At 69.4% G+C, this 49,011-nt stretch carries 36 protein-coding genes, 1 tRNA gene and 4 pseudogenes; 18 read left to right on the forward strand and 23 right to left on the reverse strand.

The genetic code is table 11. From position 1 onward, the window contains the following. Positions 1–830: 830 nt before the first annotated feature. The gene (locus tag ACFHPP_RS24195) at positions 831–2,246 is read right to left on the reverse strand and encodes a phospholipase D-like domain-containing protein (RefSeq protein ID WP_437165806.1); all 1,416 of its coding nucleotides are present in this window, start codon (positions 2,244–2,246) and stop codon (positions 831–833) included. 358 nt (positions 2,247–2,604) lie between these two features. Between ACFHPP_RS24195 and ACFHPP_RS24200 the strand changes: the two genes are divergently transcribed. Next, positions 2,605–3,912, forward strand: coding sequence for a mechanosensitive ion channel family protein (locus ACFHPP_RS24200; protein ID WP_437165807.1), 1,308 nt, complete (start codon positions 2,605–2,607; stop codon positions 3,910–3,912). Positions 3,913–4,099: 187 nt separating this feature from the next. On the opposite strand, the pseudogene ACFHPP_RS24205 reads toward ACFHPP_RS24200, so the two are convergent. From ACFHPP_RS24205 to ACFHPP_RS24220, 4 genes and pseudogenes are all read right to left on the reverse strand, one after another. Next, positions 4,100–4,291 (reverse strand): annotated as a pseudogene (locus ACFHPP_RS24205) (hypothetical protein); the annotation flags it as partial. Continuing rightward, positions 4,281–5,338 (reverse strand): IS630 family transposase gene (locus ACFHPP_RS24210; RefSeq protein ID WP_437165840.1). Its coding sequence is split into 2 segments (ribosomal slippage): positions 4,281–4,796 and positions 4,799–5,338, totalling 1,056 coding nucleotides; the frame shifts between segments, so codons are not numbered across the junction. The pseudogene ACFHPP_RS24205 and the gene ACFHPP_RS24210, both read right to left, overlap by 11 nt. Positions 5,339–5,532: 194 nt before the next feature. Next, positions 5,533–6,903, reverse strand: coding sequence for a sigma-54-dependent transcriptional regulator (locus tag ACFHPP_RS24215; protein ID WP_437165808.1), 1,371 nt, complete (start codon positions 6,901–6,903; stop codon positions 5,533–5,535). Next, positions 6,900–8,342, reverse strand: coding sequence for a sensor histidine kinase (locus ACFHPP_RS24220; protein ID WP_437165809.1), 1,443 nt, complete (start codon positions 8,340–8,342; stop codon positions 6,900–6,902). The genes ACFHPP_RS24215 and ACFHPP_RS24220 overlap by 4 nt, the downstream gene beginning before the upstream one ends. A gap of 340 nt (positions 8,343–8,682) precedes the next feature. Between ACFHPP_RS24220 and ACFHPP_RS24225 the strand changes: the two genes are divergently transcribed. Next, on the forward strand, positions 8,683–9,171 hold the full coding sequence (locus ACFHPP_RS24225) for a hypothetical protein (protein WP_437165810.1): 489 nt from the start codon (positions 8,683–8,685) through the stop codon (positions 9,169–9,171). A gap of 191 nt (positions 9,172–9,362) precedes the next feature. Further along, positions 9,363–10,670 carry a PRC-barrel domain-containing protein gene (locus ACFHPP_RS24230; protein ID WP_437165811.1) on the forward strand — a complete coding sequence of 436 codons (1,308 nt, stop codon included), beginning with the start codon at positions 9,363–9,365 and terminating at the stop codon, positions 10,668–10,670. Positions 10,671–11,130: 460 nt separating this feature from the next. On the opposite strand, the gene ACFHPP_RS24235 is transcribed toward ACFHPP_RS24230, so the two are convergent. Next, the gene (locus ACFHPP_RS24235; protein ID WP_437165812.1) at positions 11,131–11,964 is read right to left on the reverse strand and encodes a DUF1206 domain-containing protein; all 834 of its coding nucleotides are present in this window, start codon (positions 11,962–11,964) and stop codon (positions 11,131–11,133) included. A gap of 764 nt (positions 11,965–12,728) precedes the next feature. Here ACFHPP_RS24235 and ACFHPP_RS24240 point away from each other — a divergent pair. The 11 genes from ACFHPP_RS24240 (at position 12,729) to ACFHPP_RS24290 (ending at position 25,548) form a co-directional block, all read left to right on the forward strand. Next, positions 12,729–14,426, forward strand: a complete 1,698-nt coding sequence (locus ACFHPP_RS24240) for an efflux RND transporter periplasmic adaptor subunit (protein WP_437165813.1) — start codon at positions 12,729–12,731, stop codon at positions 14,424–14,426. Between the two features lie 2 nt (positions 14,427–14,428). Beyond that, complete coding sequence (locus tag ACFHPP_RS24245; RefSeq protein WP_437165814.1) at positions 14,429–17,542, forward strand: efflux RND transporter permease subunit; 3,114 nt, start codon at positions 14,429–14,431, stop codon at positions 17,540–17,542. Between the two features lie 18 nt (positions 17,543–17,560). Then, entirely contained in the window at positions 17,561–17,956 is a 396-nt protein-coding gene (locus ACFHPP_RS24250; RefSeq protein ID WP_437165815.1) for a hypothetical protein, read from the forward strand. Between the two features lie 10 nt (positions 17,957–17,966). Beyond that, complete coding sequence (locus ACFHPP_RS24255) at positions 17,967–18,518, forward strand: hypothetical protein (protein WP_437165816.1); 552 nt, start codon at positions 17,967–17,969, stop codon at positions 18,516–18,518. A gap of 4 nt (positions 18,519–18,522) precedes the next feature. Then, entirely contained in the window at positions 18,523–19,266 is a 744-nt protein-coding gene (locus tag ACFHPP_RS24260; RefSeq protein ID WP_437165817.1) for a response regulator transcription factor, read from the forward strand. Positions 19,267–19,283: 17 nt separating this feature from the next. Then, on the forward strand, positions 19,284–20,612 hold the full coding sequence (locus ACFHPP_RS24265; protein WP_437165818.1) for an ATP-binding protein: 1,329 nt from the start codon (positions 19,284–19,286) through the stop codon (positions 20,610–20,612). Positions 20,613–20,746: 134 nt separating this feature from the next. Further along, on the forward strand, positions 20,747–21,079 hold the full coding sequence (locus ACFHPP_RS24270) for a DUF411 domain-containing protein (protein WP_437165819.1): 333 nt from the start codon (positions 20,747–20,749) through the stop codon (positions 21,077–21,079). 100 nt (positions 21,080–21,179) lie between these two features. Further along, positions 21,180–21,383 (forward strand): heavy-metal-associated domain-containing protein, encoded by a 204-nt coding sequence (locus tag ACFHPP_RS24275; protein WP_437165820.1) that lies wholly within the window; start codon positions 21,180–21,182, stop codon positions 21,381–21,383. Between the two features lie 93 nt (positions 21,384–21,476). Next, on the forward strand, positions 21,477–22,016 hold the full coding sequence (gene copM, locus ACFHPP_RS24280; protein ID WP_437165821.1) for a CopM family metallochaperone: 540 nt from the start codon (positions 21,477–21,479) through the stop codon (positions 22,014–22,016). Positions 22,017–22,139: 123 nt separating this feature from the next. After that, complete coding sequence (locus ACFHPP_RS24285) at positions 22,140–24,509, forward strand: heavy metal translocating P-type ATPase (protein ID WP_437165822.1); 2,370 nt, start codon at positions 22,140–22,142, stop codon at positions 24,507–24,509. Then, complete coding sequence (locus tag ACFHPP_RS24290) at positions 24,475–25,548, forward strand: amidohydrolase (RefSeq protein ID WP_437165823.1); 1,074 nt, start codon at positions 24,475–24,477, stop codon at positions 25,546–25,548. The genes ACFHPP_RS24285 and ACFHPP_RS24290 overlap by 35 nt, the downstream gene beginning before the upstream one ends. A 330-nt stretch (positions 25,549–25,878) precedes the next feature. Here the strand turns inward: ACFHPP_RS24290 and ACFHPP_RS24295 are convergent, their stop codons facing one another. From ACFHPP_RS24295 to ACFHPP_RS24355, 13 genes and pseudogenes are all read right to left on the reverse strand, one after another. Then, the gene (locus ACFHPP_RS24295) at positions 25,879–27,516 is read right to left on the reverse strand and encodes a tripartite tricarboxylate transporter substrate-binding protein (RefSeq protein WP_437165824.1); all 1,638 of its coding nucleotides are present in this window, start codon (positions 27,514–27,516) and stop codon (positions 25,879–25,881) included. A gap of 112 nt (positions 27,517–27,628) precedes the next feature. Beyond that, complete coding sequence (locus tag ACFHPP_RS24300) at positions 27,629–28,294, reverse strand: response regulator (protein ID WP_437165825.1); 666 nt, start codon at positions 28,292–28,294, stop codon at positions 27,629–27,631. A gap of 29 nt (positions 28,295–28,323) precedes the next feature. Next, positions 28,324–30,981 carry an ATP-binding protein gene (locus tag ACFHPP_RS24305; protein ID WP_437165826.1) on the reverse strand — a complete coding sequence of 886 codons (2,658 nt, stop codon included), beginning with the start codon at positions 30,979–30,981 and terminating at the stop codon, positions 28,324–28,326. A 20-nt stretch (positions 30,982–31,001) separates the two neighbouring features. Then, a complete protein-coding gene (kdpC, locus tag ACFHPP_RS24310; RefSeq protein ID WP_437165827.1) occupies positions 31,002–31,529 on the reverse strand; it encodes a K(+)-transporting ATPase subunit C in 528 nt (175 codons plus the stop codon). 3 nt (positions 31,530–31,532) lie between these two features. After that, positions 31,533–33,551, reverse strand: a complete 2,019-nt coding sequence (kdpB, locus tag ACFHPP_RS24315; RefSeq protein ID WP_437165828.1) for a potassium-transporting ATPase subunit KdpB — start codon at positions 33,549–33,551, stop codon at positions 31,533–31,535. Between the two features lie 10 nt (positions 33,552–33,561). Then, positions 33,562–35,247: a potassium-transporting ATPase subunit KdpA gene (gene kdpA / locus ACFHPP_RS24320; RefSeq protein WP_437165829.1), complete on the reverse strand. Its 1,686-nt coding sequence runs from the start codon at positions 35,245–35,247 to the stop codon at positions 33,562–33,564. Beyond that, a complete protein-coding gene (gene kdpF, locus ACFHPP_RS24325; RefSeq protein ID WP_437165841.1) occupies positions 35,247–35,333 on the reverse strand; it encodes a K(+)-transporting ATPase subunit F in 87 nt (28 codons plus the stop codon). Before kdpF ends, kdpA begins: the two co-directional genes overlap by 1 nt. A 7-nt stretch (positions 35,334–35,340) precedes the next feature. Further along, entirely contained in the window at positions 35,341–35,559 is a 219-nt protein-coding gene (locus ACFHPP_RS24330; RefSeq protein WP_437165830.1) for a hypothetical protein, read from the reverse strand. Positions 35,560–36,218: 659 nt separating this feature from the next. After that, positions 36,219–37,262: an AraC family transcriptional regulator gene (locus ACFHPP_RS24335; protein ID WP_437165831.1), complete on the reverse strand. Its 1,044-nt coding sequence runs from the start codon at positions 37,260–37,262 to the stop codon at positions 36,219–36,221. Positions 37,263–37,721: 459 nt separating this feature from the next. Beyond that, a complete protein-coding gene (locus ACFHPP_RS24340; RefSeq protein WP_437165832.1) occupies positions 37,722–38,762 on the reverse strand; it encodes an AraC family transcriptional regulator in 1,041 nt (346 codons plus the stop codon). A gap of 851 nt (positions 38,763–39,613) precedes the next feature. After that, positions 39,614–42,367 carry a tetratricopeptide repeat protein gene (locus tag ACFHPP_RS24345; RefSeq protein ID WP_437165833.1) on the reverse strand — a complete coding sequence of 918 codons (2,754 nt, stop codon included), beginning with the start codon at positions 42,365–42,367 and terminating at the stop codon, positions 39,614–39,616. A 194-nt stretch (positions 42,368–42,561) separates the two neighbouring features. Next, a complete protein-coding gene (locus ACFHPP_RS24350) occupies positions 42,562–43,089 on the reverse strand; it encodes an AAA family ATPase (RefSeq protein WP_437165834.1) in 528 nt (175 codons plus the stop codon). Positions 43,090–43,421: 332 nt separating this feature from the next. Then, a pseudogene (locus ACFHPP_RS24355) lies at positions 43,422–43,531 on the reverse strand (DNA polymerase IV); the annotation flags it as partial. Positions 43,532–43,700: 169 nt separating this feature from the next. Here ACFHPP_RS24355 and ACFHPP_RS24360 point away from each other — a divergent pair. The 3 genes from ACFHPP_RS24360 to ACFHPP_RS24370 are packed head-to-tail and all read left to right on the forward strand — an operon-like array spanning position 43,701 to position 44,277. Continuing rightward, complete coding sequence (locus ACFHPP_RS24360) at positions 43,701–43,844, forward strand: SDR family NAD(P)-dependent oxidoreductase (protein ID WP_437165835.1); 144 nt, start codon at positions 43,701–43,703, stop codon at positions 43,842–43,844. A gap of 7 nt (positions 43,845–43,851) precedes the next feature. After that, complete coding sequence (locus tag ACFHPP_RS24365) at positions 43,852–44,022, forward strand: hypothetical protein (protein ID WP_437165836.1); 171 nt, start codon at positions 43,852–43,854, stop codon at positions 44,020–44,022. A 36-nt stretch (positions 44,023–44,058) separates the two neighbouring features. Next, a complete protein-coding gene (locus ACFHPP_RS24370; RefSeq protein WP_437165837.1) occupies positions 44,059–44,277 on the forward strand; it encodes a hypothetical protein in 219 nt (72 codons plus the stop codon). A gap of 420 nt (positions 44,278–44,697) precedes the next feature. Here the strand turns inward: ACFHPP_RS24370 and ACFHPP_RS24375 are convergent, their stop codons facing one another. The 4 genes and pseudogenes from ACFHPP_RS24375 to ACFHPP_RS24390 all read right to left on the reverse strand — a co-directional run. Continuing rightward, positions 44,698–45,960: a tyrosine-type recombinase/integrase gene (locus tag ACFHPP_RS24375; protein ID WP_437165838.1), complete on the reverse strand. Its 1,263-nt coding sequence runs from the start codon at positions 45,958–45,960 to the stop codon at positions 44,698–44,700. A gap of 185 nt (positions 45,961–46,145) precedes the next feature. Then, positions 46,146–46,877, reverse strand: a complete 732-nt coding sequence (locus ACFHPP_RS24380; protein WP_437165839.1) for a hypothetical protein — start codon at positions 46,875–46,877, stop codon at positions 46,146–46,148. A 370-nt stretch (positions 46,878–47,247) separates the two neighbouring features. Continuing rightward, positions 47,248–47,337 (reverse strand) — tRNA-Ser (locus tag ACFHPP_RS24385). A gap of 803 nt (positions 47,338–48,140) precedes the next feature. Then, a pseudogene (locus ACFHPP_RS24390) lies at positions 48,141–48,530 on the reverse strand (IS630 family transposase); the annotation flags it as partial. Between the two features lie 166 nt (positions 48,531–48,696). On the opposite strand from ACFHPP_RS24390, the pseudogene ACFHPP_RS24395 reads away from it, so the two are divergent. Next, positions 48,697–48,904: pseudogene (locus ACFHPP_RS24395) on the forward strand (IS256 family transposase); the annotation flags it as partial. Positions 48,905–49,011: the final 107 nt, after the last annotated feature.

Below are 49,011 nucleotides of genomic sequence, written 5' to 3' on the forward strand. Positions count from 1 at the left end.
GATGTTGACCATAATGCCGGCCCGAAGCTCCCTGCTCCGCACCGACCCAGCACATCTACCCACCGCGCCGGAAGACGGGCCTCGTCGCCGCGCTTACGAGCCTTCTGATCCTTATGGGATATCGTGGTCACCAGGTGGTCTGAATACTAGGCCACTGGCCTATTCCGGTGGGCCCCGTGCCGTCGCTGTTGGGACCGAATCAGCCTTGGTGGCTCAGGACGCCGGTGCTCCGGGATGACCAGCACGTTGAAGCGCCGCGATGTCGACTGGACAGACAAGGGCGTGGTCCGCGCACCCCACGGCCAACGTGCTGATCTCTGCCGCATGCGCGGAACTCAGGACGGGCAGGATCGAAGGTGCGGCCGTGGTCACTTTCGGGCGCATGGCGACGGCGGGTTGGCGGCCGGGCTGGACGGCCACGAGGGTTGCCAGGCGGTGCAGCCGGCCACCGGGTGATGACCGCGGCCTTGCCCAACTGGTGCCCAATCGGCTGCCCGGTAGGCCCAGAAACAACAACGGCCCCATCTGGTGGATCGTGCCGGAAACCGTTGATTTGCTTGGGGCCGACTGGCGCAGCGGTGGCAACCGCATTCCGACCTTCTCTGGGGGCTGTGAGACGCGTCTCGCCAGGTGCGTCGAATTTCTGCGCCCGTTCCGCTTACGTGCTGCACTACATCCACGCCGCGCGTGGCGACGGTGCGACGTCGCATGCCTGGGTCGGCAGGCGGGCGCGCTTAGCGTCCGATTCAGGTGAAGCGCGTCGCTGAGGCCGACCAAGGCTGAAGCGGTGCACCTGTTTCGGCGCAGCAATCTACCCCGTACGGACGAGTCTAGGCTTGCCAAAATGGCGCCTTCGATCTGGCACCTTTATGGTGCAGCCGATGCAAAAGGCCGCGCCCCGACATCGGCTCAAACAGCTCTTCAGACCCTTCCGGGTCGAGCACCTCGTTGTCAGCAAGCCACCTCTCGACGGATGTGAGATCTGGCGTCTCGTAGGGCCGTAGCGTTCGGCCGGTACCTCGCAACGCTTCGATCGTCGCGATGAGCGAGCCGCCTGCCGCAATCCGCTCAGAGATCTCTTGCCGACTCTTGTCCAGGTGTTCGGCGAGCAGTCCATCACGCACGTCCAGGATCGCTCCGCTGACGCCGGAGTTGCCGGGCTGTCCCGCATCGATCACGACATCGCATTCCGTGTCCAGCCGCAGAGAGCGGTTGTTCATGTTGGAGGAGCCGATCCGCAAAATTTGGTCGTCGATCACCAGCACCTTTGCATGAACGTAGATCGGCTGCCCGCCCATGGTCACCGGATGGTAGATGCGAAAGCGCTGGTGCGGATCATGATGGCGCAGCGCCTCCCGCAGCCGCGCCCGTGCGGTGTCCATGGCGATCGGCTCCAACCAGCCTTGAGCCGAGAGAGGGTTGATGAGCACAATCTCCGGCCCATCGGCCTCGGCCAGACGCCGAGCAATGGCCTCCGCGATGCGACGCGACGCGAAGTACTGGCTCTCGGCGTAGATGCACCGCCGGGCTTTGGCGATCAGGTCGAGATACAGCTGCTCGATCTCGTGAATCGCCTCGATCTCCGGCATTTTGGGAGATGTCCGGGCGATGCCGATGTCGATGTCCCGGAATTGCGCTGGCAGGCCAGTTGGCCAACAATCTGTCCGTGCCCTGACTGGCGCAAGATCGTCTCCGCTGGCCAGGCGCCAACGGTATCGCGCCAGTTCCCCAATTGCAGCTGCAATTGGCCCTTCGACAGCAGTTGTCGCGTCATGCCAGGGTTTGTAGGGCGTCCCGCCCGGGCGCCTCCGATACGGATCCTGGTCTCGATGGTCACGCGTGTCCCAGCGGTCGGTCGTCATGTCGATGCCGCCGCAGAAGGCCAGGCAATCATCGATCACGACGATCTTCTGGTGATGCGAGGCCCCTGGCGGATGTACGCTGTCCAGTCTTGCCGTGATGCGAGGATGTGCCTTCCAGCGCAACAACGTCAGGATCGTCGATCCCCGGAAGGCGAGCTTGAACGCACCGATATCCCAGCGGAGCAGATGGATCTCCAACTCGGGACGACGGCGGACCAGCCACAGGATGAAGTCTCCGAGGCGACGAGGAGAGTCGTGGGTATCCTCGTCCGGCGTGAGTTCGATGCGGGCGTTGAAATCCCAACCGATCAGCATGATGCGATGGTGAGCCGCAAGCATCGCGGTGCGTGCCGCACGAAAGTAGTCGGCGGCGTCGATGATCACCGAGGCTCGGCTGGCACGCTCGATCCTCCAGCAATTCGCGCCAGGTCGTAGCGTCGCCGTTGGGAATGCCGTGTCATGCGCCAGCCGCCCGGCTGGATCGCGCAGGGCGTCGTCACAGCGCGTGCCGGAAATTGGATGCGGTCGCCGTCCAGCGTTCTTCACCTGAGACCCCATTCGGTTGGCGTAGTGTCCAATGGATATGTGGCTTGTTCAGCAGCGCGAAGGTGTTCCGTCAGGTTGCAGGCGCATCCTCTGGCCGGTCCGATCGATTTCGCATGGGCATGCCGCAACCGCGCACGTGGCGCGTCGTTGCGCCCTGATGGTCAAAACAATCAGATCACGAATCCGCGCGGGGCCGATGACGATCGTCCTGCTGGTGTTTGCCTCGATCCTCGCACCCGCCCACGTCGCCCTGGCACAGGATGACGGCCGCGCCACCGTTCGTCTCGATGGCCGATCCCTGTTTCGGGTTGGTGCAGGTCAGGATCCCGGCGCCGCTGTGCGGGCGCGGCGGATCGAGACGCGGCTCGCCGGCCTTCTGCAGGACCCCGCCACGATCCGGCCCGCCGAGGTGCGGCCGCACCCGGAGGGGCTGAGCGTAGTGGTTGCGGGCGTACCCGTTGCCATCGTGCTGCCATCCGATGCCGAGGCGGCTGGGCTGGCGCCGGGCATTCTCGCGGAGCGCTGGGCGGCGGCGGTGGACGCCGCGCTGTCGCAGGCGGCGACCAGGCGCCTCTCGGCAGGTGCGCGTTTCCTGACGGAAATCCAGGTGAGCATCATCGGGGCCGCGGCGCGCCTGGGCGAGAGCGCCATCTTCGTCGTGCCGCGCGCGCTGGCTGCCGTGCTGGTCGTGGCCACGTTCTGGGCCATTGCGCGCCTGCTGCGCTTTGGCCTGCGCACGCTGTTCAGCCGCATTGTCGAGGACGTGACGGTCGAGAGCCTGGTCAAGCAGGTGGTCTACTACGCCGTCATTGGCCTGGGTCTGGTAATTGCTGCCGACGCCTTCGGCTTCTCGCCGGAGGCCGTGGTGACAGGCCTGGGCCTCACTGGTCTCGCGCTGGGCTTCGCGCTGCGGGACATCCTGTCCAACTTCGTCTCCGGCATCCTGTTGTTGTGGCTGCGACCGTTCAAGATCGGCGATCAGGTCCAGGTCGGCGATGCCGAGGGCACCGTGGAGCGGATCGAACTGCGCGCGACCCTCATCCGCGCCTATGACGGTCGTGTCGTTCTGGTGCCGAATGCGGAGGTCTTCACCTCCCGCATCGTGAACAACACCGCCGATCCGGTGCGACGGGGCAGCGTGTCCGTACCCCTCGGCTATGGCGACGATCTGCGGCAGGCGACCGCGGTGTTGGAGGCCGCGGCCCGAAGCGCGGAAGGTGTGCTGGCGGACCAGCCTGTTGCCGTGCGCGTTGCGGAACTCGGCACGGCGGAGATGGTGCTCGACGTCACCTTCTGGGCGGATTCGCGCCGTCGCGCCTTCGGCGAGACATCCTCGGCGGTTCGTGCCGCGAGCGTCGAGGCGCTGCGTCGGGCCGGGATCGGCTTGCCCAACCCGGATCTTCGCTTGCTGGCGCCGCAGGATGCCGAGGTGTGGGCATCGCTGCTCGGCCCGCCCCACGACAGGCCGCCGCAGCCAGGCGACGCGCTGCCGCCGGCCCGGTAGGCGCGGCAGGCCTGCGATGGCGTGGTGGCCGGCGCTGCCGCACATCATCCCGTGGCCTTCGCGGGCTTGGGTCGGCACGCCAGGCGTTGCGCCGGCTGCTCCGCCACGGCATGCATCGGACCGCCGCGCCGAGCGCCAGGGGAAGCGAGAGCGCCACGATCAGCGGTACGGCCAGGTTTCCGTTCAGCAGGTGCAGCACGGCAGTCATGACCGGCAGGTGGATCAGGTAGAGACTGAAGGAGACGCGCCCCAGCCAGAGCGAGACCTTGTGCTGCAGCCATAGGGTCGCCGCCCCGCGCTGCAGGGCGAGGACGATGAGAAGCGCCGAGCCCACGACGGAAACCATGTTGTATACCAGGTCTTGTTGATCAAAACCCATTTGCCCAGTCGCGCAGCCCGATGGACATGATGCGCCAGGGCTGATTGACGAGCCTGTTCCATGCGTCGCAACAGAGATCGACGATGGCTTGGTGCGACGGGAAGATCCGGTTGGAAAGCCAGTTGTCACGGATGAACTGCCAGACGTTTTCCATGACGTTGAGCTCGGGGCACTTCGGCGGCAGCGGCACCAAGGTGAGGTTCGGCGGTATCGGCAGCTTGCCCGACATATGCCAGCCCGCCTGGTCGAGCAGCAGCACTGCGTGTGCCCCCGGCGCCACCGCAGCGGCGATCTCGCGGAGATGCAAGGTCATCGCCGCCGTGTTGCAATGCGGCAGCACCAGCGCGGCGCCCTTACCCTCTTTGGGACAGACGGCACCGAAGATGTAGGTCGACGCCTTGCGCTGATCTTTTGGAGCGGCAGGCCGGGTGCCCTGCAACGCCCAACGGCGGGTGATCTTGTTCTTCTGCCCAACGCGGGCTTCGTCGGCGAACCACACCTCTATGGCGGCGGGCTCGGTGTTTTTCTCGCGCGCGACCGCCTCCAGCACGGATCCAAAACTTTTTTAAAATTCTCGATCGCACCCGTAGTCTGGGCATGGTGGCGCGGGCGGGCAGATAGCTTGCGGTAGCCCAGGGCACGCAACTCCCGGCTCAGCGTCGGCTTGGAAACCGAGACCCGGAACTCCTCCCAAAGCCACTGGCAAAGGTCGACCAAACGCCAGCGTACCACGCCATGCGCCGCTGGCATTGGACCGCTTTCGATCATCGCTGCCACGGCACTGCGATGCGCGTCGGTCAGTCGCGGCATTGCTCCCGGCGCCTTGCCGTCGATCAATCCCCCTGGGCTATCGGCATTAAAGCGCAGCACCCAGTCTCGGACGATCTGCAGCGTCACACCGCCAATCCTTGCCGCCTCCGTCCGCGTCGATCCGTCGTAGATCGCCGCCAGGGCCAGAAGGCGCCGGGCCTGCGTGGCAGTCTGCGCCTTCCGCGCCGCCGCGTGCAGCGCTACCGCGTCAAAATCACCCCGCAGCAAGATGGTCATGGCGAACCTCCAGCGTTCGCCATCTTGAATCAGGAACCTGCCGTGTTCGGGAACCCACAAATGAGTCAGCAGCAGGGAGACTTGGTAGTAGTCCGAGAAACGCATCGCCACCAGCACCGCAACCCCGATCAGGACGCGCGCCACGGGGTGCCGGACGTGCCGCGGACCTCTACCGGGCCCGGCGGCACGCCAGGTCAGCGAGCCGAGACACCGAGCCGACGCATCCGGTCCCACAGCGTCGTGCGCGAGACGCCCAGCGCGCCGGCCGCATCGCCGATCCGCCCGCCGCAGCGTGCCAGCACCCGCCGGATATGCGCCCGCTCCGCCGCATCACGCGCCTCGGCCAGCGAGAGCGGCTCCGTCTCCGTCGCGGTCTCGGCGACCTCACCCGGCGCATCCACCGCAGGAGAAGGCGCCGGTTCCGCCCGCGTGGCGCGTTCCGGGAAAAGGTCTGACGCACCAAGAGCCACGGCGTCCGCCAACAGGACGGCCCGCTCCACCCGGTTGCGCAACTCCCGCACATTGCCAGGCCAGGGATGCGCCAGGATGGCCGCCATACCAGCGTCGGAAAAGGTCCGCTCGGTCTTGGCGAAGCGACGCAGGAAGTGCCGTGCAAGATCCTGCAGGTCGTCGGGACGGGCGCGGAGTGGCGGCAGGGCGAGCGTGATGCCGGACAGCCGGAACCACAGATCCGCGCGGAACGCGCCCGCGGCCACGCGCGCCGGCAGGTCGGCATTGGTCGCGGCGACGATGCGCGCCTGCGTGTCCACCGGCGCGGATGCGCCGATCCGCAGGAAGCGGCGCTCCGCGATCAGCCGCAGCAGCCGCGCCTGCAAGGAAGCGGAAAGATCGCCGATCTCGTCCAGGAACAGGATTCCAGCGCCGGCGGACTCCACCAGGCCGGGCATGTCGTCGCCTCCGAACAGTGCTGCCTCCGCCGCGGCCGTCTCGGCGGGCAGGGCGGCGCAGTCGACCACCACGAAGGGCGCCGCGGCACGGGTGCCGGACAGGGCATGCAGCCGGCGCGCGGCGACCCCCTTGCCGACGCCGCTTTCGCCCGTCAGCAGCACCGGGGCCTCCACCGGCGCGACCCGTTCCAACTCCGCCTGGAAGGTCACCATGGGCGGGGAGCGCCATCCCGGCGGGTCCAGCACGGAAGCGAGGTCCGCGGCATCCACGCCTGCATCATCCTCGCTTGCGAAGGCGCGGAGCTTGTCGAGCACCCGCTGCACCGGGAACGGCTTGGCCAGGTAGTCATCCGCGCCGGCCCGCAGCAGCCGCACGGCCTGATCCAGGCCGCCGAAGGCCGTCATGACGACGACCGGTACGCCACCGATTTCCGGCATCAGACGGACCATCAGGGCCTCTCCGTCGCCATCCGGCAGCCGAATGTCGCACAGGACCAGGTGCGGGCGGTGGCGGCGCAGCAGCGCCTCCCCGGCCGCGGCGGTCTGCGCCCAATGTGTCGTCACGCCGGCCAGGCGCAGGCGCTGGACAAGAGCCTGGCCGAAGACGGGGTCGTCCTCGATCATGACCACGGTGGATCCGGCGAGGTCCCGCGTCATGCCGGCACCGCCTCGGCATCTGTCGGCAGGCCGGCCGGCGGCACGCGCAGCGCAACGCGGTTGCCCAGGCCCTTGCGCCCGGGTTCGACCGCGATGCGGGCGCGCAGACGGCGAGCGATGGTCGCCACCACCTCCAGGCCGAGGCCCGGGCTCGCCTCGTCGTGGGCCGGCCCTCCGGCCAGGCGTTGTCGCGCGGCCTCCGGAAGGCCCGGTCCCTCATCCTCCACCGCCAGCAGCAGCACGCCATCCGGCTCCACCGTCATCTCGAGCCCGACGCGCCCGCCCGGCGGCGTGGCGGCGACGGCATTCAGCAGAAGATTGAGCACCGCCTGGCGCAGCGGCGGTGCGTCCACGGGAAAAGCTTCCGGCAGCGCGGCAGTCCAGTCCAGACGAACCGCGTGCCGCGCCGCATCCGGCCCCACCAGAACCCGCAAATCCTCCAGGTCCGCGACCTGCAGGGGGCGTGGCGGTCCGTTGTCCCGATGCTGCGCGAGCGTGGAGGAGACGACGCGCTCGATCTGCCGGAGACCACGCTCGATCATCTCCAGCGCCTCGGCGCGTTCGGCCGGATCGTCGCCGGCGGCATGTGCTGATTCCACGGCGGTCAGCATGCCGGCGAGCGGGTTGCGAACCTCATGCGCGATGGTCGCGGCCAGGCGCCCGAGGACGGCCCCGCGCTCGCGCTCCGCCAGGCGCCGCATCAGACGCTCCCGCTCCTCGACATGGGCGACCATGGCGTTGAAGGCTGTGGCCAGCCGCGCCGCCTCGGTGCCCGGCGGCGGCAGGGCAGCGTTCGGGATCGGCGCGATCCGGCCGGCCCCGGCGCGATCCAGCGCGGAGGTGACGCCGAGCACCGGCCGCATCGCGTGCCGCGCGGCCAGTGCCGAAAGCGCGCCGCCCATCACGCCGACCGCCAGCCCGAAGGCCAGCATCGCGGCGCGAAGCTGCCGGCGACGCCGGGTGATGGCCGAGACGTCGAGCTTGGCGGCCAGGATGGCGACGACTTCACCGCCATCCTTCAGGGGGCGCTGGACCCAGACGGCCTCCTGTTCCGGCGAAACCTCCCACGCTTCATTCGGATTTCCGCGCAGGAAGGGAGCATCCCAGTCCGGCTCGGGACCGACCCCCGAGGCCGAGATCTGCCGGCGATCCGGCGTGCCCACCACGAGGCCGCGTTCCCGGATGCCCTCGTAGAATCCCGTTGCACGGTCCAGCGCTTCGTCCAGCGCCGTCCGGTCCCCGTTGCGGATGGCGGGCAGCACGGCCGCGGAGAGGCCATCGAGATAGACCCGACCAAGGCGCTCGGCCTCGAGGTCCATCCTGTTCCCGGCCAGACGCAGCGCGATCTGCGTGGTGCCTGTCACGAACAGGAATACGGCAGCCGCCGCCAGCAGAGGCACGCGGAGGGAAACCGGCAGGGATGGCCGTCGCAGGCGCATGAGGTCTGAAACCAATCGGTGTGATCCACAGCAACGCAGGAACCACGCCTTGGGTGCGCCTGTCCGCTCGATGAAGGCCGCAGGATGAAGCGGTTCAGATTTCCGAACATCGCGTCGTGGCATTTTAACATCAGGCGCGGGATCACGGACAAAAACGCCTGAGAATCCGATCTCATTCGTCAGGAGGAAGGCTGCTGAACGGCCGCATCGGAATTCTGTTCTTACCTCGCCTGGTGACGAGGATGCGCATCTGCTTTTGCCGCATTCCCGAATGCTTTCCGGGCACGGCACTGCCGTACCTTTCGACGCCTACACCCCCGCGATACGGAGGCAGACCCCCATGAAGAACATTCTTTCGACCACCGCGATCGCCGCGGCCCTTCTCCTCGGCGGCCACGGCTTCGCCAGCGCGCAGGGCTCGAACCCCAGCCAGTCGGGCAATGCCCGCGGCGGCATGCAGGCCCAGATGGGCGCCATGAGCTCGTCGATGAGCGAGGATCAGCTCAAGAGCCGGCTGCGGGAGCGTGGCTATACGGAGATCGAGGACGTTCGCCGCGATGGCCAGATGTTCCGCATCTCGCAGGCCCGCCGCTACGGCGAGACGGTCGACAACCTGCGCGTGGATGCCAGCACCGGGCGAGTCCAGAACGAGGACCGCCTGGGCGAAGACCAGATCAAGAACATGCTCGAGGAGCGCGGCTACTACGACGTCGAGGACATCGAGCGTGATGGCTTCACCTACACCGCCGATGCCAAGCAGCGGGTCGGCCTGCGGATCGACGGCCAGAGCGGCACGATCTCGCGTGAGCGGACGCGCGACAGCGACTGATCGAAAGCTGGATCACATCCGGCTGGGTGGGTGCCGCTGGCGCCCGCCCTTGGAGCGGACGACGGACGCCGCACGGGAATGGCCGCTGCCGAGCCGTTGCCAGGCCGGCCGATGCCGACCGAACCCTGTCCGCCCCACCAGCCAGCCGCAGCGTCGCCCCGCGATGGCTCCAGCAGAAGGACAACACGCCCATGAGGAACAACATGAACAGCCGCGAAATCCGCCCGATCCGGGCCAGCCTCCTGGCCACCGCCGCGGCCGCCACCTTCGCGATCGTCGCTGGGTCGGCCGCGCAGGCCCAGCAGTCGCCGCAGTCCGGTGCCGGGCAACAGCAGGCGCAGCAGTCAACAGGACAGCAGGGCGCGATGCAGCAGGCGGAGCAGCGGCTTCGCCAGGCGCACCAGCAGCTCGGCAACGCCAGCGGGCAGGCCCAGCCGCAGGTCGTGCAGCAGGCGCGGCAGGCGATCGATCAGCTGGGCCAGGCGCTGCAGCAGCGGCCGGCGGCGCAGCGGACGGGCGAGGAGAGCCGCACCCTCGACCAGCGCGTGACAGAGGCCCGGCAGGCGCTGCAGGGTGATGCCATCGAGGCGCCGCGGGCCCGGAGCGCCGTGGAGCGGGTCCTGGCGGCCCTGCCGGGCGCCCAGGGCGCCCAGGCCGGCCAGGCAAACCCCATCGCCGGATCGCAGGTGCAGGCCTCCTCGACGTTGGAGGTGACGCAGCCGCCGCCGCAGGTCAGCGTGCAGCAGGCCGAGCCGGAGATCACGGTGCTCGTGCCGCAGCCCGAGATCATCGTCCGCCAGCCGCCGCCGCAGATCACGGTGCGGATGCCGGAGCCGCGGGTCGGCGTCGAGCAGGCGCAGCCGCAGGTCCGGGTGTCCGAGGCCAACCCGCAGGTGCAGGCGACGCAGGGGCAGCCGCGCGTGCAGGTGGAGCAGGCGCAGCCGCGCGTCCGCGTGCAGCAGGCCGAGGGCGAGCCGCAGGTCCGCTTCGAGCGGACCGGTGAGCCGGTGATCCGAACCGAGCGCCAGGCGCAGGCCGCGCAGCAGCCCGCCGCGCAGCCGCAGCGTGCCGCGGCCGAGAACGCGGCACGTGACACGGATCGCCGCAACGCGACCACCGGAACCTCCTCGGCGCCGGCTCCGGCGCAGTCGGGGGGCGCCCAGCAGGCGGCTGGCATGCCGCTGTCCCGCGTCTCGAACCTGGTCGGCACCAACGTCGTCGGTACCAATGGCCGCGACGCCGGCGAGGTCGAGAACCTGCTGATCGACGGGAACGGCCAGGTGCGGGCTGCCGTGGTCGAGTGGGGCGGCTTCCTGGGCCTCGGCACCCGCGAGGCGGTCGTGCCGATCGAGCAGCTCCGGTTCGGTGCGGAAGGCGAGCGCGTGCGGATGGAGCTGACCCGCGAGCAGCTCGAGGCGCTGCCGCGCTACGAGGCCGGTCGCGTTGCCGATTATGGGCGCGAGCGGGGCTGGGGCGAGGGCGTGCGCCTGCAGCGCTGATGATCCTGGTGCGGGATGGCGAGCCTCGCCTCCCGCGCCGTCACCTCCGGCACGGGCGGCGCCCGTGCCACAACATCGCGAGGCAAGACGACATGATCAGCGGACTTCTCAAGCTTCTGGGCGGCGCGGCAGGACTCATCTTCCTGATCGGGCTGCTCGTGGTGATCGGCCTCTTCGCGCTCATCTTCTGAGGCGCGAGCATTGGCCTTCTTCGAAGCAGCGCGATTGGCCGGAGAAGGCGCTCGGCGTCGCTGGAGCCTGGAGCAACGGGTTGGCCACTCCAGACCGGGTTCATTCTCCGACCGGTGCGCGCGAGCTACAACGTCTTCGGATCGTAGCGGGACTTCGCTGACAACCCGCGCAACCAGGAAATGCCGTGCACCTCGCTGCACCCTTCGCCCAGGCGTCCCTGGGCTCGGCCCGTTGCGAATCCGTCCTACCCGGCCGGCCGATCAGAGCGTCAGGTCGTACGGGCCCTGGCGGCCGCGGCGATCTCGCTGGCCTCGGGCGTGGCGATCCGCCGGAAGCGGGCCTGGGCGAAGTTGAAGGCGCCGAACGCCGCGAGCCCGAGCGCGACCAGCGCGAACATCGCCCGGCCATAGGGCTGCTGCTGCAGCGCCTCAAGCGCGCCGCCCAGGCCGCGTGCCTCGCTCGGATCCGTCTGCCAGGCCGCGACGAGCAGGAAGCCGCCCACCACCAGGAACACCACAGCGCGCGCCGCGAAGCCGGCGCGGCCGAGCGGGATGACCCAGGATGCGGCCGGACCGCAGGCGAGGTGGCGTTGGAACGAGGCGGTCCAGGCCTTCACCGCCATACCCATCGCCGCGCCGATGATCGCGAGGCCCGCCGCGGCGACCAACCAACGGCCGAAGGGCTGGCCCAGCAACCAGCCGGTCCAGTCCTGCGCGGACTGCTCTTCATCGCCACCACGCCCCGTTGCGAAGATCAGGCCAAGGGCAAAGATGCCGAGGCTGACATAGGTGACGCTGGTCAGAGCTCGCCCCGCACGAACGGTGAGTGCCTTCGCCGAACGGCCCTCCCCGTCCGCGTCGAGCACGGCCTGGAGGGCGCGCCACAGCGCGAAGCCGAAGAGGCCAAGCGCAACGACGGCCAGCAGTACCTCGCCGAGCGGCTGTGCCATCAGGGCTTCGAGAGCCCCCTTCGACCCGGTGGCTTCGCCGCCCTTCCCGAAAGCCGCGAGCAGGGCAAGCCCGCCGACGACCAGGCTCACGGCGCCGCGCGCGGCATAGCCGAGCCTGGCAAGTTGCTCGAGGCGGTTGCGCGAGGCTGGCATGCCGCTGTTCCTTTCGTTCCCTTGTCGAAGTGTATGGAACGATGCGTCGAAGCCGGGGTTCCGACGCAAACGGGTCGGAGCGCGGGACAGAAGATGCGACCGGGCTTTCCGTGCAGCCCGATCAGCCCTCGATCGCCTGCAAATGAAGCCAGATGCCGGCCTTGCCGCGACTGGGTGAGAGTCTGTGATAGCCGCTCGGCGCAGACAGGGGGGTTTCCGCGCAGCCGCGATGACACAAGCAACTGTCTTGTGGCGGACCTGGCTTCAGGCGGATTTTGAGGGTCGGTTGTCGCGAAGGAGGGCGTTGGCGAGGACGAGGAGCTTTCGCATGACGGCGACGATGGCGACCTTCGGTTTCTGCCGGCGTTGCGGAGGCGGTCGCAGAAGGCGGCGAGGGCTGTATTGAGGCGTCCTGCGGCGGATGCCGCCATGTAGAGGGTGGCGCAGAGGACCGGCCCGACGCCAGGGATGGAGCGCAGGATCGTGGCCTTGCGAGCGAGGGTGGCGGAGGCGGCGATGGCGCGGGCGTCGAGGCGGTCGGCCTTGGCCAACTGCCCTTGGGCGCGAGCGAAGTGGCGCACCCGGCGCGGGTCGAGCAGGCGGACCGGCACGTCGTGGGCGAGGCATACGGCGATGACCGCGCGCTCGTACCCGCCCAGGGCTAGGCGCCTCCGCTGCAATGTTTTGTCATGATCGGGCAACGCCCACGACGTCCTGTGCCGCCAGATTGAGGCGGTGGTGGTTGGGACACAGGGGGCCTGCGGGTGCTGATTCGAGTTCTTCTGCTTGTCGCGCTGCTGGCAGCGCCCGGCCTCCGCCCTGCCTTCAGCCATGAAGGCCATTCCCATGGCGACGATCCCGCGCCGCCGGCGGCCGCCGCACCGCGCGGCGAGGCGCATTCCGAGCTGTTCGAGATCGTGGCGGTCTTGGGTCCGGACCGCCGGCTTTGGCTCTACCTCGACCGGCACGCGACCTCGGAGCCCATCGATGGTGCCACGGTGCAGGTCACCCTCGACGGCGAGGATCTCGGAACGGCTACGCGCGCCGGTGAGGCGACCTACGTCCTCGCCAACGCCGCCCTGGAACGACCGGGTCAACGGAACCTGCTCTTCACCATTACCGCTGGCGAGGACATGGACCTGCTGCCGGCGACGCTTGAAGTTCCTACTGCTGCCGGGGCTCTGACCGCAGCGCCCGTTTCATCGGAGTTGCTCTCGATGGCGTTGCGCGAGCCCTACCTCTGGGCGGCGGGGCTGCTGGTGCTGCTGTTCGGCGTTGCCATCGGCCGCGCCGCCGCGCCACGGCCATTGCCGCCGCTTGTCGTCGCCGAACCGCCAGCAATCGTCACGCGCCCCCACGTCTTGCCGTCCGGCGTGCCAATCCCGGAGCGTGTGGCTGCTGCGCCGGCCGTGCTGGCCCTGGCAGCGATCCTGCTCCTGCCCGCGATGTCCTGGGCGCAGCCCCTGGACGCACCGCGCCGCCAGCCGGATGGCAGCATCTTCGTGCCCAAGCCTTCCCAGCGCCTGTTCGGCCTGCGCACAGGCTCGGCAGATCTGGGCGCGGCCTCGGTCACCATCCACCTCACCGGACAGGTGGTGGCGGACCCCAACGCCTCCGGCCGCGTCCAGGCTTCCGAAGCGGGGCGCATCGAGCCACCCGAACGCGGCTTCCCGGCGCTGGGCCAGCGCGTCGCGCGCGGCGAGGTGCTCGGCTTCGTTGTGCCGATCATGGCCGCGCAGGATCGTGTCGGCGTACGCGCCAGCATCGCCGAGCTCGACGCCCTCATCGTGATCGGCGAGGCGCGGGTTCGCCGGCTGACCGCGCTGACCGGCACCGTCGCGGCACGCGAGATCAGCGATGCCCGCGCCGACCTCGAAGGCCTGCGTCAGCGCCGCGCCGCAAACCTGCCGGCGGTAATGGGGCGGGAGCCGATCGTGGCCCCCTCCGCTGGCCTGATCAGCGTGGTGCGCGTCGCCGCCGGCCAGGTGATCCAGGCGCAGGAACCGCTGTTCGAAATTGTCGATCCCGCCCGGCTCTGGGTCGAGGCCATCGCCTTCGACCCTGCCGCGGTGGCGGAGGTTTCGGCGGCATCCGGCATCACGGCCGGTGGCCAGGCGCTGAGGCTTGGCTTCGCGGGCCGCGGCATGACGCTCCGCCAGCAGGGTCTGCCCCTGCATTTCCGCATCGAGGGCGGCGCGCCCGGCCTGGCCGTCGGGCAGCCCGTGACCGTGCTGGTGGAGACGCCACGCCGCATGGCGGGCATCGTGCTGCCGGCCGAGGCCGTGGTGCGCAATCCCGAGGGCGGCCAGGTGGTCTATGAGATGCCGAGCGCCGAGCGCTTCCTGCCGCGGCCCGTCCGGGTCCAGCCTCTCGACGGCCAGCGCGTGCTGGTCACGGCCGGGTTGGAGCGCGGGGCGCGGGTAGTGACCAGCGGCGCCGGGCTGATCGCGCAGGTCCGCTAGCCGTGTTCAACATCCTCGTCACCGCCAGCCTGCGGAACCGGATCTTCGTCTTGATCGCGGCGGCGATCCTCGTCGTCTATGGCGCCTTCACGCTGCAGCGCCTGCCAGTGGATGTCTTTCCCGACCTCAACAAGCCGGTCATCACCCTGATGACCGAGGCCGAGGGTCTGGCGCCCGAGGAGGTGGAGCTCCTCGTCTCCTACCCGATCGAGACCGCGATGAACGGCATGCCGGGTGTGACGCGCGTGCGCTCCGTCTCCGGCGTCGGGCTGTCGATCGTGTTCGTCGAATTCGACTGGGGCACCGACATCTGGGTGAACCGCCAGCAGGTGGCGGAGCGCCTGTCGCTGGTGCGGGCGCAGCTGCCGGCGAATGTCGCGCCACAAATGGCGCCGATCTCCTCCATCATGGGGGAGATCATGCTGGTGGCGATGTCCACCGATGGGCGCGCCAGCCCGATGGAGTTGCGGGAGCTGGCAGACTGGGTGGTGCGGCCGCGGCTGCTGACCATTCCCGGCATATCTCAGGTGATCCCGATCGGCGGCGAAGTGCGGCAGTATCGCGTGACGCCCGATGTCGCGCGGATGCATGCACTGGACGTGACAGAGGCGCAGTTGGTGGCGGCCCTTCGGCAGTTCGGCGGGAACACCGGGGGCGGCTACGTGGATCAGGCTGGGCGGGAGTACCTGATCCGCAACATCGGACGCACCACGCGGCTGGACGATCTGGCCAATACGCCCGTGGCCGTGCGGGCGGGCCAGCCGATCCCGCTGCGCCAGGTCGCGACGGTGGATTACGCCGCGCGCCTCAAGCGGGGCGAAGCCGGCAGCATGGGCCGGCCCGCCGTAATCCTGTCGATCCAGAAGCAGCCCGCGGCCGACACGGTGGCACTGACGCGGCAGGTCGAGGCGGCCCTTGCAGAGTTGCAGCGCGCGATGCCGCCAGGCGTCACCGCCAACAACGTGCAATTCCGCCAGGCCGATTTCATCGCGGCTTCGATCGGCAATGTGGAGAAGGTACTGCTGGAGGCAGTGGCGGTGGTGGCCGTCGTGCTGTTCCTGTTCCTCCTGAACGGGCGGACCACCTTCATCTCGCTCACCGCAATTCCGCTGTCGGTGCTCATCACGGTCGTGGTGTTCCAGCTGCTCGGCCTGTCGATCAACACCATGACGCTGGGTGGCCTGGCCATCGCCATCGGCGAGCTGGTCGATGACGCGGTGGTGGATGTGGAGAACGTCTTCCGCCGCCTGCGGGAAAATCGCGCGCTGCCTGATCCGCAGCCCGCCATCATCGTGGTCGCCAAGGCGAGCCAGGAGGTCCGCTCGGGCATCGTCTATGCGACGATGATCGTGATCCTGGTCTTCGTGCCGCTGTTCGCCCTGACCGGCATCGAGGGCCGATTGTTCGCGCCGCTCGGCGTCGCCTATATCGTCTCGATCCTGGCGAGCCTCATCGTCTCCATCACCGTCACGCCGGTGCTCTGCTACTACCTGCTCCCACGCATGAAGCGGATGGACCACGGCGACAGCGCGCTGGTGCGCGTGCTCAAGCGCTGGAACGAGCGCGCGTTGCTCTGGGCTTTCGCCCGCGCGCGTCTTGTCTATCTGCTGGCGGGCGTTGGCGTTGCGGGCGCGCTAGCGACCGTGCCCTTCCTGCCGCGCTCCTTCCTGCCGCCCTTCAACGAGGGCACGCTGACCATCAGCCTGCAATTCCAGCCAGGTATCAGCCTGGCCGAAGCCAACCGGCTGGGACGGCAGGCGGAATTGCTGATCATGCAGGTGCCGGAGGTCCGCACGGTGGGCCGCCGCACCGGCCGTGCTGAACTCGATGAACACGCCGAAGGGGTGCATTCCTCGGAAATCGACGTCTCGCTCCACGCATCCCAACGCGGCAAGCAGGTGATCTCGGCCGATATCCGCGCGCGCCTCAGCGTGCTGCCCGGCAGCGCCAATGTCGGTCAGCCCATCGGGCACCGGCTGGACCACATGCTGTCCGGCGTGCGCGCCGAGATCGCGCTCAAGATCACCGGCGACGACCTGGATACCCTCCGCACCCTGGCCGAGGGCATGCAGCAACGCCTGGCTGCTATCCCCGGCCTGACCGACCTGCAGGTGGAACGCCAGGTGCGCGTGCCGCAGCTTCAGGTCGCGGTGAATCACGAACGCGCGGCGCTGTATGGCGTCTCGGCTGCGTCGGTGGCCGAGGCGCTGCAATCCCTGTCCGGTGGCCAGGTCGTCAGCCAGGTCGTGGACGGCGCGCGGCGCTTCGACGTTGTGCTGCGCCTCGGCGATGCCGACCGCACCGGCGCCGGACTTGCCGCCGTGATGATCGAGACGCCGGGCGGGCGCGTACCACTGTCGCTGCTCGCGGAACTGCGCGACACCGACGGCCCGAACCAGATCCTGCGGGAGAATGGCCGGCGGCGCATCGTCGTGCTTGCCAACACCGATGGCACCGACATGGCCGCCATCGTCGCGCGCATCCGCGCCGAGATGGAGGCGGCCACCTTGCCCCCCGGCTACTTCTTTACGCTGGAGGGGACCTTCCAGGCGCAGGAGGAGGCGGCACGGCTCATCGCCGGGCTCTCGCTGGTGTCCTTGGCCCTGATCTTCATGGTGCTCTACAGCCGCTACAAGTCGGCGGTACTGGCGCTGATCATCATGGGCAATGTGCCGCTGGCGCTGGTGGGCGCCATCGCGGCGCTGTGGATCGCCGGCCAGCCCCTCTCCGTCGCGTCGATGATCGGCTTCATCACCCTGGCCGGCATCGCAACGCGCAACGGCATCCTGAAGGTCAGCCACTATCTGAACCTCGCCCTGCTCGAAGGCGAGCGGTGGGGGCTGGCGCTGGTCATCCGCGGCAGCCTCGAACGCCTGACGCCGGTGCTGATGACCGCGCTTTCCGCCGGCTTTGCGCTCATCCCCCTGATGATCGGCGCGAGCGAGCCGGGCAAGGAGATCCTGCACCCCGTCGCCGTGACCATCTTCGGCGGACTGATCACCGCGACGCTGCTCGACACCTTCCTGACACCGCTGCTGTTCCATCGCTTCGGTCGCCCCGCCCTCGAACGCCTGCGCGTCGTGCAGCAGGAGCTGAAGGTGGCCGAGGCCTATTGATCCATGAGGACCCCCGACATGCCCCGGCGCCGCCTACTGCTCGCCAGCCTGACCCTCGCCCCCTTGGGCGCCCCCTTCGCCGCGCGCGCGCATGAGCCGCGGCGTGGCCCGAATGGCGGGCAGAAGGTGGATATCGGCACCAACCATGCCGAACTGCTGGCGGCCGGCAACACGCTGCGGCTGTTCCTGTTCGACGGCGCCGACCGGCCGATCCCGGCCACGGGAGCCACGGCGCAGGCCGTGATCCTTGCGGGCGGGCGCCAGGCCACCGTGGCACTCGCGCCCTCCGGCGATAACGTGCTGGCCGGCACCGGCGACTTCCTGGCCGCGCGCGGCATGCGCGCGGTTGTCACGCTGACGCTCCCCGGCCAACGTCCCATGCAGGCGCGCTTCACGCCCATGGACCAGGACTGAGGAGACCCCGATGCGCAGGATACTGATGGCCTTGGCCCTGCTCGTCGCGGGCCCGGTCTGGGCCAATACACCCTTGCCCTATGCCGGCATGACGGACCTCCCGATCCGCGCGCTGTCGGCCGAGCAGCAGGCCGATCTGCTGGCCGGGCGCGGCATGGGCTTGGCGTTGGCCGCGGAGCTCAACGGCTGGCCTGGGCCGGCCCACGTCGTCGAACTGGCTGGTGCGATGCAGCTCACGCCCGCGCAGCTCGTAGCGACGCATCGCCTCATGGCGGAGATGCAGGCCGCGGCGAGTGCGCTCGGCGCCCGCGTGATCGAGGAGGAGCGCGCCCTCGACACCGCCTTCCGCGACCGCAGGGTGACACCATCCGACCTTTCGGCGCGCACGGCCCGCATCGCGGCCCTGCAGGGCGAGATCCGGGACGTACATCTGCGCACGCATCTGGCACAGACGGCGCTCCTGAACGCGGAACAGATCGCCGCCTATTCTCGCCTGCGGGGCTATGCCGGCGGTACGCCGCAGCATGGTGGCCCGATGCCGGGCGGCCACCGGCATCATTGACGTGATGGCGCCCGACAGCCTGCCCCAGGAAGCCCACATTCTCGTCGTCGAGGATGACGGGGAGATGCGCACGCTGATCGCCAAGTTCCTGCGTCAGAACGGTTTTCGCGTCACTGGCGCGCGTGACGGCCGCGAGATGTGGGACGTGCTGGCCGGCGCGCCGGTCGATCTCGTGCTGCTCGATGTGATGTTGCCCGGCGTTTCCGGCCTCGATCTGTGCCGCGCGCTGCGTGCCAGGTCGGGCGTGCCGATCATCATGGTGACGGCGCGCGGCGAGGAAACCGATCGCGTCCTCGGGCTCGAACTCGGCGCCGACGACTACATTCCGAAGCCATTCGGGCGCGCCGAGTTGCTGGCCCGGGTGCGCGCGCTGCTGCGGCGCTCACGCGGCGAGGCGGGCGAGCCGATGGCGGGCCAGGCGGGCGAGCGCATCCTCTTCGCCGGCTGGAGCCTCGATACCCGGCGCCGCGAACTGAGTGCGCCCGACGGTACGGCGGTGGATCTCTCGGGCGGCGAGTACGACCTGCTGCTGGCCTTCTGCGAACATGCGCAGCGTGTGCTGAATCGCGACCAGCTACTCGATCTCGCCCGCAACCGCATGGCCTTCAACGGCACGGAACGCTCTGTTGATGTCATGGTCAGCCGGCTTCGGCGCAAGCTGGAGCCGACGGACGAGAGCCCGTCTATCATCAAGACGGTGCGCGGCGCTGGCTACATGCTGGTGCCTCCCGTGAAGCGCGGAGCATGAAGCAGCGCGGTCGCCTGATGCCGGACACGCTCGGCGGGCGGATCGTGCTCGTGCTGCTGGTCGGTCTGATGGCATTCCATCTCGGCAGCTTGTGGCTGCACCAGATCGGCACCGAAGCGGTACTTGGCACCACGCGGGAAGCGCAACTCGCAGAGCGCCTCGTGGCCGCCAAGCGCGCGGTCGCCGAACTGCCGACGGAGGAACGCGACCGAACCGCGCATGCGCTCTCCACCGTAAGCCTTGACATGCACTGGACCCGCGCGGCCACTGTGCAGCCGGTGCAGGCCAACAGCGCCCGTATCGAGGCGTTGCGCAGCCGGCTCGGCGAGCTGGTGCCGGAATTCGACATCACAGGCCTGCGGCTCGGCTATGGCGAGGATGGCGTGGCGGGTCACCAGCTGCTCGGCGCGCTGCCACTGCCGGATGGCAGCTGGCTCAACTTCTCCGCCGCCCTGTTCCGCCCCCCGGCGTCGGAACACGCGACGCTGCTCTCCACCACAGCGATGGGGGTCGGGATCCTGCTGCTCGGGCTGCTTGTGGTACGACTGATCGGCCGGCCCTTGCGGGCGCTTTCCGATGCGGCGGACCGCTTTGGAGGCCCGGGCCCCGTGGTGCCGGTGCCCGAGGAGGGTCCACGCGAGGTGCGCCACGCCGCGCATGCCTTCAACCGCATGCAGGGCCGCATCGACCGCCTGATCGCCGACCGCACCCAGGCCTTGGCTGCGGTCAGTCACGACCTGCGCACGCCCATCGCGCGGCTGCGGCTGCGCGCAGGCTTTGTCGAGGATGGCGAGGCCGCGCGCGCCATCGATGCCGACCTCGACGAGATGGAGGCGATGATCGATTCGACGCTGGCCTATCTGCGTGGTGAGACCGAGAGCGAGCCCCGCAAGCCGGCCGATGTCGTCGCGATGATCGAGACGCTATGCGACGCGGCCGCCGATGCGGGCGCGGACGTTGTCTACGCCGGGCCTTCGCAGGCCAAGTTGGTCTGCAGCCCGGTGACGCTGAAACGTGCCTTTTCGAATCTGATTGATAACGGCGTGAAATATGGGGGCTCCGCGCGTGTCAGCCTCGACGACCAGGGGCGTGACCTGCTGGTGCGGATCGAGGATGACGGGCCGGGCATTCCGGAGGCTGACATGCAGGCAGTGTTCGAGCCGTTCCGGCGCCTCGAGACGTCTCGCAATCGCGGCACGGGCGGGAGCGGGCTAGGCCTCACCATCGCGCGACGCGCCGTCGAACAGCACGGCGGCACGTTGCAGTTGAGCAACCGACCAGACGGCGGATTGCAGGCCTTGGTTCACCTGCCGAGGCCACAAAACGGAGGGAGCATATCGCGATGATGGTTCGACGAACTTTTCTGGTGGCAGGCCTTGCCGCACTGACTCTGCCCACAAGGGCCTGGGCGGGGGGACTTCCACGCCTGCAGGTCTGGCGGGACGAGAATTGTGGATGCTGTATCGGGTGGGTGGACCACATGCGGGCGGCCGGGTTTCCGATCGAAGACAATGTCGTGCGCTCGGTTGCGGCTGCGCGACGCGTGCTCGGCACGCCGCCTGATCTGCTGTCCTGCCATGCGGGCCTCGTCGGAGGCTATGCGCTTGAGGGTCATGTTCCGGCAGCGGCGGTGACCCGTCTCCTGGCGGAGCGACCTGCTGGAATCCGCGGGCTCGCGGTGCCGGGCATGCCGGTGGGCTCGCCGGGCATGGAAGTCCCTGGTCAGGCGCCTGACACCTATGACGTGTTGGCCTTCGATGCGCGGGGTGGTCGCTCGGTGTTCATGCGCTTCCGCGGCGGTACGCCGGTGTGAGGCCACCCTCCCGGCCAAAAGCGGCCGCGTGCGCCCTTGACCCTCCCATGGGGGCAATCACCACGTCGTCGGTGAGACGAGAACCCATGAGGAGGGCGTGATGCATCGCTTTCGGATCGCAAACATGAACTGCGGCGGCTGCGCGAAAGGCGTCACGGCGTCACTCCGCCAGGCCGATCCGCAGGCGGAGATCGACATCAAGCTGGACACGCGGGAAGCGGCCGTGACGTCGGCCGTTGACACCGCGCGCCTGGAGCACGTGCTGCGCGATGGCGGTTGGCAGGTCGAGCGAATCTCAGCCTGATCCCGCGCTGACATGCTTTGTCATGACGGCGTGACCCTTCCGACATGCTGGGGGGGGCAGTGTTGGCCAACTCGAACCATAGGAACCCAGCACATGACCCGCCTCGCTCGCTCACTCGCCCTTGCTGCCGGCCTCGCCGGTGTCTCCGCAGCAGGCCTCGCCATCGCCCAGGGCACCGCGCCGCAACCGCAGCCGGCGCAGCCCGGGCAGCCCGGCATGATGGGCCAGATGCCCGGCATGCAGCAGCACATGCAGCACATGCAGCACATGCAGCAGCGCATGATGCCTGGTGCGCAGACGCCGGGGAGTGGTGCAGCGCAGGCGCCGGCGGCGACTGACCCGCATCAGCACGGCGCCGCGGTCCCTGGAACTGCGGCGCAGTCTCCCTCGACCGTCGCCTTCATGGCCGCGAATGAGAAGATGCACCGCGACATGGCCATTACCTTCACCGGCGATGCGGACCGTGATTTCGCCGCCTCCATGATCCCGCACCATGAGGGCGCGATCGCAATGGCCCGGGTCCAGCTGGCGCATGGTCGGGACCAGGGGATGCGCAGCCTGGCCGAAGCCGTAATTCACGCGCAGGAGAGCGAGATCGCCTCCCTGCGCGCCTTCCTGGCACGGCCGCGGTGATGAGAGCGGCGGGTCCGCTCCGGACCCGCCCTTTCCCCGCGCCCGACTGTTGCTGTCGCTGAAGGTGATGCCGGCAGCGCGGCCGCCTGTGCGACCTTTCGCGCGCTGAGGAGTTGTACGGACATGGAACATCACGGCGCCCACACAGCCCATGGCGAGCGCCGTACCCAATTTGAAGGGGCTGCGGCGGACTCGGGTACCGTGAAGGATCCGGTCTGCGGCATGACGGTGGACCCGGCAAAGACCGCGCACCACGCCGACCATGCCGGGCACGCCTACCATTTCTGCTCGGCCAGTTGCCGCACCAAGTTCGTCGCCGAACCGGGCAAGTATCTGCAGGCGCGTGCGCCCTTGCGCGCTGAGGCCGTGGCGCCGGGCACCATCTACACCTGCCCGATGCACCCGCAGATCCGGCAGCCGGGCCCGGGCAGTTGTCCGATCTGCGGGATGGCACTCGAACCGGAAACCCCCTCGGCCGAGACGGGACCCAATCCGGAACTGGTGGACTTCACCCGGCGCTTCTGGATTGGTCTTGTGCTGACCATCCCGGTCTTCCTGCTGGAGATGGGTGGTCATCTGACGGGGATGATGCACCTCGTCGGCGGGCCGCGCGTCGGCAACTGGATCCAATTTGTGCTGGCGACACCCGTCGTGGTCTGGGCTGGCTGGCCGTTCTTCCTCCGCGGCTGGCAGAGCCTGGTGAACCGCAGCCTCAACATGTTCACGTTGATCGCACTCGGCACTGGTGTCGCCTGGGTGTTCAGCGTCGTGGCCACCCTCGCCCCCGGCATCTTCCCCGCGGCCTTCCGTGCCGCGGATGGTTCAGTGGCTGTCTATTTCGAAGCGGCGGCCGTGATCGTGGTGCTGGTGCTGCTCGGCCAGCTGCTCGAATTGCGGGCGCGCGAACAGACGGGCGGCGCCATCCGGGCGCTGCTCGACCTTGCGCCGGCGCAGGCGCGTCGGTTGCGCGACGATGGTTCGGATCAGGAGGTGCCGCTGGCCGCCATCGTGGTCGGCGATCGGCTGCGCGTCCGTCCCGGTGACAAGGTGCCGCTCGATGGCGCAGTGCTGGAGGGCGCGTCCAACGTCGATGAAAGCTTGGTGACGGGTGAGGCGGTCCCGGTCACCAAGACAGTGGGCGATCAGGTCGTAGGCGGCACGCTGAACGGCCAGGGCAGTTTCGTCATGCGCGCCGATCGCGTTGGCCAGGACACGGTGTTGGCGCAGATCGTCCGCATGGTGGCGGGCGCGCAGCGCTCGCGCGCGCCGATCCAGCGTCTGGCCGACCAGGTTAGCGGCTGGTTCGTGCCCGTGGTGGTGGGCATCGCGCTTCTCGCCTTCGCAGTCTGGGCGATTTGGGGGCCGGAGCCGCGCCTCACCTTCGCGCTGATCGCCGCGGTGACGGTGCTGATCATCGCCTGCCCCTGTGCGCTGGGGCTGGCCACGCCGATGTCCATCATGGTGGGCGTGGGCCGGGGCGCGCAGGCCGGCGTGCTCATCAAGAACGCCGAGGCGCTGGAACGCATGGAGCGCATCGACACTCTGGTCGTGGACAAGACGGGCACGCTCACCCAGGGCCGGCCAGACGTGGTCGCGGTTGTCCCGGCAGCAGGTGCAACCGAGGAGGAGGTGCTGCGGCTGGCAGCGGGCTTGGAACGACCGAGCCAGCATCCCCTCGCCGAAGCCGTGGTGCGGGCGGCCGCGAAGCGCGGCCTCGCCGTGCCGGTGGTCGAGGGCTTTGACGCACCTATTGGTCGTGGCGTGACCGGCACGGTCGAGGGACGCCAGGTGGCGGTCGGCAACGCCCGGCTGATGGATGAGGCCAAGGTGGACGTCGGCGCGCTATCCGCCGAAGCCGAGCGCCTGCGTGGCGATGGCGCCACCGTCTTCTTCGTGGCGGTGGATGGTCGCGCCTTCGGGATCGTCGCCGTGGCCGATCCAGTGAAAGAGACAACGGCGGCTGCCCTCGCAGGTCTCGCGAAGGAAGGCGTGCGTGTGGTGATGCTGACTGGCGATAACCGTACGACGGCCGAGGCCGTAGCGCGGCGCCTTGGCATCACCGAGGTCGAGGCAGAAGTCCTGCCCGAGGACAAGCAGCGCATCATCGAAAAGCTGAAGGCCGAGGGGCGCCGCGTTGCGATGGCGGGTGACGGCGTGAACGACGCGCCTGCGCTGGCGGCGGCCGAGGTCGGCATCGCCATGGGCACCGGTACAGCCGTGGCGATCGAGAGCGCAGGCATCACGCTGCTCGGGGGCGACCTGATGGGGATTGTGCGGGCACGGCGGCTGTCGGAGGCCGTGATGGGCAACATCCGGCAGAACCTGTTCTTCGCCTTTGCCTACAATGCGGCCGGCGTGCCGATCGCAGCGGGGGTGCTGTACCCGATGTTCGGCATTCTTCTGTCGCCCATCATTGCGGCGGCGGCGATGGCGCTGTCGTCGGTGAGCGTGGTGGGGAATGCTCTCCGGCTGCGGACAACACGTTTGGACTGACGTCGGAAACCAGACCCACGGGTACTTGGTAATCGCCAAGACGCTGTTTGGCCTGCCGTGGATGCCGCACCGCGCGCAGCCCTCCCGCATGAGCCGGATCGAGACCGACCAGGAGACGCTGCCCGCCCTGCCGCTCTCCACCGCCGCACGCGCGGGCGCGCTGATACGCCGCTGCATCGCTCAGGGCACCGGTCATATCCGCACCCATGTGGACATCACGCCGGCCTTCAAGTTGAGCGCATTGGAAGGGGTGCTGGCGGCACGGGAGGCGCATGCGCATCTCGCCTCCGTCCAGATCGTCGCCTTTCCGCAGGCGGGCGTGATGCGTGCGCCCGGTGTCGCCGAACTGCTTGAGGATGCCGTCCGGGCCGGCGCCGACCTGATGGGCGGCATAGATCCCTCCGAGGTGGACCGCGACGCGCGCGGCCAGCTCGACACCATCTTCGGCATCGCCGAGCGGCAGGGCGTCGGCATCGACATCCACCTGCACGAGCCCGGCGAACTTGGCCTCCACGGCGTGCAGGAAGTCTGCGCCCGCACAAAGGCTCATGGCATGCAGGGGATGGTGACGATCAGCCACGGCTTCGGGCTTGGCGGCGTGGCCGAGAGCAAGCAGAAGGCCGCGGCGGAGCTGATGGCCAGCACCGGCGTGGCGCTGGCGAGCCACGGTGCCGGCGGCGCGACCCTGCCGCCGCTCTTCGCGCTCGCCGAGGCAGGCGTGCGCGTCTTCTGCGGCAATGACGATGTGCGTGACACCTGGAGCCCGTATGGAAACGGCGACATGCTGGTGCGCGCGGCGATCATCGGCTGGCGCCTGGATGTACGCCACGACCCGCTGCTGGAGCGGCTGCTGGCCATGTGCTCGTCGGTGGGTGCCGGGGTGCTGGGCATTGCCGGCCACGGCGTCGCGGAGGGGAAGGACGCGAGCTTCCTCACCATCCCGGCCGAAACCGTCGGCGAGGCCATCGGCCAGCACCCGCCGCGCCGCCTGGTGTTCTTCCGCGGCCGGTTGGTCGCGCGGGACGGCGCCATCCTTTGACCAAGCGCGCGCGGCACCGACCGCGCTGGCACCACGGCATTCCGGCAGAGCGCGGCCAAGGTCGGCGTCGCGGTGCTGGCGACGCTGGCGGCATCTACAGTCGCCGCGACCGGGTCGTTCGAGTTGTGCTTCAACGGCCCCGACGGCATCGCGGCGACAGCGCGCGGGCTGCTGGACTCCAACCGCGGCATGGCCTTCGTGGTGGATGCCCCCTCAGCCAAGGAGTGCGCGCTGGCGCATTGGCTGGTCGGCGGGGCCAATGGCGGGACGGCGCTTCTTGCGGTGCCTCGACGGCGCGGCGGCCGAACCGCCGCGCCGCAACCATTCGCCCTATTCCGCCTGCACACCCGCCGCGCGCAGGATGCGCGTGTAGCTCTCGACCCCCTCGCGGACGAGCGTCATCACCTTCGCCGGGGTGTCGAAGCCCTCGCGCGGCGTCACGCCGGCCAGCTCGTTCAGCCGCGCGGCGCTCTGCTGGATTCCCTGGCGGAAGGCGACACCGAGGGCGGCGACGATTTCCGGCGGCGTGCCCTTCGGCGTCGTGATCGGGAAGAATTCCTCATGCACCACGCCCGGAATACCGGCCTCGGTGGCCGAGGGCGTGTCTGGCAGGGCAGGGCTGCGCTGCTCCGAGAGCACCGCCAGCACCCGCACCCCGTTGCCGCGGATCTGCCCGAGCGAGGACGCCATCGTCGGCGTCCCGAACTGCGCCTCGCCTGAGACCAGCGCGGCCACGCCCGGTCCGCCGCCCCGGTAGTGCACCATCTCGGCCTGGATGTTCATCCGGTTGAGCAGCACCAGCCCCGCCAGGTGCACGCCCGACCCGATGCCGGCCGTGGCGAAGTTGTAGCGGCCCGGATTGGCCCGCAGCAGCGCCACCAGTTCCGCCGCCGTCCGCGCCTCGACGCCCGGATTGACCACCAGCGTGTGCGGCGAGAAGCCGGCCACCGCGACGCCTTCGAAATCCGTCACCGCGTTGTAGGGCATGCGGGCGACGATCGCCGGCACCGTGGCATGCGCGCTGTTGATCAGCAGCGTGTACCCATCCGCCGGGGAGCGTGCCGCGGCGTCGCTGCCGATGACGCTGCCGGCGCCGGAGCGGTTCTCGATCACCACGCTCTGGCCCAGGATCTGGCCCACCGGCTCGGAGATGATGCGGGCCACGATGTCGTTCGAACCGCCGGGCGCGAAGGGCACGATCAGCCGCACCGGCCGGCTCGGGCGCCAGGCCTGCGCCAGCGCGCCGGAGGACAGGATGGCAGGCGCGCAGAGCCCCGCGAGGCCAAGGGCAAGGGTTTGCCGGCGTGAAGGCATTGAAGTCGTCTCCCTGTTATCCAGCGTTGCCCGGCCTGGCTTGGCCAGGGCGCCATGTTTGCCGGCGCAGGATACCCAAAACCGCCCGCGATGCGACACCCCCTGCTGGCGGACCCGTACCTTTCCGACGCGGCCCGGCGTCACCCGCACGTAAAGCGGCTGCCCGCGCCCGTTCAGCTTGCAGCACAGCCCCGGCATCAGCCGCAGCCCCTCGGCCTCCGGCACCGCGCGATCGCCGGGGCGGGGTCGAGGTGGTGCAGGCAAAAGGGTTTCATGCGCTCCCGCAGCATTGCCCGGAACCGCGCCTCCGGCGCCCCGCCGCTGCCTGGTCTGCACGCGGCCCGGCGGGTTCGGGTTGATGGTTCCGCGATCCAGGTCGCACTGGAACGGGGCCAGCTGGAGCGCCGCCTCAGGCCGCGCCGCCGTTCGGATCAGCAGGGCGAGGAACACCCGCACGTGGTCCGGCATGTCCCCGGACCAGAGGCGGGCCACCTCCGCCACGGACAGCATGCACTCCCGCCCCGCGCCCTCCGGCACCTTCAGGAACGGCACCGGCCGCTCCAGCTCGCCGTTGTTCCACGCCCAACTCACGGCCGCCTTCGCCGCGCCGAGCGCCCGCTTGACCGTGCCGTTGCCGTTGCCTGCCGCCTGCATGGCGCGAGACATCCCGGCGACGACACTCGACCTGGCAGCGGCGGTGCCGTCGGCGGGAGCGGCGAAGCGGCGGGTGCCGTGACGCGGGCGGGAGCGCCGCCCTCGGAGGACGTCACCGATCCTCGCCAAACCGATACCCCACGCCTGGTTCCGTGCGGATGAGGAAGGCTGCCTCGCCCAGCTTCTGGCGCAGCTGGGCAATGTAGACGCGCAGATATTGTGTGTCTTCCAGATGGGCCGCGCCCCAGACGGTGGCCAGCAGGTGGCGCTGCGTCACGACGCGGCCATCGCCCGCCCTTGCCAACGCCGCCAGCAACTCCCACTCCCGTGGCGTCAGGCGCAGCGGCTCCTGCCCATCCAGTCGCGCGGTGCGGCGTGCAAGGTCCACCTCGAGCGGGCCGAAGCGCAGCAGCGTCTCTGCCTTCGCCCCCGCGGGCGCCACGCGCCGCAGCGCGGCCCGGATGCGGGCGAGCAGTTCCGCCAGGGCGAACGGCTTTTCCACATAGTCATCGGCGCCGGCATCCAGCGCCTGCACCTTCTCCATCTCGCGCTCCCGTGCGGAGACGATGATGACCGGCACCAGGCTGAAGGCGCGCAGCCGCACCAAGACCTCCTGCCCATCCATGTCGGGCAGGCCAAGGTCGAGCAGAACCAGCGCCGGCGACTGCGTCGCGATCAGGCGCAGCGCCTCGGTGGCCGTATCCGCGCGCAGTACCGCGAGGCCCGCCGCCTCGAGCGCCGGCTTCAGGAAGCGATGGATCTGCGGTTCGTCATCCACGACCAGGATCCGCGCGGCGTCCCTCGCGGTCATGCAGGAAAGCGCAGCGTGATTCGGGTGCCGCGGCCTGCTGGGCTGATGGGGCTTTCCGCGGCGATCCGGCCGCCCATCGCGTGCGCCAGCCCGCGGCAGATGGCGAGGCCGAGGCCCGTGCCGGCGGCCACGCGATCGGTGCGCGTCACCCGGAAGAACGGATCGAAGACGCGGTGCAGATCCTCGGCCGGGATGCCCGGCCCGTCATCCTCCACCGCGATCGCCACGTCAGGCCCCTCGCGGCGCGCCGCGACGCGCACCGGCGCTTCCGAGAACTTGAGCGCGTTGTCCAGCAGGTTGCCCAGGATCTGGTCCAACAGGGCCGGGTCCAGCCGCGGTTCCGCCAGCCGTTCCCCGGTCGTCACGATGATCTCGCGCCCCGTCGCGCGCCGCGCCCGCCCGACCGCCACCTCCAGCGCCTCCGGAATGTTCACCGCCTCCCGCCGCGGCTCCACCTGGCCGTGCTCGATGCGCACCATGTCGAGGATGTTCGAGAGGTAGCGCGAAAGGCGCGCCGTCTCCTCCTCGGCCGCCAGCAGCAGGTCGGCGCGGGTGTCCGCGGGCAGCGCCTCGCCCGAGGCGCGCAGCGTGCCGAGCGCGCCGCGGATGGAGGTCAGCGGCGTGCGGAGATCATGGCCGAGCGAGGTCAGCAGCGCGATGCGCAACTGCTCGGTCTCGGCCCGGGCGGCGCCGCGGGCCTCGCGCTCCATGAGTTGCGCGCGCTCGATGGCGACCGCCGCCTGGTCCAGCAGGGCGGTCAGGGCCTTGTCCGTTTCGCCGGCCAGCGGCTCCGCCCTGTCATCCAGCTTCACGCCCACCAGGCCCACCACGCCGCGCGCGGTGCGCATGGGGCGGAACTGCCAGGCCGCCGTGGGCAGGGTGTCCGTGTCGCGGCCGGCGGGGCGCCCCTGCGCCAGCGCCCAGCGCGCGGCGGCCATGGCCGTCTCGTCCAGCTCCGTCGTCACCGGCATGGCGGCGCGGACCACCGGCTCGGGTGGGGCACCCGGCAGCAGTGGCTCCAGCGGCATGACCACCGCGCTGGGGGCGCCGGCCACCCGCGTGGCTTCCTCGGCCACCGCCGGCAGCAGGTCCGGCAGCCCGCCCGGCCCACCCAGGCGACGGCTGAACTCCACCAGCCGGCGCAGCGCCAGCATGCGCGCCCGCGCCGTGCGCACCGAGCGTCCCAAGCGCCCCGTGGTGCCGGCCAGCAGCAGCGCCACCGCGGCGAAGGCGCCAAGGCCCACCAAATCCGCACCGTCGAGCAGTTCGAAGGTGTAGCGCGGCTCCAGGAAGAAGAAGTTCCAGCTGAGGAAGCCCAGCGCCGCCCCCGCCGCCGCGTGCCACGGCCCCAGCAGGGCCGCCAACGCCACGACCACGGCCAGGAACACCATGCCCAGCGTACGCTCGGGCAGCAGCCCCTCCGCGCCGTAGCCCAGCGTCACCACCAGGGCGATGGTGGCCGGCACGGCGCACCACCCGAGCCAGGGCGGAACTACGGCCGGGGCAGCGGGCACCGCGCGCGCCTTGCCGGCCGGCCCGGGCACGATGTGCAGCGTGAAGTCGGTGGCGCGGCGTGCGAGCGTTGCCGAAAGCGTCCGCCCCAGCCAACGCCGCCAGAACCCCGGCCGCCCCCGGCCGATGACGATGTGCGAGGCGTTGCGCGCCCGCGCCTGGGCCAGGATGGCGGCAGGCAGGTCGGTCGCCACCACCGTCTCCACCTCGGCACCCAGCTCCTCGGCGAGGCGCAGGATGGGCGCGGGGTCCGTCGCGTCCAGCGTACCGGGGCGTTCCACATGCAGCACCACCAGCGGCGCGCGCAGCGCATCGGCGACGCGGCGGCCCTGGCGCACCACCGTCTCGGCCGAGGCGTCGGCGCCGACCAGAGCCAGCACGCGATCCCCGGCGGGCCATGGCCCGGCGATGGCGTTGGCGCGCATGTAGCCGGTGACGTCGGCATCCACGCGTTCGGCGGTGCGGCGCAGCGCCATTTCGCGCAGCGCCGCCAGGTTGCCCTCGCGGAAGAAGCCGCGCATGGCGCGCGCCGCCTGGTCGGGGCGGTAGATCCTGCCCTGGCGCATACGCTCCAGCAGCTCGGCGGGCGGGATGTCGATCAGCTCCACCGCGTCGGCGCCGGCCAGCACGGCGTCGGGCACCGTCTCCGCCACGCGGATCCCGGCGATGCGCGCCACCGCGTCCGACAGGCTCTCCAGGTGCTGGACGTTCATGGTGGTCCAGACCTCGATGCCCGCGTCGCGCAGCTCCTCCACATCCTGCCAGCGTTTGGGGTGGCGGCTGCCGGGGGCGTTGCTGTGGGCGAGTTCGTCCAGCAGCAGGATGTCGGGGCGGCGGGCGAGCGCGGTGTCGAGGTCGAACTCCTCCAGCACCTGGCCGCGGTGTTCCAGGCGGGCGCGCGGCAGGATGGGCAGGTCGCCGATCTGGGCGGTGGTCTCGGCTCTCCCATGGGTCTCGATGATGCCGGCCAGTACCTCGGCGCCGCCCGCCAGGCGGCGGCGGGCCTCGGCCAGCATTTCGTGCGTCTTGCCCACGCCCGGGGCGGCGCCCAGGAACACCTTCAGGCGCCCCCGCCCCGCCCGCGTCGCCAGGGCCAGCAGCGCGTCGGGGTCCGGGCGGTCCGGGTCGCGGGGGTTGGGCATGGAGCCGTTCTAGCCGCCCGTCACGGCGCACCCAAGGCGAGGTTCAGGCGCAGCACATTCACGCGGGGTTCGCCCAGCAGGCCCAGCAGGCGGCCTTCCGTGTAGCGGTCCACCAGCGCCTGCATCTGCGCGGGCGGCAGGCCGCGTGCCTCGGCCACGCGGGCCACCTGGCGCGCGGCGTTCGCCGGGCTGATATGCGGGTCGAGGCCGGAGCCCGAGGCCGTCGCCGCATCGGCCGGCACGTCGCGCTGGCCCTCGGCCCGGGCGCGCACCGCCGCCAGCAGCGCGGCGCTGGTGGCGCCGAGGTTGCTCGGCGCGGCGCCCGTGTCGCTGCCCGAGGCGCGCGGCTGGAACCACGCGGCGCCCTCCATGCGCCGGGCGATGAGGTCGGAGCCGACCACGCGCCCCTCCCGCACGATCAGGCTGCCGTTCGCGCCCTGCGGGAACAGCGCCTGGGCCACGCCGGTGAAGCCCAGCGGCACGATCAGTCCAAGCAGCAGGGTGAAGCCGCCCAACATCACCAGGGCGGGTCGAAGCAGGTTCCACATGGTTCAGACGATCCCCAGCAGGGTGAGACACAGGTCGATGGCCTTGATGCCGAGGAAGGGCGCGATGAGCCCCCCCAGCCCATAGACCAGCAGGTTCCGCCGCAGCAGCGCCGCCGCCCCCAGCCCCGAACGCCCCACGCCGCGCAGCGCCAGCGGCACCAGCGCCACGATGATCAGCGCGTTGAAGATGACGGCCGAGAGGATGGCGGATTCAGGGCTGGCGAGGCCCATGACGTTCAGCGCCGCCAGCCCCGGATACTGGGCCACGAAGATGGCGGGCAGGATCGCAAAATATTTCGCCACGTCGTTGGCGATGGAGAAGGTGGTCAGCGCGCCGCGGGTAATCAGCAGCTGCTTGCCGATCTCCACCACCTCGATCAGCTTCGTGGGGTCGCTGTCGAGGTCCACCATGTTGCCGGCCTCGCGCGCCGCCTGGGTGCCGGTCTGCATGGCCAGCCCGACATCCGCCTGGGCGAGCGCCGGCGCGTCATTGGTGCCGTCGCCGGCCATGGCGACCAGGCGCCCCTCCGCCTGGGCGCGGCGGATATAGCTGAGCTTGTCCTCGGGCGTGGCCTCCGCGAGGAAGTCGTCCACGCCCGCTTCCGCCGCGATGGCGGCGGCGGTCAGCCGGTTGTCGCCGGTGACCATGACGGTGCGGATGCCCATGCGGCGCAACGCGTCGAAGCGCGCGCGGATGCCGGGCTTGATCACGTCCTTCAGCGCGATGGCGCCCAGCACCTGGCCGTCGCGGGCCACCACCAGCGGCGTCGCGCCGGCACGGGCGATCCGCGCCACGGCCTCCGCCAGGGCGGGCGGGGTCTCGGCCGCCATGCGGTCGGCCGCCGCCTTGCGGAAGCGGCCACGCCCGGGCAGGTCGAGGCCCGAGACGCGGGTCTGCGCGGTGAAGGGGATGATGGTGGCGCCGTCCGGCACCGCCTCCGCCGCCACGCCGTGCTTCTCGCGCGCCAGCACCAGGATGGAGCGGCCCTCCGGCGTCTCGTCGGCCAGGGATGCCAGGACGGCGGCCTCCGCCAGCTCACGCTCGGTGACGCCGGGGGCCGGGATGAAGCTGGCGGCCTGGCGGTTGCCGAGCGTGATGGTGCCGGTCTTGTCCAGCAGCAGCACGTCCACGTCGCCCGCCGCCTCCACCGCGCGGCCGGAGGTGGCGACGACGTTGAACCGCACCAGCCGATCCATGCCCGCGATGCCGATGGCGGACAGCAGCCCGCCGATGGTGGTCGGGATCAGCGTGACCAGGAGGGCCGCCAGCACCGGCACCGAGGGCGGCGTGGCGTCGAAGCTGGCCAGCCCCACGATGGTCGCCACCGCGATGAGGAAGACGATCGTCATGCCCGCCAGCAGGATGTCGAGCGCGATCTCATTGGGCGTCTTCTGGCGGGAGGCGCCTTCGACCAGCGCGATCATCCGGTCCATGAAGCTGTTGCCGGGCGCGGCGGTGACGCGCACCACCAGCCAGTCCGAGACCAGCGTGGTGCCGCCCGTGACCGCGCTGCGGTCGCCGCCGGATTCGCGGATGACGGGCGCGCTTTCGCCGGTCACGGCCGCCTCGTTCACGCTGGCGATGCCTTCCACCGCCTCGCCATCGGCGGGGATGAGGTCGCCGGCCTCGACGAGGATCAGGTCACCCTCCCGCAGTTCGGCCGCCGCGCGGTCCTGCCATTGCGTGCGGTCGCCGGCGCGGGCGAGCAGCCTGGCGCGGGCCTCGCCGCGGGCGCGGCGCAGGCTTTCGGCGCGCGCCCGGCCGCGGCCCTCGGCGATGGCCTCCGCGAAGGTCGCGAACAGCACCGTCAGCCACAGCCAGGCCGCGATGCCGGCCTGGAAGCCCCAGGCCTCGCCACGCCAGGCCGCCAGCACCGCCAGCAGCGTGACGAGGATGGAGACCACCTCCGTCACGAAGATCACCGGGTTGCGGATGAGATGCGCGGGGTTGAGCTTCAGCACCGCGTCGCGCAGGGCGCGGGCCAGGATCGGCCTCGCCGGCGCCTCGGTCATGGTGGTCATGTCAGGTGCCTCAGAAGGTCTGGCCGGCCATCAGCGCGAAGTGCTCCGCGATGGGACCGAGGAAGAGCGCGGGCAGGAATTGCAGCCCGCCCAGGATCAGGATCACGCCGCAGAGCAAGCCGACGAACAGCGGCCCATGCGTGGGGAAGCTGCCGGCGGAGTCAGGCGCGCGCGGCTTGGCCGCCAGGCTGCCCGCGATCGCCAGCACCGGCACGATGATGGCGTAGCGGCCGAGCAGCATGGCGAGGCCCAGCGTGGTGTTCATGTAGGGCGTGTCCGCCCCGAAGCCTGCAAAGGCCGAGCCGTTGTTCCCCGCCGCCGAGGAATAGGCGTAGAGGATTTCCGACAGCCCGTGCGGCCCGGCATCCTGCACGCTGGCCAGCGCCACCGGCAGCACGGCCGCCATTGCGCTGAATCCCAGCACGCAAAGCGGCACCACCAGCACCGCCAGCATGGCGAGCTTCACCTCCCGCGCCTGGATCTTCTTGCCGAGATATTCCGGCGTGCGCCCGACCATCAGCCCCGCGATGAACACCGCCAGCAGCACGAAGACCAGCATGCCATACAGCCCCGAGCCGACGCCGCCGGGCAGCACCTCGCCCAGCTGGATCAGGAACATCGGGACCACGCCGCCCAGCGGCGTGAAGCTGTCATGCATGGCGTTCACGCTGCCGTTGGAGGCGCCGGTGGTGGCGACGGCCCAAAGCGCCGACATGGCCATGCCGTGCCGCACCTCCTTGCCCTCCATGTTGCCATCGCCAGCGTTGAGGCCCGCGGCGATGTGCAGCGGGTTGCCCGCGGCCTCGGCGGCGTAGGTCAGGGCGGTGCCGGCGACGACGAAGATCATCATCACGGCGAACAGCGCCCAGCCCTGGCGCATGTCGCCCACCATCCGCCCGAAGGTGAGCGTCAGCGCGAAGGGAATGGCGAGGATGGCCCAGAGTTGCGCGAGGTTGGTGATGGCCGTCGGGTTCTCGAAAGGGTGTGCCGAGTTCACGCCGAAGAACCCGCCGCCATTGGTGCCGAGCTGCTTGATCGCCACCTGGAAGGCGGCGGGTCCGAGCCGCAGCACCTCGCCACCCTCCAGCATGGCGCCCGCCGAGAGCGTCTGCGGCACGCCCTGCGCCACCAGCAGCAGCCCCAGCAGCAAGGCCAGCGGCAACAGCAGGTACAGCGTGATGCGGACCAGGTCCGCCCAGAAATTCCCCAGCGCCTGCACGCCGCCCGCCGCCAGCGCGCGCGTCAGCGCAAGCGCCAGCGCAATGCCGGTGGCGGCCGAGAGGAAATTCTGGACCGCCAGCCCGGCCATCTGGCTGAGGTGCGACATGGCCGTCTCACCGCCATAGGCCTGCCAGTTGGTATTGGTGACGAAGCTGATGGCGGTGTTGAAGGCGAGCCAGGGCGAGAGGCCCGGCAGGCCCGCCGGGTTCAGCGGCAGCCAGCCCTGGACGCGCAGCAGCGCATACAGCAGCAGGAAGCCCGCCGCGTTCAGCGCCAGCATCGCCAGCACATAGCGCTGCCAGCCCATGCCCTGCGCCGGGTCCACGCCGGCGACGCGGTACAGCACGGCTTCGAGAGGCCGCAGGAAGCGCACGCGCCCCTCGGCCACGGCCGCGACGGTGCGGCCCAGCGGCACGGAGGTGACGAGGACGAGGGAAAGGAGGAAAGCGATCTGCGCCCAGCCGATGAGGGTCATCACAGATCCTCCGGCCGCAGCAGCGCCCAGACGAGGTAGCCGAGCAGGCCCGCCGCGACGGCGCCGCCCAGGACAAGGTCCAGCATGGCGGCGTCAGACCCTGGCGCAGGCGCGGGCGTAGAGGCCCATCAGCGCGAAGCCGCCGAGGCCGAGGGCGGGGAGAAGGACATCAATCATGGTGGCTCCCTCCCGGGCGAAGGGCGCCCGGGTCAGGGTGATCATCCGCCCGGTGGGCGCAAAGGCGCCATTCGGATTGCCGGCTCGGGCCATAAGGGCGGCGTAAAGGCGAAGGCCGGCATTGGGCGCGGTCACGCCGCCCGCGTTCCTTCGGCACGCCTGCCGCGCGCCCCATCGCATTCCCGAACCCGGCGAAAAGCTGTGCAGGTCCGCCGCCGACGATCACCCGCCGCACACCTGCGCGCACGAGGCAGGGCACGAGCCTGCGTCAGCGTTCGGCGAAGGCCCGCAGCAGGCCGCTGTTCGACGACCTGCGCGACTGGATGCTGACGCAGCAGCGCTGGTTGTCCGGCAAGTCGACGCTCGGCACTGCAATACGTGCTGAACCGATGGAAGGCGTGGCCAGCGATACCGAGTACGGCAGCTCTCGATCGACAACGATCTCGCCGAGCGGCGGCTGCGCGGCATGGAGGAGAAGCCAGACAGGGCGGTGGTAACCGCATTGGCCAGCGGCTCAGTGGTGATGCGCCGGGCGATGACGCGGGCGTTGTCGCAAGTGCAATTCTGCGCCCAGCGGATGTGCCGTGCCGGTAATGGCGAGCAACTCCGGCGCACGTCAACGACTTCCCCGCGGCCTACAACTTCGGCTGCAGGCTCAGGTGCCTCCGCGGCCTCGAACCTGAAGAGTTCATCTGCAAGGCCTGGGCGATCGAGCTGCAGCGCTCATGAACCGTACCACCACATGCCGGAACCCGTGACCGCGCCGAGGCGAGCGCGCAAAGAGCGCGAGTTCCCTATTGGCTTGATGCCGTTCGGTCGACCTCAGCCGGCGTCTTGCCAAATTGGCGGCGGAATGCCGCCACAAAGCGGCCGGGATTGGTGAAGCCGTATCGCTTTGCGACCAGCCCGACAGGCACGGCGCCCCTGTTGCGGCGCAGCTCCGCGTGGGCCGCCTCCAACCGGAACCCGTGCAACACGGCAAGCGGCGTCAGCCCGCGGAAGGTCCTGAATACGGCGTTCAGCGTTCGCACGCTGCATCCCGCCGCCGCTGCGACCTCGGCGATGCGAACCGGGTGGGCGGCGCGCTCGCGCATGAAGTCCTCCGCGCGCCGGACATAGGCGGATACCGCCGCTCCCTGTCCGACGTCCAACTGATCCGTGTAGTTGTGCGGCACGGCACGCAGGATCAGCGCCAGCAGGTGGTCGGTGGTTGCGGCAAGCGCCACCGGGTTCCCGGCCACGCCGTCCAGCCGCCCAAACTCGTGGACGACGAAGTCGAGCTGGGCCTTGAGGCTGACCGCCAGGCCGCCATCCCATCCCACCGAAGCGCGGAACTCGATGGGCTGGCGCAGGCGGCTGTCCAGCATCTGCTCCAGCGCCTCCTCGATTTGGATCGCCTTGACGAAGACATTGGTTCGGACGCTCTCGTCGCTGGTCACCAGACGCGTGTCGGGGCCGAGCCGATAGACGAGCCCGCCGGATGCCGTCACCGTGGTGCGATCACCGCGCCGGATCAGCGTCAGCGTGCCCTTCGACGGCATCCGGAAGCCGAAGAACTCATCGTCCTCACCCTCGACGGAGACGGCTGTCTCAAAGCAACTCTCACCGTAGCTGGCCATGATGGCCCCGGCGGAGCGGATGGCGACGCCGAAGATGGGCTCGCCGAAATGCATTCGCAGCAGAGCGCGGTCCCGGAGCTCGTAGCGGAGGTGCCGGCTCGAGCCCGGAAGGCGACTGCTCACCCTGGACCGGTGATCGAGCTCGGCCGGATCGCTGACATGGGTGGTGTGGAACATCGTCCGCCGGGCAGCATGTGGGTGAAGCGCGGGAAGCAGCATGGCAGCGATCCAAAACGGATGAACACTGATTGTGCGCGAATGGTAGCCCTTCGCAAACCTAAAAGTACGGACCTGCTCCTTGGACCGCCCCGCTGGACCGTTTTGAACACTTCGGCAGACACGCCCAGAGCCACGGGAAATCGTCAACCGATTTGCACACACCACTATGCTTTACCAACTTAAAGTACCATTATGGGCCAACCCTGATCCTCTTTGATACGAGACGCGCAGCCCGTTCATGGCAGGTGCGGCTGCTGGCGGATATCTGTGCCTTCCAATCCGGCGCCGGACCCTCTCGATTGACCGCGGAATCCGCGCGGTCCCTGGCTTCGTGCCGAAAGTGCCATTCGCGCAGGTGCCCGCACGCCACCTGCAGGATGGCCGCGTCCTCTCAAACTCCGCAGCATCCTGCATTTCCCGGCTTCCACGCGCCCTGGCGGTCCACCGGGACGCAGCAGGTCATGGCCTGGAAGCGCGCCGCACTGCGTCCAGCGGCGTTTCGCCGAAACGGCGACGAAATGCGCTGGCAAACCGGGACGCGTTGGTGAAACCGTATCGGCGCGCGACGGTCCCGACCGGGATATCGGCCGTGCCGCGACACAGTTCGGCATGCACCTGCTCCAGCCGAATGGCGTGCAGCGCCGCCAGCGGCGTGCGGCCACGGAACCGCTTGAACACGGCACCCAGGGTCCGAACGCTGCATCCTGCCGCGACCGCGATGTCGGGAATACGCAGCGGGTCGGCGCCGTGCACGCGCATGAATTCCTCGGCGCGCTGGACATAGGCGGGCGCAGCGCCATCGGCGCCAAGATGCAAATGATCGGAATGGCTGTGCGGGGCGCCGCGCAGGATCAGCGCGACAAGCAGGTCGGTCGTCGAGGCCAGGGCGACGACGTTGTCGGCGATGCCGTCGGGCCGCTCGAATTCCCGCATCATCAGATCGAGCTGGAACTTCAGGCTTCCCGCGAGCCCATCGCTCCAGGCCAGGCTGGGCCGGAACTCGAGCGGCTTGCGGAGGCGGGCGTCGAGCATGTGTTCCAGCGCATGCTCGACCTCGGCGACCTTGATGAAGACATTGGTGCGCAGGCTGTCGTCGCTGGTCACCAGGCGCGTGTCCTGGCCGGGACGGAAGACGAGGCCGCGCGATGCGGTGCCGGTTGCCGCCTGCCCCTGCCCGATCAGCGTCACGTCGCCGTGCAGCAGCGTGGCGAAGCAGAAAAGGTCGCCATCGCCCTCGATCGACACTTCCGTCGCGAAGCGGCTTTCACCGTGGCTCGCGACGATGGCACCCGCGCTGCGTGTCGCGAGGCTGAAGATCGGCTCGTCAAAGCGCATGCGCCAGAGCGAGCGGTCACGGAGCTGATATCGGTAGGCACGGCCTGATCCCGCAAGACGATCGCTGACGCGCGAACGGCCATCGAGCTCCGCCGGGTCGTTCGTGCGAACGACGCTGAACGTCGTGAGCCTGTCGAAGTGGGTCGGCAGTGCAGGCAAGGGCATGGCTGCCTCCCTCCTAATGCGCAACCATGCACGCGCGCCAGCCCTGGCTGACGACCATCCTGGACAGTTCCGGCATCGGCAGGACAATTCCGGCGGGAAAGCCGATGCCGTCGCTGAGTCGGGTCTCATCCGCGTCTCCGGGGCATGCGATCAGGGCTGGTCTCCGGAGCACGCCGGCCATGAGCCGACCCGACCTGAACCCCTACTTCCTGCGTACCCGGCGCCGGAATGCAGTGCCCCAGATGGTCCGCCGGGTCCGCCGGGTCCGCCGGCCGGATCGCCGCTGAGAACCGACCCGGCTTGGGGTGAAGTTGCCACAGAGACCTGGTCCATGTCCGGACGCTGGCGCTGGATGCAAGACGTTGGGCGCACGTCCAGGCGGCCTGCGGAAATCTGCCGCCACCGGCCTGATCCATGCCGCCGCCACGCCGCTGCCGCTCTCGCCCGAGCCTCCGATGCTCTCCAGTTTGAATGACATCATCCCCGCGTCGGGGACTCCCCGTCGCGAGTCACGGCCATCGGGAGTCGGAACAACAGGGGGCCCGGTTCCGGATATCGTTTGACATTGGCCAGCCCGCGCCATCGTCCCGATGCCTTCGGGGACGAAAAGCCGGGACTTTTGCTCGGCGCGGCCTGACGGCGCCGCGCAGTTCCTCCACACCGATGGCGGAGCCCGCGACGTTGCAGAGCGCCGCACCGCAACCCACTCCGCCAAGGAGATCCTGACCGGCCTTCACGCCCGGCCAGGCAGCACCAGCGCCCGCTGCTGCACGAGTCCGAGTAGCGCAGTCGCCTCGACGCGCCGGGCACAGGCACCGGCAGGTATCGTGACGGAACGCGGAAGCGTGCGCTTACGCCGCGGACAGCATGCGCTCGCGCGCCTCGGTGGTCAGCTCCATGGCCTTTTCCGCGGCCGCCTGGGCCCCGGTCCGGTCGCCGCGGCCGGCGAGCAGGTTGGACAGGTCCAACCAGGGCTGCGGGTCCTCGGGCGCGGCCGCCATGGCCTGCGTCAGGTAGTCGCGCGCGATGTCGAAATTGCCGCGGCGGATTTCGATTTCAGCGGCCCGGCGCAGGAACACCGGCGACGGCTCCGGCCGCAGGGCCATCGCCTCCTGGACCTTGGCCAGCGCCTCGTCGTTGGCGCCCTGGACCATCAGCTGGCTTGCGGCCTCCATCCGGCACCACGGGTCGGTCGGGTCGGCGACCACCGCCCTGTTCAGCCAGTCCGCCGCGGCGGCGAGGTCGTTGCGGCGGAACGCAATCTCGGATCGCCGGCGCAGGAAATGCACGGGGTTGATAAGCGGGCCCGCCAGGGCTGTGGCCACGGCCTCCTCGGCGCCAACCAGGTCGCCCACGGCCATGCGTTGGGACGAGAGCTCCAGCAAGACCCAAGGGTCCTTGGGATCGATCGCCAGCGCCTGTTTGAGGATCTCCAGCCCGGCCGTGTAGTTGCGCCGGCGGGCCTCGATCTCGGCACGGCGGCGGTAGAAGTGCACCGACGGCACCCGGGCTAGCCGGATTGCTTCCTGCGCAGCCTGGTCCGCCCCATCCAGGTCGCCAGCCGCGAGCAGCACATTCGACACCTGGTACTGGCACCAAGCGTCGCCGGGGTCGGCCTCGATGGCGCGCCGGGCGGCGGCCATGGCCGCGACACGGTTGCCGCGCTGCAACTCGATGTCGCTACGCAGGCGATAGAAGTGGTGCGGGCTGCTCGGGGCAGCTTCCAGCGCCTGGTCGATCTGCTCCAGTGCCGCCTGATGCTTGCCCTCGGCGCTGTGAATGTTCGCAAGGTCCAGCCGGGACCAGGGGTCGGACGGGTCGAGCGCCAGCGCCTGATGCAGCCGGCTGCGCGCCGCGGCCACGTTTCCCTGGCGGCGATCGACCTCAGCCCGGCGACGGAGCAGTGCGCCCGAGGGCACGGGGCTGCGGGCCATTGCCGTATCGACGGCGGCCGCGGCCTTATCCGGGTTGTTCTGCTGGATATGCAGGGCGGCCAGATCGTAATGCGCCCAGGGGCTGAGCGGATCCGTTTCCGCGGCCACGTTCAGGAGCGCTTCGGCCGCCTGCAGGTTGCCGCGCCGGATCTCGACCTCGGCGCGGCGCCGCAGGAACGGCGCGGGGTTATCGCTGGCACAGGCCATGGCCTCGTCGGCAGCGCGCGCCGCGCCGTCCAGGTCGTTCTCCGCCAGCAGCAGGCCGGCATACTCGTACCGGCACCACGGATCCTGGCTGTCCACCGCCAGCCCCTTCTCGAGCCAGGCCCGGGCGGCGGCGTAGTTGCGTTGCCGCATCATGATGGCGCCGATCTGGCGATAATACGGGCCGAGGCGGGGCAGATTTGCGGCCATGGCGCGCTGCAGATGAGCCTCCGCGTCCGCCAGCTCCCCGGCGGCACGTTGCGCCATCGGGTCCACCCAGTAGGCGCTGCCGCCGCCCTCGGTCTCGGTCTCCAGGCCCAGCAGCGAGCCCATGCGGCGACGTGCCGGGCCGAGCAGCGGATCGATGTCGTCCACCACGAGGCTCAGGGTCTCGGGCGACTGCACGCCCCTGACCTCATCGGGCCCCCAGCCGGCCTTGCCCTTGGCCAGGCTATGGACGAGGGTCCGGGTAAGCCGCTGCACGATGGCCCATTCCGCGGTCTGCTTGGCGAGACGCTCGACCTGCGCGCGTTCCGCGAAGGGCGCGAACTCCTCCTGAAGCTGGGTCGACATGCGGGCGAAGGCGACGTAGCGCGCATTCACGAAGATCTGGCGTGCCTCGCGATAATACCGCGCGGCTCGCCCTCCCAGGCCCTTGTCGATGATGTCGGCCTCGTCCTCGATCATGATGATCTCGGGCGGGTTGGGCAGCGGCGGCTTACGCGGCAGGGGCGCGGCGGCGTTGGCCTGTGGCGTCTGCGCATCCGCGGCTTCGGCCGGGGGCTGCGGCAGCGGCCTGGCGCGACCGGCATCCTCCACGCCCAGGGCCTGCAGCAACTCCTGCAGCTCGCGCTTGATTTCCTCCAGGTACTCGCCCTCGTCGGGGAGCAAGGAGTCGATGATCAGCTTCAGCCAGGCCGGGATGTTTCGCCGCACGAGGTCACCGAAATCGGCCAGCTCGATCTGATGCTGGTCACCGTCGACGAACCGCAGGAACTGGCGATACTGGTCGGGCCGGGCGCCGAAGCTGTGCGGCAGTTCCACCATCACGGTGCAGAAGCGGGCGGCGAAGGTGAAGCCATAGGTCGGCGCCTGTAGCGCCCAGCGCCGCCCTTCCAGCAGCGAGTAGACCTCGCCATTGTAGACGACGAGGCCCATGCCGACGCTGTCCACCGGGCCGCGCGGCCTGGCCGAGGCCTCGGCTCGGTAGGCATAGTGGATGACGATGCCGCCTTCCGTCGTGACCGCCTCCGTGCGGTCGAAGGTGTCGGGGCCGAAGGCCGAGGTGAAGGGACGCGTCTCCGCCAGGCCGCTCGCGGCAGGCTCGATGATCAGGCTGATCCCGTCCGGGATTCGGACGAAGCGGCGGCCGAGCGTCTGCACCACCCAGTCCCGTGCCACCACCGGGTCGCCGGAATAGGGGTCCACGGCGGTGTCCTGGTGGGCTGCATTGCCGAGCAGCAGCACCTCGGTCCAGTCCTCGGCCAGCGAGTGGCGACCCTCGGCGGCGCAACTGTCGGTCACGTCCAGGACCTCGGCTGGATTGCCATCCGCGTCGGGCAGCATCAGGCGGCCGTACACTCCGCCGCGCTCGCCGAGCACGATCTGCGAGACGCGGCCGAGGCGGCAGGACCGATAGCGCAGGCCAAGCCGGTTCGATGTCAGCGACGCGGCCTTGGCGCCCATGCCGAAATTGCCGTCGAGCGCCACGGGCTTGAACAGGGAGGAGGACAGGTCTGAAATCTGCAGCAATTCGGAAGAAGAAAGCCCTCGTCCGGCGTTCCTTCGAGGTCGGCCAGCGTGGGGCGGCGGTCCGCGCGCCGCGCGCGACGGCGCATGCCGCGCACGGCTTGCTCGACATGCGCGCCGCTCAGCCCAACACAGGCCCGCGCGAGCCACGACACGTCCACCTCCTTCAGGTCGTCGCCCAGGTGGTGGCGCAGGATGCCGATCAGCGCCTCCGTGTTGGGCAGTCCGATTGCGACGATACGGTCGAGCCTGCCGGGACGGAGCAGAGCCGGGTCGATGGCGTCCGGCCGGTTAGCCGCGGCGACCACAACGACGCCTTCGCGCGATTGGGCGCCATCGAGGAGCTCCAGCATCGCGTTCAGAACCTGCACGCTGTAGTCGCGATTCTGATCTCCGTACGCTGCACGGTCGCCGAAGGCGTCCACCTCATCAATGAACAATTATCGGGATCAGCCATTTGCGAAGCATCAGATCGGACCCGGCGGGCCAACGCCGAGCGTTCCGGCTAGTACCAGTGTCTGCTCGCCAGCAAGTATCAACACTGCCCTCAACCTGACCCCGCCTCGCGCGTCTCAGAGTATCCTATCGGGGACACCTGGGCTTACGTGGTTTAATCGCCACAACAGCCAGTTTGTAACGTAGCGGTTGCTTTGTCGATCAGTCATTCGCGCGATGAGCCGCGCTTGAAACCGGCTTGTTGAGGGACTTCGCTTTTCGAGCGGGCAAGGCTGCGGACGCCCACCGTCAGCTCAGCGTGCCTGCGCGCCTCCTAGCTGGCGGCCGCCACGACGCCCCGCTCGCGCGAGCCACCGACGGCCCCCGGTCGCCCCCGCAGCGAGGGGTCGTCGCGCTCTGCTCAACCGACGCCTAGAAGGCGTCCATGTCGATGTGGATAACCTTGCAGGGACGGCTGTCCAAGGCGGTGTGCCGGGCGGGAGGATATAGCTCACCTTAGCACGAGCCACCCCGGGTTCCCGATGCAGGGGAGCCTGACCTAGCCTGCTCGCTTGCCAGTAGCGGCCTGGCTGGCTCGGGGATGGGGAGGTGGGCCGTGATTGTCCTCATTACCGGTGCGACGGCTGGCTTCGGGGCCGCCATCGCGAGGCGCTTCGCGCAGGATAGACACCGCATCGTCGCCCTCGGGCGGCGGGCCGACGCGGCGACGTTGCCAGACGGGCGCGGCGATGCCGCCTGACTTTCGGTTGGCCTACACTGGCGTCACGACGACGACGGGGCAGCGGGTGGACGTCAGCGTCCAGCCCGAGGGCCACCACCACAAGGGAAGCGTTTTGCGCTGGCACGGTGGCGTCTACGACGTCGAGCTTCCCGACGCCGAGGCGCTGAAGCTGCTGCAGGTGCTGCTGGCCCACTAGGCCGTGCCGGAGACGACGCGGCCGCCGCCAGGCCGCGTGACGCGCATAACCGTCGAAGTCGCCTTGCAGGACGCGGCAGCCGAGGCTCCGCGCCGGACCGCCGAGACGTGCCGGTTGTTCGGCTTGGCACTGGCGCGCCTCTGCGCGGGCGAGGCCGAGGGGCTGGTGGCGGACGAGACAGGCGAGCGGCGGGTGGCCTGGCGCTTAACGGCTCCGACGTGGATGCGGGCCGCGAACCGCGCCGGAGAGACCTGACGGCGGGCGTCACCCGCCGATCCCCAAAAGCCGGTCCGCCCTGATTGCCTCGAAGCCCCGCGCGGCCTCTTCGAACCCGATTGTCGGGAAGGCGAGTGGGCGGACCGGCAGCAGCGTCATCGGCGCTCCAGCCGCCCAGTAGTCGCTCTCGGCGACCGCGAGCCATCCGGCCTCGGACCGGACGGCGAGGGTCGCCTCGGCACCGCGGATCTCCGTCTCGTCCGGATCGCGGGCACAGAGCTTGCGCGTCGGACGACGGGTCTTTCCATCCCGGCTCCGGCCTGATCAGTAAGGACTCGCCCGAGCCGTCCTCGAACACCCACCCGATCTCGATGGGGAAGCTGTCGTGGTGGAGGGACGACGCCTCGAGGTCGAGGAAGGCCATAGGCGGACTCGCCAGGACTTCGCCTCCGCCGCCGGTCACCGTTTTGGCCCGTCGAGGAGCTCGAAGGCCGAGGGGAATCCTTCGAGCAGGAGATCCGCGTACTCCTGGTGGAGCCTGCGGCGGTCTTCGAGGTATCTCGCCCGGTTGTACGCCGCCTCCACCTCGTCCTTCGGGACGTGCGCGAGGGCGAAGTCGATGATGTGGCGCATGGACGACTGCCGCTCGTTCATGATGGTGGAGAAGGAGGCGCGGAAGCCGTGCGCCGTGTGCTTCCCGCGGTAGCCCACACGATACAGGTGGAAGATCACCGTGTTGTTCGAGATCGGCCCCTTCTGCGGGCGGATGTCGTTGGGGAATACCCAGGGGAACTGGCCGTTAATGCGCCGGGCGGCCTCGATGACCTCGACCGCCTGTCGACAAAGGGGCACCGTGAAGGGCAGCTTGTGTCCGGTTTCGCCCTTCATCTGCTCGGCCGGGATTTCCCAGACGGGTAACGGGCCGTCGAGACCGACGAACTGCTCCCAGCGCGCGCCCGACATCGTCGCGACGCGGACGGCCGTCAGCGCGAGGAAGCGCGTCGCCAGCTTGGTTGTCGGGTGGCACGGGTACTCTTCGGCCTTTCGCAGCATCTCGCGAAGCGGCTCGAGTTCCGTGATGGCGGGCTGCGGCCTCTTCGGCGGGACTGGCTGCATTACCTCGAGCAGGTGCCGACCGGCCGGATCATGCTCCCTCGGAACGAGACCCAGGGCAGCAGAATACCGGAACACCGCAGACATTCGTTGGCGAGTGCGATGAGCGGTCTCGAAGTTCGTGCGCTTCTCGATCGGCTCCAGCACTAGCTTCATTACCATAACGCTGTTGATTTCGGCCAATGGCAGCCTGCCGATGGCGGGAAAGACATCCGTTCGGAAGCTGGAGGCGACGTCCGCCGAGTGCTTGGGGGTCCAGCCCGAGCTGTTCTTCTTCAGCCACGCCTGGGTGACCTCCTGGAAGATCGTGGACTGGTCCGTGGTCGTCTGGATGCGGTTCAGGCGCCGCACCAGCGTCGGGTCACGTCCTTCCTTCAAGAGCTTCTTGGCTTCGTCACGCTCCTGCCGGGCCTTGGCCAGGGTGATCTCGTTCTCTCCGGTGCCGTAATTACCTATTGAGTACGTGCGGGCCTTCCCATCATACATGTACTTCATCCGGAATAGCTTTGAGCCGTTCGGATTCACTAGCAAATACAAGCCGGTCTCGGCGTAAATCTTATACGGTTTATCCTTCGGCTCGGCGCTCCTGCATTCCACGTTCGTCAGCATGATCTTCTCTCCTGCAAGCGGCAGAACAAGCAGATACATGAGCTATGGCTGACGTCGCCACGGCTATAATTCAGACTTGTTTCGAACTCTGCCGGAGTAAACCGGACGTTTCTGGACGCATCCGCAGCCGAACCTGCGGCACAATCTCTCGCATCCGTGAACGGAGATGCCCCCTTCGCCGGTCACTACCAGACGATGACCGGCCAATCGCCGGTCGCGGGGTTGTATCCGGCGACCAGGGCGACACGGCCGATGTTCGTCGGCCGGTAGGCCACGTTCGCCGCTGCCCGGACCATCGCTTCTGCGGTGATCGCCGCCTCGTCGGTGAAGATCGCGAGCAGTATCTCGGCATACCCAGTTTGGTCGGCGACGCGGAGCTTGCTGTCCTTCGTCCGGATGATCCGCTCCAACTCGCGCGCCAGCCGCTCGTCGTTCCAGTCGGCGAAGACATCATGGCCGACGTGATCGGGTGTGGGATGCCGCGCCCTGAGGGTTTCCTCGAACGCATCGGCGGGATCGCGACCCTCTTGGCACGCCGTGGCAGCGGCCTCTCGCGCTGTGAGGAACGCGCGGTGCTCGGCCAGGAACGCTTCTTGCGGGTCGAGGCCGAGCGCCCTCTCGGCCTCCCGGCGATGGGCGTGCTTGGCCCGCATCGCGCCATCGACCAGTTCGGTCACCTCGATGCCGACCTGGACGCCGCCGGGGAGAATCGCCGCCACGTCCGGCGGGGTTCCCTTGCCGCCGGGTTCGGAGACCAGTGCGTACCCGGAGTTGCCGAGGTGATTAAGGATTAGGCAGGCGACCTCCTGCTCCTCGTTTTCCTTGTCGTCCCCCAGGACGCCCTTCAGGCCGGGCGCGTAGACGACCTGCCTTTCCACCTGCCTTCGGAGTGCTTCCGTGAAGTCGTCTTCTGCCATGTCCGCATAACGGCGCTGGCGGGAGCGATCAGGAATCCTTGCTCGGGTACCGGGGCGAGCGCCTTGCGCTGACGGGTCCGGACGGGCTGTCTGAGATCGTTGGCCCGGCAGGCGGGGTACGGACGGGCTTGCGGGCCGCGCACGGCAAGGCCGTTCGGGGAGTTGGTAGGGTACCGCGTCGGGCGGCAGGTCGCGGCGGTGGGGCATCGCGCTGATCGGCCGAATTATGCCCCACCGGATGCCCCGTGCCTTTAGTGGCTGGAACCGTGCTCGGCCGAACCGGAAGCCGGGTTCGGAACGGACCAGAAATCGGCAAGCCGTTGAATATGAAAGATTTAGCGGACAGAACGGGAGCGTGCCGGACGGGCACTGGCGGAGAGGGTGGGATTCGAACCCACGGTAGGCTTGCACCTACTTCGGTTTTCGAGACCGACGCGATCGACCACTCTGCCACCTCTCCGCAGGTGGTGGCGCCCTATAGGCATTGGCCGCGCATAGCGCAACATCCGCTCAGGAACCTGCAGCGGCCAGCGACCGGCCCGCGCCCTTGCGATGCCTGGCCAGTCCCCAGATCTCAAGCGCAAGCCGACCCCCTCAAGGATCCAGGACCGCGTCGCAACGGCAGAGGCACCCTACCGGGCTGCGGAAATTCCCGGCTACGGGCCTGATTTCCCTTGCGGTCGCAGCCAGAGCATAGCTCGGGGCGGGCCGTGGCGCCCAGTTTCCGGCACCAAACCCCCGGAAACCACGGTGCCTGGCCCCTGGCGGCGATCATGCAGGCGCCGCCAGCAGCTTCGGCAGGCGGATCAGGATTTAGCCGCAACACTCGTCGTAAAGCTCCAGCCGCCGTCCAGACCAGCCTGATCAGAAGGCCTGCAGCAGCAGCGCCTGGCAGCTTTCCTGACGTGATCGAATCTCGCCCGCCGATGACGTCGCGCTTTTCGAAATCACCCGAGAGCCGCGCCATCGCCGCGTTCACCAGTGCATGGATCGCCCGTGGAGGGGACCGGCACCGGCGCTTCCGGGCTCAGATAGCTGTCAATCGACCCCGCCTGCCCATCCGACCTACGCATCATTCAACCCGCCGCTGCCAACCACCACCGCGAAGTGGGTCACAGCCATTCCGATCAGCCTAATTTCCGCAGCCTGCCAGTGTCCTGCTTCTGTAGTTCCTCCGATCTGGAGGGTGTGCTGGCAGAAGCGATGGATAGCGGCGAGACGTGCCAACGCGGGCGCTTGCCCCGCCAATCGTGGGCCGGCCTGGTGAACGTCCAGGTCGGCCGGGATATTGGCCTCGACTTGATCTAGGAACTTGCGGAACTCGCTGGAGCGGTGCCTCGGATAGCAACGGCCGATCACAGCGCCGGTGGCCATGTCCACCGCGGTGAACGGCGATGTAGTGCCGTGGCGGGTGCCATCGTGGGTGCGGCGCTCGACCTGGACCAGGCGCATCGGCAACATTGGCCGGGTGCGGTCCAGCGCCTGGATCTGCGACTTTTCATCCACGCGGAGCACCAGGGCCCGCTCGGGCCGGGTCATGGAGAGGCCGACGATGTCGCGCACTTTCTCGACGAACAGCGGGTGGCTTTTTAGCTTGAAGGCCTCGCTGCGGTGCGGCTGCAGCCCAAAGGGCCGCCAGGTGCGATGGATGGTGGACGGCGGATACCCCATATCGCCTTGGCCATGGCGGGCTGCCCCCGGATGCAGTGCGCCGGTGCCATGCGGACGTGGCCGGGCGGCTGCGCTACCTCGACGGCTCCGCCGCCCGGCCGCTCCAACCAGCACAGGATTTCGTCTACAATCCCCACGGGCTCTCACAATGAACGCGGGACCAGCGGGGGGCAGGTCAGTCCCGGACCGGTTGCTGTTCGGCGCCAGTGCCAGCACTGCCTTTGGCCGGGGCGGCCTGCTGGACCAGTTGAAGAAGGCGCTGGCGGAGCGGGCGCTGAACCCCGGAGATGGACCACCGCGTGGCAGGCGAGGACATCACCAGGAACAGCCGCAACGGCTACGGGCGCAAGATCGTGGGACCCGACAGTTGATTGGCCACCTGGCCTCAATGCTGCCGGCGGGCGGGAACGCAAAAAGCTCCTCGGCCTTACGGCGGAGGAGCTTTTGGCGAGTTCGGTGAAAG

The organism is Falsiroseomonas sp. E2-1-a20 (assembly GCF_051433195.1).
GTDB lineage: Bacteria > Pseudomonadota > Alphaproteobacteria > Acetobacterales > Acetobacteraceae > Falsiroseomonas.

Coding starts and splice junctions, on each gene's coding strand:
- ACFHPP_RS24255 (WP_437165816.1), top strand. CDS start 17,967: ATGCGCAGGATACTGATGGCCTTGGCCCTGCTCGTCGCGGGCCCGGTC.
- kdpC (WP_437165827.1), bottom strand. CDS start 31,529: ATGTGGAACCTGCTTCGACCCGCCCTGGTGATGTTGGGCGGCTTCACC.
- ACFHPP_RS24375 (WP_437165838.1), bottom strand. CDS start 45,960: ATGCTGACGAACGTGGAATGCAGGAGCGCCGAGCCGAAGGATAAACCG.
- kdpF (WP_437165841.1), bottom strand. CDS start 35,333: ATGCTGGACCTTGTCCTGGGCGGCGCCGTCGCGGCGGGCCTGCTCGGC.
- ACFHPP_RS24230 (WP_437165811.1), top strand. CDS start 9,363: ATGAGGAACAACATGAACAGCCGCGAAATCCGCCCGATCCGGGCCAGC.
- ACFHPP_RS24250 (WP_437165815.1), top strand. CDS start 17,561: ATGCCCCGGCGCCGCCTACTGCTCGCCAGCCTGACCCTCGCCCCCTTG.
- ACFHPP_RS24305 (WP_437165826.1), bottom strand. CDS start 30,981: ATGCCCAACCCCCGCGACCCGGACCGCCCGGACCCCGACGCGCTGCTG.
- ACFHPP_RS24260 (WP_437165817.1), top strand. CDS start 18,523: ATGGCGCCCGACAGCCTGCCCCAGGAAGCCCACATTCTCGTCGTCGAG.
- ACFHPP_RS24275 (WP_437165820.1), top strand. CDS start 21,180: ATGCATCGCTTTCGGATCGCAAACATGAACTGCGGCGGCTGCGCGAAA.
- kdpB (WP_437165828.1), bottom strand. CDS start 33,551: ATGACCACCATGACCGAGGCGCCGGCGAGGCCGATCCTGGCCCGCGCC.
- ACFHPP_RS24380 (WP_437165839.1), bottom strand. CDS start 46,877: ATGGCAGAAGACGACTTCACGGAAGCACTCCGAAGGCAGGTGGAAAGG.
- ACFHPP_RS24235 (WP_437165812.1), bottom strand. CDS start 11,964: ATGCCAGCCTCGCGCAACCGCCTCGAGCAACTTGCCAGGCTCGGCTAT.
- copM (WP_437165821.1), top strand. CDS start 21,477: ATGACCCGCCTCGCTCGCTCACTCGCCCTTGCTGCCGGCCTCGCCGGT.
- kdpA (WP_437165829.1), bottom strand. CDS start 35,247: ATGACCCTCATCGGCTGGGCGCAGATCGCTTTCCTCCTTTCCCTCGTC.
- ACFHPP_RS24200 (WP_437165807.1), top strand. CDS start 2,605: ATGACGATCGTCCTGCTGGTGTTTGCCTCGATCCTCGCACCCGCCCAC.
- ACFHPP_RS24295 (WP_437165824.1), bottom strand. CDS start 27,516: ATGCAGGCGGCAGGCAACGGCAACGGCACGGTCAAGCGGGCGCTCGGC.
- ACFHPP_RS24220 (WP_437165809.1), bottom strand. CDS start 8,342: ATGCGCCTGCGACGGCCATCCCTGCCGGTTTCCCTCCGCGTGCCTCTG.
- ACFHPP_RS24265 (WP_437165818.1), top strand. CDS start 19,284: ATGCCGGACACGCTCGGCGGGCGGATCGTGCTCGTGCTGCTGGTCGGT.
- ACFHPP_RS24285 (WP_437165822.1), top strand. CDS start 22,140: ATGGAACATCACGGCGCCCACACAGCCCATGGCGAGCGCCGTACCCAA.
- ACFHPP_RS24335 (WP_437165831.1), bottom strand. CDS start 37,262: ATGCTGCTTCCCGCGCTTCACCCACATGCTGCCCGGCGGACGATGTTC.
- ACFHPP_RS24225 (WP_437165810.1), top strand. CDS start 8,683: ATGAAGAACATTCTTTCGACCACCGCGATCGCCGCGGCCCTTCTCCTC.
- ACFHPP_RS24340 (WP_437165832.1), bottom strand. CDS start 38,762: ATGCCCTTGCCTGCACTGCCGACCCACTTCGACAGGCTCACGACGTTC.
- ACFHPP_RS24215 (WP_437165808.1), bottom strand. CDS start 6,903: ATGACGCGGGACCTCGCCGGATCCACCGTGGTCATGATCGAGGACGAC.
- ACFHPP_RS24290 (WP_437165823.1), top strand. CDS start 24,475: ATGCTCTCCGGCTGCGGACAACACGTTTGGACTGACGTCGGAAACCAG.
- ACFHPP_RS24270 (WP_437165819.1), top strand. CDS start 20,747: ATGCGGGCGGCCGGGTTTCCGATCGAAGACAATGTCGTGCGCTCGGTT.